The sequence below is a fragment of the Legionella jordanis genome (assembly GCF_900637635.1).
In the GTDB taxonomy this organism is placed as follows: domain Bacteria; phylum Pseudomonadota; class Gammaproteobacteria; order Legionellales; family Legionellaceae; genus Tatlockia; species Tatlockia jordanis.
This window is the reverse complement of record NZ_LR134383.1, coordinates 2,783,014-2,840,684: the sequence shown is the minus strand read 5'-3', so window position 1 is coordinate 2,840,684 and position 57,671 is coordinate 2,783,014. Positions and strand designations below refer to the sequence as shown.

Below are 57,671 nucleotides of genomic sequence, written 5' to 3'. Positions count from 1 at the left end.
AAAATGATTGTTTAAGGAATCGTTCATCGTGTTCAGCAAACGTTTTGGCTTTTTCTTCAATAACTTCTTCAGCATGGCCTAAAAACTTCATAATTTCTTTCGCCATTGATAGTGAAGAATCAAAGGTTTCTCGTTTAAAGTAATGAACTCCAGCTTTGTGGAGCTCATAAGCGTGCCGGCGATTACGAGCGCGTGCATAAATTGCAAGATTTGGAAATTCCTCTTTGGCTAATCTCACAATGTCTAGGCAAACATCAGGATCATCAACGGTTACAATGAGCAGTTTGGCTTCATCTGCACCTGCATTCTTTAATAAATCCAACCGCGATGCATCACCAAAATAACCTTTAAATCCAAATTTGCGCAATAAATCAATTTGATCGGGATCTTTTTCGAGTATCGTTAGTGCAATGCCTTGTGCATCTAAAAAACGGCCGATCACTTGTCCAAATCGGCCATAACCCGCCAGAATAACAGCTTGCTTTTCCTCGATAACATCAAACCGGTCTTTAGGCAAAATCGTCAAAAATCGAGGGAGTATCCAGCGTTGGAAGATAAAAAATAACAAAGGGGTTGTAGCCATGGAAAGCACCACGGCAAGGCTGAAAAAATTAGCACTGCCCTTGGTTAAAACTCCTGTGTCTTTAGCAAACTGCAACAAAACAAAAGCAAATTCACTCCCCTGTGACAAAATAAAGGCAATGCCTAAGGTTTGCAAAGTGCTAAAGCCAAAATAACGTCCCAGTATGTACAACAGCAATATTTTAATTGAAATAAGCAGGAGAACAGTGGAGAAAACAGCAATGGGTTGCGCGAATAAGATGTTGAAATTCATGCTCATGCCAACGGAAATAAAAAAAAGGCCAAGCAACAAGCCTTTAAACGGTTCTATGTCCGTTTCGAGGCTGCGCTTATATTCCGAATTGGCTAATACCACGCCAGCAATGAATGCCCCAAGCCCAGGTGAAACACCTATTCGCTGCATGAGAAGGGCAATGCCAATGATGAGCGCCAGAGACGTTGCAGTGAATACTTCTCGAAGGTTAGTCTTGGCTATAAGTGCAAAGAGATGATGAGAAAAATAGTGTCCAAACACAATAACAGCAGCAATAACTGCTGAAATTAAACTCGCATGCGACCAAGCATCCAAAAGGTTTTGCTTTGACCCCAGCTCCACTGTGGAACCTGAAAAAGCCAGCATGGGCATAATGATTAGAATTGGAATTACTGCAATATCTTGAAAAAGGAGTACCGCAAAAGAAGTTTCCCCCATGGCGGTGCGCATTAAGTTTTTTTCTTGCAAGGTTTGCAGCACAAGAGCGGTTGATGACAAGGAAAGTGACAGGCTAACCGCCAAACTTTCTTTCCAACTCCATCCAGCCGTAATTCCCAAAGCCATCATTACTGCGGTTGTGAGTGTGACTTGGAGTGAGCCTAATCCTATGATTGTTTTTCGCAACTGCCATATTTTTGCTGGTTCTAATTCTAAACCAATGAGAAATAGCATCATAATGATGCCAAACTCAGCAAAATGCATAATCTGCTCAGGATTGGCTATTAAATTTAAACCGAAAGGCCCAATTAAAACGCCAACGATGAGATAACCCAGCACAGAACCCAGTTTGAATCGGCTTGCAAGGGGTACGATTAAACAGGCACCAGCCAGAAAAATGAACATGTGCAATAGCAAATTATTATTCATTTATATATTAAGTAAAAAGCCAAAACTAATCTTAGCCGCTTTGAATGACTAAGCTGATACCATGCTATTCCACAGAGGGAACTTGATTCCATTGCAATTTCCCTCTTGAAATAGTGCCCAAAACGTTCAGATTCTGTAGGCCGCGCTGTTGCAAAGGGTTCCCATTTAGAATAGCCATATCGGCTAATTTTCCCACCTCCAATGTACCTTTGTCTTGCTGCAGGTTAAAGGCTTTAGCCGCATTAATGGTCAGGGTACCTAAAAGTGCTTCGGGAGAAAGTTGCAATTTGGGTGGTTTTAAGCAGGATTGGGCTTTGCCTGACAAGGAACTGTTTTGCAGCAGGCTTAACATTTGTAAGGGAACAGGAGGAGTTGATGGCGAATTGGCTTGAATGCTTATCCCATTGAGCAAGTGGGGCGCAGAGGAAAAAGAAAGATTATCAAACAACGCTCCGGGATTATTCAAGAGATTGCATAGCTCAGCACTGTGGAGGTAAATGTAGGGAGCATACCAACTTAATTTTATTCCAAGTTGCTGCAGACGCTGAAGTTGATCGTTGCGTAAGAGAGGAGCATTAAAAACCAGTAAATCAGGCGCATTTCCTCGGGTCTTTATGGCCGCATTAAGAACTAAATCCAAAGCGGCATCCCCGTTTACTTCCAAAGCCAAAGAAGTGTTTTCCTTCGCAGAATTATTGAGCGCATCTTCAAGCTCTTTTTTCGTGACTCTCAGTGTTCCAGGCCATATAGCATTGGGCTCGACAGCCGATTTTAAATAGGGTTTTGTGAAAAAAGCAGCGCCGTCTTCTACTTCGCCGTCAATTTGCATCAGCAGGGGGCCAATATAAAAGCGAGGGTTGTCCTGATAAATTATCTCTAATAATCTTTTATCAGAAGCATCATCAGGATTGAAAATGATATCGAGTGAATTAGCCTGTTCAGCTGCATGCTCATAAGCAGCAAGCCAAGGTTGATTTACCATGGTTTCTGTCACAGTGGTATAGCCTTGCTGTGTGTAATATTTGCTTGCTTTTTGAATGGCCAGGGTGGCTTTATTTTTGTCGATGAGCAATGACAGTAAACGTTTTAAATCTTTTCCGGAAATTAATCCTTGTGCATTAATTTTTAGATCTTTAGCCCTATCCTGGGATGAAAGTTTCTCAATGGCGGCTTGATTGAGCAATACTTCGTTACCTGAAGAATAAAAAACCAAGCAGGGTTTATCCTTAAGATGCTCATCTAAGAGGACTTTGTTTAAGGCTTCATCGTTTACATTAACGGGATTGTAGTTGCTGGCTATCAACCAGCCCTCTTCATTAAGTGGTTTATTTTTAAGAGTTTCAAGCAATTGCTTAGTGGTTGTTGTTGGTTGCTCGTAGCCTGGCTGCTGGGATAACCAACCATAGAGTATAAATTTAGAATGGGTATCAATAAAACCGGGAACAACGAATGCCCCCTTTAAATCAATCACTTGGCTTTCATTGCCACGACAATGGGCTAAGATTTGACTTTGCTCGCCCACAGCCACTAAGCGCCCATGACGAACGGCAACTGCTGTGGCTTCAGGTTGAGAAGGGTTAAGGGTGATGAATTTCGCATTAACAATTAATGTACTGGCATCGCGGCAAAGGAGATAGCCCTTAGCCAAATCAGCCGAAAAAACCATGGATGAAAATAGAAAACTTACACAGGTTACATTAAAAAATAATCCATTACGCATGAACGCAATCCAGTTGTGCAATTGTTTTATCCTAGCAAGTATTTTGGAAGGGGCAAAGCCATTAAAGAAAGATAATTTTGCAAAGACAGGTTTGTGTTCATTCTGAAAAATTAGTGAAACTAGCCCTTATGAGTGTCAGATGACTTTTTCTTCGGTTTTTGCACATTTACAAATACATCAGAGTGTCGTAGAGTAAGGCCAATTTTGTTTAGTTTTTACACGATTATTAAGGTTATCTTAAGCTTGTCCCGTTACAATGACCTTTTTGCAAGTCGTTTGGAATAGCAGAGAAGGAATCCAATGAGCAGTAATAAGCATGCATTGACCATTTTTAGCCTAACTATGATAACTGTCGGTTCTGTGGATAGCATCCGTAATTTGCCCGCCACCGCATTATTTGGTAGTCAACTCATATCTTTTTTTATTTTGGGAGCGATATTTTTTCTGATTCCCACTGCTTTAGTTTCAGCGGAACTGGCCTCTGGATGGGCGAAGCAAGGTGGTATTTATATTTGGGTAAAGGAAGCCTTCGGAAAAAAAGTTGGGTTTTTAGCAATCTGGCTGCAGTGGATTGAAAATGTTATTTGGTATCCGACTATCCTCTCCTTTGTCGCAGGAACTATTGGTTATCTCATCAACCCTTCCATGGCCAATAATGCACACTTCCTGTGGCTTGTGATTGTTTGCTCTTTTTGGGGCGCCACTTTGGTCAATTTGCGCGGTATGCGCTCTTCGGCATTGTTCAGCAATGTCTGTGCTCTTTCCGGTTTATTGCTCCCAATGGGCTTAATTATCGGTTTAGGAGCCGTTTGGATTGCGGGTGGTAATCCTTTGCAAGTGCAATTTGATTCTCAAGCGATTAGTCCACATTGGCAGGATCGCTCAATGTGGGTTTCTCTTACTGCAATTATGATGTCCTTTTGTGGTATTGAAATCGCCACAGTTCATGCCAATGATGTGAAGGAACCTCAAAAAGCATTTCCTCGGGCCTTAACGTATTCAGTGTTTATTATTCTTAGCACATTAATCCTGGGCTCTCTGGCTATTGCTGTGGTTTTGCCACACGATGATATTAATTTAGTAGCAGGTATTATGCAGGCTTTTGATGCCTTCTTTGCAAGATACCATCTTGGTTGGTTTATGCCCATTGTGGCCATAATGCTTGTTATGGGGGGCTTAGGTGGCGTCAGTAATTGGATAATTGCCCCAACCAAAGGTTTAATGGTTGCGGCGGAAGATGGTAATTTGCCTGAATTGTTCCAAAAAGCAAACCAACATGGTGCACCGGTGACCATGTTGATGATTCAAGCGGTCATTGTCACCATTTTGTCCTTTTTATTTTTATTCATGCCTTCGGTAAATGGTTCATATTGGTTTTTAACCGCATTGGCTGCCCAGCTGTATATGCTCATGTATCTACTGATGTTTATTGCCGCAATTAAGTTACGTATAAGTGCCCCAGATCATCCGAGAGCTTTCCGCATTCCAGGAGGAGTGCTTGGTTTAACGACGGTGGCCGGTATAGGGATTATCGGTTGTTTGACCACTCTGGTAGTAAGCTTTATGCCACCTGAGGGTATCAATGTAGGTTCTGTTGGCCAATATGAATTAATCCTGATCTCGGGGTTAATTTTAATGTGTTTACCGCCTTTTATCAGTACTTGGATTCAGGCAAGAGCTGCCTCACGCAAACTAGAAACGGATGTCGCTGCCGTCTAGAGTTGAGATTCACAAATGAACATTGGCGAATTGCTTAAAACATTAGAAAGCCGTTTACCTGAATTGGAGTGGAAGATGGCTAAACTAGGACAGCATGTATCGCCCAATGTTTTACCAAAAGGTTTATTCCGGTTGTCCTCTGAGGCAGGGCCTGGTGCTTTTATTTTGGAGATAAAAGTCGATTTACAGCAGTTGGCCAATCATCAGCACGAATACAGTGGCTATTACATTGCACAAAAAATTCAACGTAAAATTGATGTCCTGGTCAGCTTATGCCGCCTTCAGAAAAATCAGCCCAAGCAACAAACATCAGTTTCCCTACAAATGATTGCTAGTCGTCAGCAGCATCTGCAACGCTTGCAAGCGGAAATAGATAATCTCACAAACCAACATGAAGCCATTAAAACCCAGTTACAACTTAAGCATTGCCCTGACATGCTATTAAACCTGAAAGCTGAATTGGGCGAAATAGAGAAGGGCTTAAGCTTGGCAAGAGAAGCAATGGTTAAAGTAAGTCGTTGGTAAGCCGACTGAATGGATATGACAGTATTTAAGCAATACGATACCAAGCAATTTACTTTTCAAAAGGATAAATTTTATTTTCTTGCAATAATTTGGCAAATTTTTCGGCAGTCATCGGCTGACCATAGAAAAAACCTTGACCTTCATCGCATTGAGAATTTCTTAAAAAGTTCAATTGCTCCTCCCGTTCAATCCCTTCTGCGAGCACTTTCAATCTTAAACTATGTCCCATCGCAATGATGGCTTGAATTATTGAGGCATCATTGTGATCATCAATGCAATCCTGGACGAAAGATTGATCGATTTTTAATTTATCAACTGGAAACTCTTTTAAATAATTCAAGCTTGAATAACCTGTGCCAAAGTCATCGATGGTTAAGCTAATGCCTAAATCTTTAAGTTGCCTAAGCTTATGCAAATTTTGCATTTTGTTATCCATGACCACGCTTTCTGTCAACTCGATTTCGATGCATTCAGGATTCAGATGAGTGCTGTGCAAAACCCCGCGCACATAGTCTACAAAATTATTCTGAATTAACTGTATGCCAGACACGTTAATAGCCATTCGAATGGGCTTTAAACCCATTCGTTGCCAGTCATGATTTTGTCTGCAAGCCTCGGCAAAGATCCATTCACCTAAAGGAACAATCACTTTGGATTCTTCTGCTAAAGGAATGAAGTTAAGGGGCAAAATAATGCCTTTTCTGGGGTGTTGCCAACGCACTAAAGCTTCAACGCCTACCAGTTCACCAGTTTTCAGGTTAATAGTTGGTTGATACAACAAGAAAAACTCTTCTGCAGCCAGGGCATTGCGCAACTCCATCTGCAGCTCAAGTTTTTTTTGAGTGAGCTCATTAACGGATTCATCGAATACTTGAATATTACTTTGCCCGGCCTTGGCCAAATACATGGCCATGTCGGCATTTTTAAGAAGCGTTGCCGGATCTTTGCCATGGATCGGATAAACGCTAGCCCCAATACTCGCCGTCACCACGATTTCGTGTTTTAAAAGCCTCATGGGCTTGGTAATTCTGCGGAGGATTCTTTGTGAAAGACGTGCGAGTTCTTTTTCAGATTTAATGATGTAGAGAATAACGAACTCATCTCCTCCAAAACGAGCGACTGTATCGCTCTCTCTTGTACATAGCACCAGTTTTCTTGCTATTTTTTGCAGAAAAATATCGCCGGCATTATGGCCGAGATTGTCGTTAATTATTTTAAAGTTATCGATATCTATAAAAAACAATACAAATAAGGTGTGATAACGGTTGGCATAGGCAATTCCCTGATTGATGCGATCATAGAGAAGGGTGCGGTTAGGCAACCCTGTGAGTAAGTCATGTGTGGCTTGGTATGCAAGCTGTTTTTCCATCTGTTTACGAGTTGTGACATCGCGAAAGATCCACACGTAACCTATTAAATTGTTCCGCAGTTTATGAGGTCTGGAATGCCATTCAAAAATGTTGTCATTGCTTAAAACAATCTCCTGACAGCTTTCATGGCCCGGTGTTTTTTTTACTTCTTTTACCTGAATAAGAAAATCCTGCGGGTATTTAAGTTGAGACATGGCTTCCCGTATAAAAGACGATAAATCAGGTTTATCTGCAAACCCAGGCGGTAATTTCCACATGGAAAGGAAACGTTTGTTGTGGTATTCGATATGTCCTCTTAAATTGATAACTAACAATCCATCAGCACTCGATTCGAGAGTAGATTTGGTTACCGCAAGTGATTTTTCCAAATCTTTTGTCCGTTTAATCACCCGGCGTTCTAATAATTGGTTTAGGCTTCCAAGACTGATGTTCTTATAATGCAATGATAAAAAATTTTTCAAAAATTTATTCGAATAGTAGCAGCTTATAAAAATCACCGGCATGTACACCAGCCCACATAAACCTAAAAGCAGGTAAACTCCTCCCTGCATAAATAACCAGAGGGTAAATGGTATAAAGGTGGGAAAAAGGAAAAAGGCATAAGCGGAAATAACTGGTGAAAAGAAAGGCATGGAGCCTGCGGTAAAGCCAAAAAGCAAAATAACAACGAAACTTTGATAAATTAGATTTCCGGTTGGCATCAACATCGAACCCATAAACCCCCAACCGCAACTTGAGAAAAACGTAAAAATATAAAACGTTCTTAACCATACTTTTGGGCCATAAAAATGCTTCTTAAGTCGATAAGCCATTGCATTCAAGAACCAAAAAACAGAAACCACCAGTATATAAATAAGCCAGGCAATTAGATGCGCGTGAGCTACGACTGGCCAAATTGCAATAACTAAAAAAATGGCTCCAAAGATTTGAGCGGCGATACCAAAAGGGTTTTGTTCGTAGAGCAAATGGACTTGATCCGCGAGAATTTTGTCTGAAGAAGAGCGGTGAAGAGAGCTACCTTTCTTAGTAAAGGCTGGATTTTTGCTGTTTTTTAATTGCATGTTAATTAACAGCCTCCACATCCTGATTGTGTTATAAATTTCGCAGGCCCATTAGCATAAGTATATACTCCGTAATATATTTTGTGACGTTTAGGGTATACTCATAAATTGGAATATTAATGAGGCAGGGATGTTTAAAAAAATCTTAGTCAGTAATCGCGGGGAAATCGCCCTTCGTATCGTGCGGGCTTGCACAGAAATGGGGATAGAGCCAGTGACTATTCACAGTGTGGCTGATCGATATGCACTTCACGTCAAACGCAGTGCCCAGTCTCATTGCCTCAGCAAAAAACCCTTGGAAGCCTATTTAAATGGGCATCGAATCATTGAATGTGCCAAAGCAGCAGGTTGTGAAGCCATTCATCCTGGTTATGGCTTTTTATCCGAAAACCCTGATTTTGCTGCTGCCTGTAAAAAAGCCGGTCTCATCTTTATTGGCCCCCCAGCTAAAGTCATTGCAACCATGGGTTCTAAAATCATGGCCAGACAAGCGGCACTTAAAGCTGGCATACCGGTCATTCCCGGGAGTGAAGGTAATCTTGGCAGCGTTGAGGAAGCTATTGCCTGTGCCGAAAAACTTGGCTATCCAGTAATGTTAAAAGCAACTTTTGGTGGCGGTGGCAGAGGAATCCGTCTCTGCTACAGCGCGCAAGATATCCTGCAAAATTGGCTTAGAGTGCAATCGGAAGCCAGCAAGGCGTTTGGGGATTCCCATATTTTCATGGAAAAATTTATTGCTAACCCTCGTCATATTGAAGTGCAAATCCTGGGTGACCATCATGGCAATCTGATTCATTTATTTGAAAGAGATTGTTCAATACAGCGAAGACATCAAAAACTGATAGAAATTGCCCCCTGTGTGCAACTGGCAGAAAAAACCCGGCAATTGTTATACAACTATGCACTAAAGGTTGCCTCGGCAGTTCGATATGTAAATGCTGGTACGGTCGAATTTATTCTTGATGAGCAGGGCCAGCCTTATTTCCTCGAAATGAATACCCGTTTGCAAGTAGAACATCCGGTTACCGAGCAAATCACCGGCATTGATTTAGTCCAGGAGCAAATTCGCATTGCAGCGGAAGAAAAACTGTCAGTGTCCCAGGATCAGATTGAACGACGGGGATATGCCATTGAGTTTCGTATTAATGCAGAAGATCCGCAAAATGATTTTCTTCCAAGCTTTGGCCGCATCACCCGCTATTATGCTCCTGGTGGTCCTGGTGTTCGAACGGATAGCGCCATTTATACTGGCTATGCAATACCACCTGATTATGATTCATTGTGTGCCAAACTCACCGTTTGGGGCTTGGATTGGGACACAGTCTTGCGCCGCTCTAAAAGAGCTTTGGAAGAAATGCGAGTATTTGGCGTAAAGACCACCATTTCCTATTATCTTGAAATGCTAAAATCGAAAGAGTTTCAGCAGGGTTTATTTACAACGAATTTGATTGAAAACCATCCAGAATGGTTGCGCTACTCGAATAAATCCTTGCCCTACCATAGGGCTGCAGTTATTGCAGCGGCGCTTGCTGCCTTCCACAAAAATCGGTAGGTGCTTTCAAGTTGTCCAAAAAACAAACACTTGTTTATTTGCGAACATATCTGTAGAATAGCGAACTGTATTTTTAATGCTCTATATGTTTCATATCTGCCGAATTATACGAGGTTTATAATGCTTTTTTTCACCAGGCTCCACTTTCCAGCGTTTTCCAAAAACGACATCCAAAAGCATATTGAGAAAATTTTAAATCATCCCCAAACTCTAAGTCGTAACCCGGAAGAGTACAAAAAGCTTCTCCAGCTAAGGGCTGTCGTTGATAAAATGAGCGCAAGCCTTCATCAACTAAAGGGCATAGACAGTACGGTTCCCTGGGAGATGTTCGAGCTAAAGGCTCTAGATCTCATAAAAAAACGATTAAATTTTCAGGATCTAACCCGGGACGACATTAACAGTTTAAGGAATGCTTACGAAGCAGGTAAAGTGCGTCTTGTAAACGATAAAACCATTAATAATTTGACCTCTGCCTTATTTATTCTTAGCAATTCCATTTTAGCACTTTCAGCTGGAATGACTATGATTGCAGCATGCGCTATGACAACCGGCCCTATTGGTATGGCCTTGTTGGGAGTTGCCCTTGCATTCATTGCCGCAGCCGTACTTGTTATGACCGCATACAGCATTTACGTCGATGCCAGGCAATTAGCCAATAAGCAGTTTAAGGAAATTGAGGAGATGATTGAATTTGTCGCTCCCACAGAACCCAGTAACCTGCACTCTGATTTACCAACCGATCAATTTTCCGCTCAAATGAATTAAAGCATTTAAAAAGGGTGAGGCACAATTTCTTTTGCTCACCCTTTTTTCAGACATTTCGCCTATTTTCCATACATTTATGCCGCCTTAAGTATATCTTAATAAAAAAACGCTATGATTATTTTATCTACAGAGAAAAAGAAATACTGATCAGGATTTCATAATGGCATTTTGTAAGAAATTCATTCATGGCGTTAATTCCATCAAATTTGCTCAGCAGGATTCGAAACTTATTAAAGCTTCCCTGTATGCCTTGGTGTATGAGGAATTGCAGCTTAATCTTAAGGCCATTGAGGCACTGGTAAAAGACCTCCCTGTTTCAGTAGAGGATTTTAGAGCCAATGAACAGCTTGAGTTGTACCGAAGAAAACAGGGGGAAACGCTAGAACATCTAAAAGATCAAATTCAGTCGATTCAAGAGATTGCTGCTTTAGAAGGTATAAACCTTGAAACTGCTGTTGAAGTGAATGCAGAGTTCCTTAGGGCATTTGCTGCTAATTTCCGCAACATCCGTCATTTAGCCGATACATTGGCTGATGCTCCAGGTCCTGTTAAAGATCAACAAACGCGTTTATACACCGAAATCTTATTTAAATTAGATAAAGCTGAGCAAGAAAGACAACTGCAAACCCTTTCTCTAAGCAATTTGCAAGACATGGTCCAACAAGCGGTGGCCATCTACGATAACAATAAAGACCAGGAGCTCGTATCCCAAGCCCGAACTTTAGTGCAAATGGCTATTTATGAAATTGTTCGCCGTGAATTAAACCAGGTTAAACCTGAGGCTTTGGAGTATGATCAGTACCAAGCCATAATTGGCACATTAAAAGCGAAAATTCCTGATGTTGCACAGTCAACAGTAATCGACAACTTGAGTGATTACCGCGCCACGGATGGTAAGACTTTAGCGGACTTGCTGCTGCAGTGGGAGCAAAGTTCCAAATTAAAATTAGAAGGCGCTATATTATCTGAAGCAGGTATTGATGCCCTTCAGCAAAGAAAAGCCTTGTTTCATAGATTAAGGTTTGGACAGGAGGATCGTCGCGAATACGCCGAAAAACTTCAAACCAATCTTGCACGGGACTTATTCTGGGCCAGAAACATCAGGGATGTCGAGTTATTCACCAAATCCGGGCATTCTGATGGCATTTTTGCTGGAATTTGTCAGAGAAGATTCATCGAGAACAGTAAATTTTTAGAACGTCCTAATCCAAAATATTCCAATAGATCTTCTGCCATAGCCAGGTTGGCTACTGTAATTGATATCCTTCGTGAGGAAAGTAAGGCTCATCAAGAAGAGAGTAAGGAGCAACCAAGACAAGAATCTCAGCGTGGTAAAATTGCAAAATCAGTCAAACCTCAAAACATCAAGCATTACGTTCATTTTCGAAAAGATGGAGCCAAACACCCAGAGACCAAACTGGCATTAATGGATAAAATAGGAGAAAAATTTTCCAAGCCAACGATGGTGGTCAATGCTGAAATCATTTCAATCAACTTTTATTTTGCACAATTGGATGAAAAAGCCCTTGGACTGATAATTGATGGGATCAGCGGCCCGGGTGGCTTTGGAAGTACTACCGAATCCATTTTGAATTATTATAGTACCACCAAACAAAATACCACCTTACCAGTTTTTAGCACGACAGTAACCGGAAAAACTTTTGCTGAGATCAGAAGCCAACTCAAAGAAGAAAAACTGGCGGAAGACAGGAAAGCCAAGCAGCTAAAACCACCTCATAATGATGAGCGGTTGGCCTTAGTGGCTGCCATGTATGAAGCTTATAATGAGCAATTAGATAAGCTTGAGGCTGAGTTTAACCTTGAAGTTCAGAAGACTAGAGATTCCGGGCTCGGTTATGAAAAGCTGCAAAATCCAGTTATAAATGACATCAAAGATTTAAACCTGGGCAACAGTGACGAAATTTTATTCCGTCAGGTCCTGGAATTATTCTCCATTCGTAACCTGGAAGCCATTCAAAACGATAACGTCTTAGCGGCGGCTTTCGGAAAAATAAAAGAGGGTAAATTTCACGAAGCTTTAAAAATTGCGGATTTAGAGCTCCATGTTCAACAAGCCTACAGCCATTTGGCAACCATCCCTCGAGACAGCGTTCAGGAACATGCTAGGCCAATCATAGACAAAGCGGCGAATATTGTTGCTTCTTCAAAACAGAGAAAAGACAAATTAGAACGCCTGGAGCAAGCTTTTCAGTCGCAATCCAGTATGGTAGAGAAAGTGCAAGCCGTTCAGGCTGTTTTTCTGGAAGAGTATCAGGAGATGTCATCTACATTAGGCTTAAGCCAGGATGATAATCGACTGGCACAAGCAATTCAGACCATGGCAGCAGAACTGGTGCAACTCATGGATCGCACACAACGGGGTGAACCTGCCATTACCACTGCTGAAGAAAGAATGTATTTCTCTGTATTGCAGCAAATTGCAACGCAAATCCAGCCCCGGCAGTTGAGCGAAGTTTATTTCAAAGTTCCAGTCCAATTGCAAAACTCGTTGAAAGTTGCCACCAAAGATGGACAGGAAATAGAGGTTTCTATTGATCTCAAGGGTGGCAAACTCCCCTACTCACTAATTAAACCACCCGGCTCCAATGAAGTGATTTTCTCCTATGGCGGAAGTCGTGGGGTCATTGCTCCCTTTGCAGGTTTGGAAGAAGCTTATGCGGGTAAGGACCGCAAAAAAAATCGTTTCTTTACCCATTCCCGATTACTTGGGGTAGGGCAATATGGCTCTGTTAAAGAGGTTGAAAGTCTCTTAACTGGTTTAAATCAGGTGGTTAAGAAAGGCTATGTCCCAGGCAATCAGGCTACCTTCACAGAAGCCAGTCGTGCTGATCTTAGAACCCGCCCTTTGACGTCACGGGAGGATCCCTCATACCGAATTGAAAGTGATGTTTTGCAAAATTTGTCGCAAGCGGAAGCTTCTCGTCAAAGAGCTTCTGGAAGCACTCAGTATTGGATTAAGCAAGATAAGCAAAGACAAAAGGGCGCACTGTATGCTAATGACAGCAGGCCTAATCAATATCAGCTATTAACAGAACGAGCTAAAGGTGAAACCTTTGCAGATACCGGCAACCAAACATTAAATAAATACAGCAAAGCGGATGAAACTTATCACAATCCAGTCAAACGTCCGGAAGATAGAAAAGCGGCCCTGAAAAGAATGCTATCTTTATCAGACGCAATTGTGGCTGAAGGAGAGCGTCTTTTTGCCCTTGGATTTACCCATAATGATTTGAAGCCAGAAAATTTTTGTTATAAGGAAAATGCGGATGGCAGTTACCAGATTCGTTATATTGATTGGGCAACGGGAGGATTCCAAAGGGTTTACCAGGGTCAAGGGCAAGATCTTAAAGCCATTTTTGCAGAAATATATGGCAGCGACTTAAAACTTGCAGTGGAAGAAGCAAACAACATTGAAGATGCCAAAGGTCGGTTTGTTCAACGCCTTCCTGACCAGAGCATTGTTTATGGCGTTAAGCCTGTTCTGGAGATCCTTCACGGTTCACGTCAGGGAACTTTGCCGTACATCAGCCCACAGGTTCTTGGAGAAGAGCGTAGAAACAAGTGCGTGGCGGGGGGCGTAGAGGATAAAAGCCTGGATACGAGGCTTAGAACCATGCAAGAGCAGACTGCCATGGATAATTGGGCATTAACCGCCATGACTTTTGGAATTTGCAGTCGCCAGGCGTATTTTGCACTTGTTAAAGGCCGAGCCGTTAGCGATTACATTGTCCCAGGCATCCTTGAGGTGGATAATGCAAACATTTTAGGGCTTAAAATTGCCAATATACAAAAGTTTAACGAATATTTTTCCTGCGGCGCCCCTTTAACAGAAGACGATTTAAAAACCGGTAAGGCCTATAATGATTCAAAAGCAGTAATGTATATCCCTTCAAACCAAAGGGAAGGCGAACCGCTGCATCTGTATCGACGATTGCAGGATTTAAAACAGGAATTACAACAGCAGGCCCAGCAAGTCGATAGTCCAGAGCAAAAAATTATCACGCGAATCGACAGTATTCTAGCAGCAGTTTACAACGCTGTAAGTGAGGGTACTGGCCTCAGCAAAGAGCAGCTTAGGAAGAAAATTCAGGCTGCTGAGCAATGTCTTAAAGACTATGAAAAATTACACGATAAATCTCATCAACAAGCTCAATCCCAAATTGAGACCCTGCAAGGGGTATTGAAACAATACCAAGGAAAGGAAATTGATCCGGATAGTCTTTTAGCCTCAACGGACGCAGGTCTTAGCCAATTGCAAGTACTTTGTACTTTTCCTACTACTAAAGTTCAGAAAGAAGAAGCCATTGCTGTTTTAAATGAGGCGTTCAAGGATGAGATGCAATTGGTGGATAAATTCATCGCCAAAGGCGCCCCTGGCCGTATTCAGCAATTGTTCAAAGAATGCATTGCTCATGGGCAACCTGAAATATTAATTAGTTTGTTGAATAAAATTACCCAGGATAATCCAGATTTCTATGAACTGGTTGCTCAGCAAGGTTTGCTGCATTACGCCGCTCAAGAAGGCATGACCGACGTTTTTGAAGTTATGGTTAAGGCCTTGGAAAGAGCCCATGCCGGTAAAGAATATATTTTTGAGTTAATGATGGAGCGCCATGCTTCAAATCTGGAAAATGGTTCTCTGCCATACATTAAATGGGCTACGGATTGTTTTCATATTGCTGTACGTAATAATAACAAGCAGCTGCTACTGACTATCCTTGACTACCTCCCTCCAGGGAACGAATATGACCGGCAAATTTCTGAAGCCTTACATCTGTCTGCCTCTTTAGGTAATAAGGTTTTATACCAAGAGATCCTGGAACGGTGCAGATTAAACTTGCCTTATGAGAATTATGCAAAACAAGCCAGCTCACTCTATCCTTTTGAAAAGAATGAATCGGGAAAAGGATTCGATGCTGCAAGAATAGTAAATCTTAAATTACCACCCGAACATTTATCTCCATTTCAGCTTTTTATGCGAGATGAGGGCACCTTGGATGCCATTGACTGGGAAGCTTTATCTTCGGATAAAGATTTGGCTAGACAATTTCTTTTCTCAGATGAAAACTCACCTGCGTTAATTGCCGCCGCTAAGGGAAATTTTGCTGGTCTTCGCAAGTTAATTAGACAATTAGGCCCACAGCTTTCTCAAGATGAATGGCAAGAATTTCTCACACAAACCGATGCAAACGGTAAAAATTTGCTTAATCATATCCTCGAACACAGGCAATTTGATTTTTTACCCGAATTCCTTAAGGTTATTGAAGACCATCTGAAAGAGAATAGCGCTGATGTTTTGATAAAGTTATTAGGCAATCCTAATCCAGTTAATCCATTGAGAAATTTTCTTAATCAGCCATTGAATTCCAATCATCAATTTAATATTGCAACTATGTTGCTCGATGCAATCTGCGGCGATTTCGCCAAAGCAACTCCAGAACAACAACAGGCAAGAATAGTAGCCTTGCTCTTGAACAAGGAATGGCTCATTGCACAAGCTTCCGTACAAGATAACCATGACCGATTGGTGAAATTGCTGCAAAATGGAGCCTTGTCAGTAACCTACAAAAAAATTCTTTTTGAAGCTTTACAGGCTGCATCTGCACAAAATCCAGAAGCTCTTAAATTGTATGGGAAATTATTACAACAAGTGGCCCCTGAAGCTCCCAAGGTTTTGGAGCAAAAGGCTGAACTTGAAATTGCTGCTATTTTTACTGAGTTTGCTCGTCAAGACTCGAATATTCATCAGCTCTTAAATGCTTTAACTGCAGAAAAATCCACTCTTAAAGAGCTTAAAGAAGAAAAACAAATTTTGGAATTGCAAGTTGCCCGCTATGCCCAAAGCGTGCAGGAGACCACAAAGCAGCTGAAAGAGCACGAAGAAGCGCTCAAAGCAATGGAAGCAACGTTGCAGGATACGCAGATGGCGTTTGAAGAGGCGCAAAAGCGCTCTTTGGAATTAACGACCCAGATTGAAGAAACCAACCGTCTGCATGAAGTTGAAGTGGAGCGCTTAAAAGGGGATGTGTTGCAGTCCAGAAGTGAAGCGCAAGCGCAGCTGGAGTTGGCTCAACAAACCCATGAAAAAGCGCTTGGGGCACTGCGATCTGAGTTAAGCCAGGTTCAGGACAGCAGCCAACAATTGTCGCTAAAGCTTGAGCAAGAACAAGCCGGCCTTGAAGAAAGGACTCATGAGCTTCTAGAACTGAAGAGCCAATTTGAAGATTTAGGGCAGGAGAGGGAGCGTTTGCTGTCTGAACTGTCGGAAGCCCGCCTGAACAGTGAGCGGGAAAAGCAGGAAAGAGAGGAGCTCATCCGGCAAGTTGAAGCGGAAAGCCAAAAACAGGTGCAATCCGAAGAGAAACTGAGGCAGCTTGAATCGTCCCTATCCACGCTTGAGAAGGACAATGAGCGCTTGGAAAGCCAGTTGCAGGAACTGCAAAAGCAGAATGCGGGCTTTGAAAACCAGGTTCAGGATTTGGAATTGCAAGTTGCCCGCTATGCCCAAAGCGTGCAGGAGACCACAAAGCAGCTGAAAGAGCACGAAGAAGCGCTCAAAGCAATGGAAGCAACGTTGCAGGATACGCAGATGGCGTTTGAAGAGGCGCAAAAGCGCTCTTTGGAATTAACGACCCAGATTGAAGAAACCAACCGTCTGCATGAAGTTGAAGTGGAGCGCTTAAAAGGGGATGTGTTGCAGTCCAGAAGTGAAGCGCAAGCGCAGCTGGAGTTGGCTCAACAAACCCATGAAAAAGCGCTTGGGGCACTGCGATCTGAGTTAAGCCAGGTTCAGGACAGCAGCCAACAATTGTCGCTAAAGCTTGAGCAAGAACAAGCCGGCCTTGAAGAAAGGACTCATGAGCTTCTAGAACTGAAGAGCCAATTTGAAGATTTAGGGCAGGAGAGGGAGCGTTTGCTGTCTGAACTGTCGGAAGCCCGCCTGAACAGTGAGCGGGAAAAGCAGGAAAGAGAGGAGCTCATCCGGCAAGTTGAAGCGGAAAGCCAAAAACAGGTGCAATCCGAAGAGAAACTGAGGCAGCTTGAATCGTCCCTATCCACGCTTGAGAAGGACAATGAGCGCTTGGAAAGCCAGTTGCAGGAACTGCAAAAGCAGAATGCGGGCTTTGAAAACCAGGTTCAGGATTTGGAATTGCAAGTTGCCCGCTATGCCCAAAGCGTGCAGGAGACCACAAAGCAGCTGAAAGAGCACGAAGAAGCGCTCAAAGCAATGGAAGCAACGTTGCAGGATACGCAGATGGCGTTTGAAGAGGCGCAAAAGCGCTCTTTGGAATTAACGACCCAGATTGAAGAAACCAACCGTCTGCATGAAGTTGAAGTGGAGCGCTTAAAAGGGGATGTGTTGCAGTCCAGAAGTGAAGCGCAAGCGCAGCTGGAGTTGGCTCAACAAACCCATGAAAAAGCGCTTGGGGCACTGCGATCTGAGTTAAGCCAGGTTCAGGACAGCAGCCAACAATTGTCGCTAAAGCTTGAGCAAGAACAAGCCGGCCTTGAAGAAAGGACTCATGAGCTTCTAGAACTGAAGAGCCAATTTGAAGATTTAGGGCAGGAGAGGGAGCGTTTGCTGTCTGAACTGTCGGAAGCCCGCCTGAACAGTGAGCGGGAAAAGCAGGAAAGAGAGGAGCTCATCCGGCAAGTTGAAGCGGAAAGCCAAAAACAGGTGCAATCCGAAGAGAAACTGAGGCAGCTTGAATCGTCCCTATCCACGCTTGAGAAGGACAATGAGCGCTTGGAAAGCCAGTTGCAGGAACTGCAAAGGCAGAATGAAGAGTTTGGGGCAGAAATTGGAAATTTAAAGGATCAACTAAAGCTGGCCACTTTTGAAAGAGATAGCGAACGCCAAAGAGCCAATAAAGCTGAAGAAGATTTGAGAGCAGAACAAGAAAAATCAAAAGATCTGGATAATCAACTCGCCGAAGCTCGCCGATTAATTGAAACAATGCGCAAGGAAATGGAGGAATTGCGTGAGAAGCAACAGTTGCAAGAAGAAGAGAATAAACGGCAAGAAGAGGCAGTCGCTGCTGCCAAAAAAGAAGTAGATCTTCGTGCTAAACAGCTTGAAGAGAAAGAAGAAGCGCTAAACGTGCGTGAAAAAGATGTTGTAAGAAGAGAAGAAGCTGCTAAAGAGGTTGAAGAGCAGCTTGCAAGTCGCGAACAAGCCGTTAATATTCGTGAAAGAGATTTGGAACAGCTAACGCAAGAGCGGGAAGAGTTCCAACAAGAGCAGGAAAAATTCAAACAGGAACGGGAAGAATTCCAACAGGAACGGGAAGAATTCCAACAAGAACGGGAAGAGTTCCAACAAGAGCAGGAAAAATTCAAACAGGAACGAGAAGAATTCCAACAAGAACGGGAAGAGTTCCAACAAGAGCAGGAAAAATTCAAACAGGAACGAGAAGAGTTCCAACAAGAACGGAAAGAGTTCCAACAAGAGCTGGAAAAATTCCAACAGGAACGAGAAAAATTCCAGCAAGAACGGGAAGAGTTTGAAAAAGAGAAAGAAGAGTTGGCTCGAGTTAAAGAGGATAATTCTGCTCTTAAGAAAGAAAATGAACTATTAACTGCGCAACTAGAAATGCTTCGAGAAGCTTTAGATGCTCAAGGGATAGAGATGGATCCAAAAATCATGGCTCAACGGCAGGCAATTAAGTTGTTAACAGCGCAACTTAAAATCAGTAAAGACGATGAATTACTGACTAAAGTAAAAGAGTCAGATAGTAATCAAGACTTAAAAGGAGCTGGATTGGATTCAAAGTTGGTTGCCAATTTGATGGATGAAGACGCTTATACCGTACTGGTTCCAGTTGCTGAAGAACGTTTAAGGCAATTAAACGATGAGCGAATTGAAACCCGAAGGAAAATATTGGCTTCAGCAACGTATCAGGATGTACTGAGTGATGGAGAAAAAGAGTTAAGAGGTATTTACGATAACTTAGCCTACCTAAACAAACTGGATAAAACTATCCAGAATGAGCTCAGAGATTTGGCGGGAAGCTCTCCTCTTGATTGGTTCAATCCAGCCTTTCAATCTGCAGCCAAAGAACATGCTGCTGAAATGTATCCACATTTTGAGAAACTGGCAGGTGGTTGCGACACAATTGTAAATTATTTAAAGACGCTTAAGGTGGAATTAAATCACCAGCTTGCATGCATGCCAGCTGATTTATCGAGCGTGGATAGTGTCACTCAAAGGAAAATAATTGAGCATCATAAGGCCAAGTTAACCCGTTATCTGTCTTGGGTCGACAACAATCTATCCCTTTATGAACCTCTACATAAACGACTCTTCGGCGATGACACTGCAGTTGATAATCCTTTACTGAGACTTGGTGTGCTTAATCTTCTGAAACAGTCTATGGAGAATAAATATCGGGCTCAATTCCTGTGTTTCAACAGCAGCTACATTGATTATCCACTCGCGCAAAGGGCAGCACACTTTGACAGTCAATATCAAGCCCAAGTGGATAATATTCCAAAACCTACCGGTCTGCAGGCCAAAGGAGAAGGTCGAGCTATTTATCATAAGTTGGTTGGAGACGCTGAAAAAGGTTTTTTCCGCGAGCATGTGATTAATCCAGGGGAAGATACTGAAGCTTGCTTCCTTGAAGAGCATAACAAGCACAGCAAACTTGATGCAGAGGGTAATGAATTAATCAGCCAAGAGGTTTCTTATTATCTGACCTTAAACAAATTCCCGCAACCAAGCCAACACATTAGCCCGGATGAGCTTAACAAAGCCCGAGTGAGAGTGGCTCTGGCGATGGCAACGCAAATGCTAGCTGACCTGGGTAGGGCGCCAACGAAGGACAAGCCTATCATTCTGGAAAGTCATGACTATGAGGAAGCCAGGTATTTATTTACTGCCTTAATGTTATTAGGCAAGAAAACACCGGGCATGCATTTTGATTTTGATGCCATTGTTGTTCTTTCGGAAGTGTTTAATCCAAAGCAGGAGTTGCAAGAAGATCCTCTCTACAGGATTAAAAAATCATTTGGGCTTAGCAAATTTAAATATGATTTTGTTGCCAACTCTTGTTATGAAACTTGTTTCAAACAGGATCCTGCACTGGATCAAATGCTTGCAGCATTACAGGAAGCAGGTGAACAACAAGCTGCGCAAAAAACAAAGAAAGAACAAACCAAAGCGTCTGTAACTCGCGTGACTTCATTCTTTGCTAACGGCAAAACCACACAAGGAGAAGATTTTCTTGAAAAATTACGCCAGGAGAATCAAGTGAAAGGGCCACGCAGTGGGGGTTGAGAATTAGGCAAAGGCGCGAAAGAGCATTCTCGCGCCGAAATAATTAAATAGGTTCTTCTAGGTAGTTATCGATAAGACGAATATCGGCAATCGTAACCGCGGCATAACGCCTGCCATGATGACTTTCAAGATATTCGACATGAATATTACTCTCTCTTAAGTCTTGCTTCAGATCTTCGCAAGATTTATTTTGATGGAAAAGGCGAGCAAATTGTTCTGCCTTTAGTTTCCCTTCCTTGTCCAAGCGGTTATTTCGTGAACTATAAGCTAAGCCACTTTGCTCCCTCACCGTTGGACAAGCTTTAACAGCCACATCCATAAAAAAGGCTTCAGCCATCTTTTTAATGAGTTGATACTGTTGGAAATCTTTTTCGCCAAAATAAGCCTGACTGGGTTTAACCAAGTTGAACAATTTCATCACCACCGTCAGCACCCCGGTAAAATGTCCGGGCCGATACTTGCCTTCCATGATTTGGCTGAGTTCTGACTCAACGATTTGGTAACTGTATTGGTCTTTGTATATTTCTTCTTCAGTCGGCAATAAACAATAATCCACATCCAAGCTTTTTAATAAATCCAAATCCGCATTTAGTGTTCGGGGATAGTGCTCTAGGTCTTCAGCACGGTTAAATTGTGTTGGATTAATAAATATACTGACCACGGTGATATCATTTTCTTCCTTACTGTTTTGAATCAGTGATGCATGCCCCTTGTGTAAATTACCCATGGTAGGGACAAAACCAATTGTACCTGCAAAAGACAATGCACGTCTGGCACTTTGCCACTCGTTTAATGTATGAAAAATTTGCATGATTACTCCTCACCTGCTGATGATTTGCAGTGATCAGCAGGTTAATTATTTAACTGACATTAAAATGCATGCTCTGAGGCAGGAAATTGCAAGTGCTGCACTTGTTCTGCATAAGCATTAATGCTGTTTAAAAGTAACTGTTTACCTTGGGCAAATTGCTTGACGAATCTGGGCTTAAGCTCAGTCTGTAATCCTAGCAAATCATGCCAAACCAACACTTGGCCATCCGTGCCTGAACCTGCTCCGATGCCAATGGTTGGAATAGTCAGTTGTTCACTAATGTTCGCGGCAAGAACTTGCGGCACGCATTCAATGACCAATGCAAAGCAGCCTGCTTCTTCTAATTGAATGGCTTGCTCCATGAGGATTGAGGCTTGCTCACTGTTTTTTCCTTGCACCTTATATCCGCCCAGCTGATGGATGGATTGAGGGGTGAGGCCAATATGGCCAATCACAGGGATACCCGCTGAGACAAGATGAGCGATGGTTTTACAGCTGTCTGAATCACCACCTTCAATTTTTACTCCCTGGGCTCCTGCTTGCAATAAGCTTCGAACGTTCGCAACAGTTTCAGACTTTGAGCCTTTATGAGCTAAGAAAGGCAAATCACTGATTAAAAACTTCTGTCCTAAACCGCGAGCAACGGCCTGGGTGTGCAGTACCATCATCTCCATGGTTGCCATCACCGTTGTTGAGTGGCCATGGACGGTCATTGCCACTGAATCTCCCACCAACACGCAGTCAATTTTTGATTCTGAAACGATACGTGCGGATGGGTAATCGTAGCAGGTGATCATGCTGATTTTGCTTTGCTCTTGTTTTTTGCGTTTAAAATCTTGAATTTTCATGCTGCCTCCTTAAACAAGGAGTCAGAAGAAAGTCGATGTACTGCGGGTACCTGTCTCATAGGATCAAGTCCTCCAATAAATTGTTATAATTAGCTAGTCACCGCAAAGGTCGGTGCTGCTATGATCTTAAAGAACGCGCATGAAATTGCAAGATAGGCTATTATTGACTGGTTCAAAATTTATTTAAGTTGTTGCTATGGTATTAACTGATAAACTTAACACTCCCGGCGAACATCCTTTCCTTTTTCAAGCCACCGTGGGTCTGATTGAAGCTGTGATAACTGTGCCTGCTGAAGTGAAAAGCAATTTTGTGGCTTTCCTGGGGCATCCCCACTCCTTACAGGGTGGCAGCATGAATAACAAAGTTGTTACCACTCTTGCTCGTATTTTTAAAGAATTGGGAGTTCCAAGTTTGCGGTTCAATTTTCGCGGCGTTGGCCAGTCAGCGGGTGTCTATAATGACGGTATTGGTGAAAGCGAAGACATGTTGCTGCTAGTCAACCACTGGTTGCTCGAGCGTCCTGATACGCGGTTGTTATTCGCGGGCTTTTCTTTTGGTTCCTATGTTGCTTATCGAGCGGCTGCCCAAACCCACTCGGAATTGCTAATCACCATAGCACCGCCAGTTCATCACTACGATTATAATGAGTTCCATCCAGCTCCTCATCCCTGGGTTATTGTGCAAGGAGATGAGGATGAGGTTGTGCCAGCTTCTTTCGTGTTTGATTTTGCTGAGGAATCCACTCCGCAAATACCTGTTATTACTTTTAAGCAAACAGGGCATTTTTTTCACGGTAAGTTAATTGAGTTAAAGGATCAGCTCATCCCTACCATCCGGGCGAGGGTCCCAGATCTATGAATTTGATTGAAGACTATGAACGTGCTATTGAAGGTGGGGACATTGAAGATGATCCAAGGCAAAGGGAGGTGCTGCAGTCCATGCAGAGGTTGGGCGATGAATTATTACTGCCCAAACGCTCCTGGTTGAACTGGTTGCAAAAAACACCCCAACCTGTCGGGCTTTATATACATGGGCCTGTAGGGGTGGGTAAAACCTACTTGATGGATTTATTTTTTCAAGCTGCAGAAGAACAGCGAAAGGTGCGGATTCATTTTCATCATTTTATGCAGCAGGTTGATGGTCAGTTACGACGTATTCAAGGGCAAAAAGATCCGCTCAAACGCATAGCAAGCGAATTTGCTAAAACAATTCGCCTACTGTGTTTTGATGAGTTTATCGTCAATGATGTTACGCATGCCATGATTCTGGCGGAGTTGTTAAAAGCCCTATTTGCAGAAGGCATCATTTTGCTGGCAACATCCAACACTGCACCAGATGATTTATACCGCAATGGTCTTCATCGGGAGCGTTTTCTACCTGCCATTTCTCTGATTAAAACGCATTGTGAAATCATTGGATTGCGGGAAGAGCGAGATTATCGTTTAGGACGTCAATCGTTGCATACAGCTTATGTTTATCCTCTGAATTCTGACACTGAGCGAATTTTGGAGGAGCAGTTTAATGCCATTTCAAATCCTTCTGAAAGCAATGGCAGTTTATTGATTCAACATCGCAGTATCCCTTTTAAAAGGAGGAGCCAACGAGCGGTATGGTTTGATTTTGATGTGATTTGTAATTTACCGCGAAGCCAGCTTGATTATCTTGAAATAGCTGAACAATTCGATACGATTTTCATATCGGGTGTCCCCAAGTTACGAGAGCAAGATACAATATTTGCCATCCTGCTGATCCATTTTATTGATGTAATGTATGATCGGGGCATTCGAGTCATTATATCTGCAGCCGTGCCCATTGAAGAGCTTTATTTAAAAGGAGAGATGATGGTCCCTTTCAAAAGGACTTTAAGCCGCCTGCAAGAAATGCAATCAGTGGATTATCTTAAGCGTCATCCCAAACGATTAGTACACAATCTAATGTAGGTTCTGGTTAAAAATAATATAAATAAGGAGAACGTATGGCTATCAAGCACATTGATGCTTCAACCCTGAAGGATTGGCTGGATAATAGAAAAGCGGTTCTGATAGATGTCCGCGAGCCTCATGAGCATGCTTCGGAAAACATCCCCGGCGCAATCTCTTTGCCTTTAAATAGCATTTCTGCCAAGGATTTGCCTGCTACTGGAGATAAAAAAATTGTCCTTCAATGCCGGGCTGGAAAACGAAGCCTCAGTGCCTGTGAAAAATTATCTGCTGAAGACAATGCTTTAGAGCTCTATAGCCTTGACGGTGGCATTGAAGCCTGGGAAAAAGCAGGTTATCCAGTCAATAAAGCTGGTTAAATGTTTCTTTTTTTTCTAAAATGAGAATGATTCTCGATATCATTTGTGTTAGAATTTTGCTTTTGAATAACGTTGAAAAAGAGTAAATGCGTATTTCCGAGCTAGTAGAGGGCGATCGTGCCCGCCTTATTGATTTTGGCCATACTGCTTTGCCTTATCGCAGACGGCTTTTATCATTGGGCATTACTCGCGGCGTGGAAATTTCCGTGATTAGGGTCGCTCCCTTAGGTTGTCCGGTTCAGGTGGAGGTTCGAGGCACTTCTTTAACCTTGCGCAAAGAAGAGGCCGCTGAATTGCTTTGGGAGCGAATATGACGCAGGTTCTATTAGTAGGTAACCCCAATTGTGGTAAAACAACGCTATTCAATGCCCTTACAGGAGCGAACCAGCGGGTAGGAAATTGGCCCGGTGTTACTGTAGAAAAAAAAACCGGTGTTTATTTTTTTAACGACCGCAAAATTGAAATCACAGATTTGCCCGGTATTTACTCCCTGAGCTCTTCTGCAAGCTCGAGCCAGGATGAGCAAATTGCTGCGAATGCTCTGGTGACATTGACATCAGATGTCATCATCAATGTCATTGATGCCTGTCACCTGGAACGTCATTTGTACTTAACCAGTCAGCTTCTCGAGTTAGGAAAACCCGTTATTGTTGTTCTTAATATGAACGATATTGCCGGACAACGCGGCATCAGTATTGATGCCGAGCACTTATCCACACAACTCCACTGTCCTGTTGTGGCCATTCAAGCTCATAAGAAGATAGGAATCGATCATTTAAACGAAATTCTTTGTCAAAATTTGCAGCCAACAAAGCCGCTGACGCTGAAGTTAGCTGCGGATGTCCAAGATGAATTGCTTCGTCTTGAGGAGAAATTGCAAATAGAAATCACTTCCCCTTTAGCCGGTTTTTATGCCAAAAGGATAGTAGAGGGCGCCAGCAGTTTTTTACCAGCATCGCTTAAGGATTATACCAGTGAGGATGATGGCAGGGATTTGGATATTATTTACGCCGATGCCCGCTACCAGAAAATTCATGAGGTGGTTGGCCAAGTGCAAAACAAACGAAGCGATGCCAGTGAACATTTCACAGCGAGGCTTGATCGAATTGTCTTACACCGCTATTTAGCATTGCCTATCTTTTTAGGCATCATGTATTTCATGTTTTTGTTTGCCATTAATGTTGGTGGTGCTTTCCAGGATTTTTTTGATATTTCCACGGATGTTATTTTTGTTCAGGGCACAACCTGGCTTTTACAGCAAATTCATAGCCCAAGCTGGCTTATTGCCTTAATCAGCAATGGTGTGGGTAAGGGTATTAATACCACATTAACCTTTATTCCTGTCATTGCTGCCATGTTTTTCTTTCTATCTTTTCTTGAGGCGTCCGGTTATATGGCTCGCGCAGCTTTTGTGGTGGACAAAATCATGCGGGCTTTAGGACTTCCCGGAAAATCCTTTGTTCCTATGATTGTAGGCTTTGGCTGCAATGTCCCGGCCATTATGGCGGCAAGAACTCTGGATTCGGAAAGAGACCGACTTTTAACAGTGCTGATGAGTCCTTTCATGTCTTGCAGTGCCCGTTTGGCCATTTATGCAGTTTTTGTCGCCGCTTTCTTTCCAACTGGCGGCCAAAACATCGTTTTTTCCCTTTATCTAATTGGCATATTAATGGCCGTATTTACCGGCTTTGTATTGCGCCGGACTACTTTAAAAGGAGAGGCTTCTCCATTAATCTTAGAGCTTCCGGCCTACCATAGGCCAACACTGACTCGCTTGCTGCGGGAAACCTCTTTACGCTTAAAGCATTTTGTCATTCGTGCCGGACGCCTCATCATTCCCGTCTGCATCATTCTTGGTGGTTTGAATTCAATCACTTTTGAAGGAAGTTTGAGCACTGGAGAAGCCAGCAGTCAATCTTTGTTGTCTTTAATAGGTCAATGGATTACGCCTTTGTTCTCACCGATGGGATTGCATCAAGACAACTGGCCAGCCACCGTCGGTTTGTTAACCGGTATGTTGGCTAAAGAAGTTGTAGTTGGTTCTTTAAATTCCCTATATGCTCAATTAGGACATATTGCGCAATTTTCTGTCAGTCATTTTGATTTGTTGGGCGGCTTGCAGTCGGCAATCGTTTCTATACCCCGTAATTTGGCTGCGCTTGGGCCGGCTTTTCTCAATCCAGTACTGGCGAGTGCGCCGGATGGGGAGCTTTCGCAATCGGTGTACGGCATGATGGCTCAACATTTTGATGGCAAGGCAGGAGCTTATGCTTATTTGGTCTTTATTTTGCTTTACATACCATGCGTTTCTACCATGGCGGTGATTCGTCAGGAAGCCAGTAAAAAACTGATGTGGTTTTCGGTGATTTGGTCTCTTATTGTGGCTTACTCGTCGGCTGTATTTATTTATCAGGTGCTTACATTTGCTGCGCATCCTGGACGTTCGGCTGCACTGATTGCCGTAATTTTTATTGTGTTTGCTCTGTTGCTCAAGGCTTTAAAGCAACGCTCTGGAGATTTTTATGCTGCTGCAAATTCGTGATTTTTTACGTCACCAGCGGGTGGCCAGTAATCAACAAATTGCTCGCGAATTTCAAATCGATACACAAACTTTACAGCCCATGCTGGATCTATGGCTTCGAAAAGGGGTTATTAAGTGCTGTCAGGAAAAATCAGCCTGCCAAACAAAATGCTTTAAATGTCATGCCCAGCCTCCTGTTTACTATCAATACTGTTCTTCTTCGTCAAAATAACGCTTATTTTACATTTTCTTTAAGCTGCAGGCGGTGCCCAATTTGATATTTTGGGCTAAGATAGTTGTATTGTTGTGATATAGGTATCGAAATGGCTGAAGATTTATCCCCTGAAGAGCTTGCCAGAGTTGCTGAAGAAGGCCGTAGGCTTCTGGCCGAAGCACAAAGTGATCCCGTCGTTTTGCTTGAACAGCTTTGGCAAATGTTGTGGCGGTGGGGCTATTTTGAAATCTTTATATTAAGTCCGACGATTGATGTGATATCGCCACCCATTGTTATCAAACCAGAACTGCTTCCCGATGGCAATGGCTATGAATTTGTCTATCCCATTCACGATTATGGCTATCGATTAGTTGCTTCGAAAGCCGAGGATATGTATAGCGCTGGTATGTCCAATTGCAAGTTATTTTATACCATTGAAAAAATGGTCTATTTGCTGATAGAGCGTTTGAAAACAGGGGGCATCAGTGAAGAAACGGAAGTGCAAATTTCTTTTGCAGGTCATGAGCTTGCGCAACGAAAGGCCTTTGAGTCCATCATTAATTTAAACTACAATGTGGTTGTCACAAACTTTGACCCAGGTGCATGGGGAGAGCGCTATCTGCGGAATGTTAAATTCCTGGCGGATAAAGGCTATGGTTATCCTCCAGAGTCACCTCGAGAAACATTCAGGCAACCCCATGGAACGACACCAACCTTCAGGCGTTGAAGCTTTCCATGCTTGCTGTTTATTATTTGAAAATCATTTGCCCGAGGTCTGTAGTTCCATGAAGCGCTTGCAATTCAACTTTTTGCTCGAGGCCTACTATTTCACCAATTGAATCATTCAGAATAAGAAGAATGTTATTTTTATCTTTAAGTGTATTGTCATTATAACCGGCCAGTGTTTCCAGGTTTTCCAAAGACATTTCGCGAATCGCTTCCTCAAGTTGAGCCAAGGTTCTTCTATCAAGAGTGCCAAAATCAGTAAATCGTTTGATTAATAAATCACATGCTTCTTGATATTCTTTTAACTCGACCTCATGTTTGAATTTTTCCCATTTTTTTGGATTATGATCCAATTGGCGTTTTTCCATTTGCCCATGAAATTCTTCAATCAATTGGGCGCATCGTTGAAGTTTATCCACTGTTATATTTAAAGTGAGGCTTGAATTAAGGGGAGGTCTGCTACTCAATTGAAAAATATTTTGCAAGAGCTTGGCTTGTTTTTCGGTTTTTAAGGTCAACAGCAGAGATAAACTGGAGTTCTCAAGCCAGCTATATCTAAGATCAATTTGCTTGGATTTAGGGATCTCATGATTAAGTAATTGTTTAAAATAATGAAGCGTTTGCGTCGGGTAAGTTTCTTTTAAACGCGGTAAAGTCTCCAAATCGAAAACGGCTTTATTAAGCAGCATTTCTTTTTTATGCAGATATTGTTTATCCACTTCCTTCATGAGTTGTGCTAACTGTTTTTCAGTCATTGTACAACGAAGCCCTTCCTTCGTTTCTTGAGAATCAAGGTACAACCTGTCTCTAAGCAGGGTCTGTATGCTTTTGTTTGTAGTGGTTAAAATATAGGAGCCGTCTTGTTGTCGACTCAATTGGAACGGGGTTCGTTCTTTCGGATTTGAGATACGAAGATGATTAAGTATGGCTTCGCCATCGTGCGACAAAATAGAGCATGGTGCGATGATTTTTTCTAGTTTATCGAGAAAATTAACCTCTTGTCGGCTTAATGTTAAACGCTGCGCAAACACATCGAGAATTTTTTTATTGTTCTCGGCGGCTTTTTGAGTCCAGTTATCCAGGAGAAGCAGGTATCCATGCAGTTCCTCATAAGGCATTTCGCTGCTTAGGGATTGCGAGATTAAATCCAGCTTAATTTCAGCGAAAAACAATTCATAAGGGCTTAACTTTCCTGCACTAAATTCAATGGCCAATTTGTCAAGCTGTTGTTGGAATGGGCTGCCCTCTTCACACTGACCTCGTATTGGTGCTACGCGCTGCAACAGTATTTCGGCAGTTGGTATCCGTTCCTGAATGCGGTACAGTTCTTGTCTTAAACCAGGGTAACTTTTGAGAACGTCTTCGCTTGGATTCTCTCCGGTGACCATTTTTTTCCAGATGTGCACGCCCATCATACGATCGGCAAGCTCGGTGTCATAAAAAATGCTGTAATTTCGATACATCAGATGTCGAGCAACGCCAAGCCCTCCCTCACTGCGAAGAAATCCAGGTGCTCCTGAGCCGGGGTTATGGAAATTAAAATCATCCTGGAGACTGTCGCATACGCCATCACCATCATAGGTTTTACCATAGTCAAAGCCATAATAAGCTTTGCTCGCATAGCCTTTGTTCTGTGCTTCTTTGCCAATGCCATCGCGATCGCCAATGGCAATTCCGAAAATTAAGTTTTTGGCTAATCCTGGAATGTGTTTGGAGCGCTTTAATGAAGCTTTGGGATCTTCGACCAAAACACCATTCCAATCGGGTGCATGGCCGCCATGGAGAAATTCTTTTAACTCACGTAAATCATTTTTCCAACCGCAGGCGAGGATCGCGTGGGGGCCTTTGGGACCCTTCAACCAACGAATCTCCTGTTTTTGGTTTTGCTCACTGAAAATCCCAGCCATACGGGTGCCGACGAATTCTCTTAAGGCCTCAACATTTACTTTTTTGCGGTCTTTTCTGGCACCACTTTCGGCATAATCCATTTTGTACAGCCAGGCACTCAAATTATTATTTTCTCGGACGGCTCCCTTTATTTGCTCACAAAGAACAATGATATTGGGATCTACTGCATTTTTTGCATGGGGCCTTGGTACATGAGTATTAATAAAACTTGCAAAGGCAATTTGTTTGGCTTTCAAGCCGTCAGCTTTTGCAATTAGACCCAGTAAAGAATTGAATGCTGCAGCCAAAGCTTGCTTATCGCTATTGGGTAAGGGCATTTGAACAAGTTGCTCAAAAAAAGCCTCGTCCAAATCAATGGCTCTGAAACCAGGCTCAACACCGCCCACTTTTTCACCATAGCAAAATTGCGTAAGACCAAACATGGTTCCGAGGCGGCTTAAATCTTGTTTCTTTAATAAAGCCATTTGACCAGGAGCAGCATGTTTATCAATGCTGTCTGCCGATGGGGAAATTTTTGCGCTTCGAACTTTCTCACTGCCTAATACCGGTGCACTATGGGAAATTTTGCCTGCTGCTGTGGTGCTGGATTTTGCCTTGGGCAATAAACTGTTCGTGTCCTCCTTGCTTAATGCGCTACCCATCATATGGGAAAACATCCTGAAAATAAGTCCATCCTGTTTAACTTGATAATTGGGTCCTTTAAGGAGTTTAACGCCAAATTGATTGTCGCAAAAATCAAAAATTGCCTTAGCCAGCTTACTGCCTTCACCATGGCGGCTTATAATGATGTTGTTCCATTCACCAGCCAATGCATCAAGTAGGGTAAATATTTTGGCATCCGGGGATAGCTTTGCATCACTACTTATGCTGGCAATTTTTTTCCTTAGGCTCTCCAGTGATTTTGTACGTTTCGTCTCAAAATGGATGCGTTCAAAATTAGCAATCAAACTATGGTAGTTTTCCTCAAACTCTTTGGAAGTTATGGCTCTGGCTGAATGACCCTCAGCTAAAAAATGCAGGTAATGGCTGGTAAAGCGCTCATCTAAACCATAGCTTCTGCCGTCTTTGGATTCTTTAAAACCTTCCTTATCAAGTTGCATCGCTTCAAAAAAATCCTCACTAATTTCTAAGTTTTCAAGAAGCAAACGATACATGGCATTGCGAAGAGAAGCCGAGCTGTACAAGGCATTGCTAATGGCGGTCAATGGGGTGGCGCCATTACTTATGCCCGAAATTGGAAAGTTCTCATCATTTACTAAGTTATACAAGGCGCGGTAACCGCAACTCCAGCCGTCTTCTTGCGAATGCTCAGAGACTATATTGAGCGTTAAATCACTCTCTTGGACATCTGGAAAGGCTATGTAGCGTTTGGTAGAGCCGTTTACATGTGAGATTTCATCATAATTTATGGCCGACTTTAGGATGAACGCCACATCCTCGCCTGCGGTCATGGAGTCGCGGTAATTAATTTCAATTTTTGCACTGGCAGGGTTAACCGTTATTATGGCTTGTGTCCAGTGGGTTCCCTGGCTTCTTATAGAACCGCTAGAACCGCAGTTAATCAATAAGGGGATGCTATAAGGCTGGTCGCTATCTGCATGTTTTAGCCGCTCAAAGTGCAAGATCATGCCAATGTCTTCGGCGTTTAAACGGGTAATATGGACTCGATCTCTAATGCCAAGTTTGTTTAACGCCCTTTCTAAGTCAACATCAGCAAGCCATTCAGCCTGGCCAAGCTCGGCATTTAAAAATTTTTCAGCTATGCCCAAATTTGCAGCTTGAGCATGGAGAGCTCTAAGAGAAAGTTTGCCTGTAAGCTGTTTAACAGCAATAAGCTGTAGGTGAAATTCCTTTTTATTAACAGGCAATGCAACAGGGGGATTATCCTTAGAAAATTCAACTAAAGAATCCAATAGGTTTGACAGTGCTTCAAAGTTCTTCTGGTATTCCATACGGGTTCCCGCATTTTCACTGCCAATAGCGGCCAAAGACAGTTTGTCGTCCTCAAGATTAAATAAATAATCAAGGATATTAGCCAATTCCCTATAAAGTTCGGGCTGAGTCATCCAGGCTTCATCAAATCCCTCAGGAAATCGATGCTTAAGGTAAGCTTCTATGATGCGTGCTTTCTTTTCTTCCTGAAGAAGGTTGTACATTTCGTTTGAAATTTTCATGATTTATCCTTAAACCCAAAAGGAAAACAATCAGGTTTTTCATTTCTCTTAGAAATACTTTAATCCCTTATAATTAAGCAAAAATTAACCAAAACGTAAAAAAACAGCAAACAGTTCTATTTATAATTATCGTCTAAGATTGCTTATTTTTAATGCAATGTAATAAACAAAATAAGAAATGGGCTGATTTTTGCTCAATAATTGTTTACAATAGCAGGTCTTGGACTGCAGCAGAGGCTACATCTTCTATGGGACAGACAGCAGCTCTTGGAGAGGTACAGGACGGCACGATTTTCCCCGTCAAACAGCAAGATGGAACCGTAATTCATTATTTCTGTGACTACTCAGAGTTTTTAGGTGAGGGAAGTTCTGGCGACATTTACAAAGCCTACCCTTGTATCCTAAAGGATAACAGGGTTATTGATACTGCCTGTAAAATGAATAGGGCAGCTGTCCAATTGGACTCCCAACATCCTGTAGCCATTAAAATCTATAAAAATGACCACAGCCCCTCCCCTTATCGCTTGAAGCAAAATAGCATTCTTTTAACAATCAACGATAGGCTCATATTAATCATGCCTTACATTGAGGGCTTCAGCATCAAGCCTGAGCTTAATGAAAACGTCGAAATTAGAACAATGAGCTTTTTCCAAGCGGTGGATCTCGCCTGGCAATTAATCATCAGCCTAAACCAACTGCATTACAACAACAGCAGCGGACCGCCAACCGTTCATGGAGACATCAGTGGTGATAACATTAGAATCCGCTGTATCAATGGCAAATACGAAGCGCATTTAATTGATGATGATTTCAATAAATTGATATTGCCTACCTCTCAAATAGCGCAAGGGACACCGGAACATTTAGCGGTTGAAGTATTAGACGGGTTTTATTCTGAAGCAAGTGATTTTTATGCCTTGACCCCCATCTTGTATAGTCTGTTTGGTGCATTCAATCCCTTTAAAAATATTTTAAAATTTCGAGAAAGCCATCGGTCTTTGCCGGGCAATGACTTAATTCGTTTTTACAATAGAATCGGCTTTTGTGGTGAGGGTTTATTTGGGCATTTTGAGCCAAAACCCCAGCAATACATTGCCCAAATGCTAAGTTCATTTCTCAAACAAATGAGTGCTGAACAAAAAGACAAAAGACCTTCACCGGAGGCAATTCTTGAGTTTTTTACGGCACTTAGACAGTACTGTTTATTTGCAAGTGTCTTGGAATCTACTGCAATTCATCAAATTCGAATGGCCATCGCTTCTCAGGACTTAAATTGGATGAACAACAGCAATTTGCGAGCACTATTTTTTAACTTGGATGATAATGTTCAACATCGGCTGATCCAATTAATGTGGCCTAAAGCATGCCGACAACTGATTTTGCTGTCTTCAGCGAATGAGCGAATACCTGAGCTTGTGCTTAAAAAGGCTTTAATTGATGTCTTGAGGCAACTTACTTTAAGCGAAACTGCAGGTTGGCCCTTTCTGTTTCGCCAAAATCTACCGCATCAGGAGTTAAAATGGCTCTTATACTGTTTTGAAGAACATAGAGATGATTTTTTTTCATCGAAGGGACGACAGTTCATAAAGACATTGGAAAACTTAAAGCAGCCTGATTTGAAACCCATTATTGTTGCAGTTATTGCCCGAATAAAGGAAGGGCAACCCATTCAATATGAAACTAAAAACGTGGCGAGCTTGGCAGCGGTCTCCTAGTTTTAGTACTTAAGTATTCTGGTTTTAGTCCAACAACTTAATAAATACTGAGGGTGTTTGCCAAAAAGCACAGCGAATACTGTGGCCGGCAAAAGTAACAGCAATCTTTTCACAACCTGTTTAAAACCTAGAACATCAGTCTCACTGATTAATTGCAGACGCCATGCACGCATGCCAATCGTTTGGCCGCAATACCGCAAGGAAATTGCATAATAAGCAAAGGTTAAACCGAGCAAAGCGGACTGGTAAGAGTGAGTCCCGGGGGAAATGGCTTGACCTTGGGTACCGATCAAACAAAATGCCGTGAAGGCAAAAAATAAAGCAATCAAAATCAAGAAATCATAGACTTGCGCAGCAAAATAGCGAAACATTACTTTCTACCCCTTTCATCAATGGCTTTTCTACTTGCGGCCACCTGCTCCAAGCAATCCATGTAAACTTTACTTAAATCCAGACCAAAACATTCACTGTCTTCCAAATTCTCCCAATGTCCCTCCTCATAGGCAATAACAACATCGAGGATTTTTCCTAGAGGGCCCTTTCTGGATAATAAAGCTAATTTGATTTCATTGGTTAAGGTAATTTTATCAATTAAATTAGCAAGAGGGCTATCCATTAAACTGTCCAATACAGACAATAATCCTGCAGTGTAAGCACTCTGGGCACTAAGCTCAGGTTGGGTGGAGGCCAATTGATAGGCCATTTGTGCTCTAATTAAACCAGATTCAACAATTTCCAGTGGTTTATTTGAAACGTTAGTCATAGACAAGACCATAACCCAATTTTTTAAATTGAGGATCCCGAGCCTTACCACTGCTTGCTGGATGGATTCAATGTCCTGATAGCCTGAGAAAGCAACGGAGTTGGCCACTTTTAGTAATTGATAACTGAGCATGGGATCCGTTTGGATTAAATCAACAATGGAATCAAGGTTAGTATCTTGTTGCTGTAGTTTGGTAATCAATTCAAACAAGTTGAGTTTGCTTGCTGCAATTTCCGTTTTCTCGGGAGCGGTCGGATGAAACAAAAAATCACCACAAAAAAAATCCATTCCCATCATTTTGCAACGCTCAAAACTCTCAGGATGACTTAAATCATAAGCAATGACTTTACGCTGCTTCGCTTGACTGTAGGTGACCACTTTGGAAACATTGGCCGCGGCCATTAAATGCTCGCTAAGGGCGATGTAATCCGCAAAATTGAGCCAGGCTAATTGCTGAGGATTGTCAATAAGTAAGGCTAAGCGATAATTGCAGGCCTCAATTTCTTCCCGGGAGCAACTCTGGTTGATGTCTCCTGCATGCAATTTTAGCACCACGGGTTGTTCGATAGGCAGCTCAGGATGTTCCACTAAAAATTTAAGTGCGTAGGGAACGAACAAGGGCATTTCCTTGGGTGTGGTGTGCTGAATTTTAATGAAATATTGGTAAATTTCCTTACTTTGTTGTGCTTGCTTGTCTGCAATTAGCTCCATGCCAGCGCATTTCAAGCGTTGATCATAAATAGGGCGCTTTATGAGCATGGCTAATTCCCTTTAGTCTTTTTATAAAAGCATAGTACGGGAATAGTAAGCTCGCTAAGAAGGGATCAGTTTGAACTTTGCGTGGAAAATACAGAGTGATATACTGCGCAGGTTTTTCGTCGAGGATAGATAAAATTGCTGATGCCAATGGGTAATTAGCTGTGACTCGCAAAGGGCTATTATGCTATATTTGACATTTTTTCTTAAGGACAAATTTGACAGTGAATCAAAAAAGACCAATAAATCTTGATTTAAGAACGATGAAATTTCCTCCTATGGCAATCGCCTCGATATTACATCGAGTGTCCGGCGTTGTTCTTTTTTTGTTAATGCCAGTCATGCTGTATTTTTTGGCCATGTCCATACAAAGTCCAGAGTCATTTGCAAATCTACAGAACAGGCTTGCAAATCCCAGTTATAAACTGGTTTTATGGGCTTTTAGTGCTGCTTTTATTTACCATCTGCTCGCTGGCATTCGCCATATGATTATGGATATGGGATTTGGTGAGGATTTGCGGCCCGGACGTCAAAGCGCCATTTTGGTTATTATTTTGGCAATCATTCTGACACTTCTTCTAGGAATCTGGATATGGTAACCAACATTACAAGTTTAACTGGCAATGGCTTAAAGGATTGGTTGATTCAACGGATTACGTCTGTTTTTTTTGCCATTTATGTTTTATTCATTGTGAGTTTTTTATTAACTCATCCGCAACTTAATTTCGCCGATTGGAGTGCATTATTTCATCACGTTGGCTTTAAGGTGGCGAGTTTCATCGCATTGTTTGCCCTTAGCTTGCATGCATGGATTGGAATTTGGACAGTAACTACCGATTATGTAAAAAATACGGCGACAAGATTGACGATTCAAATGTTGGTTGTCCTATGGCTGCTTGGCCAGCTGGTTTGGGGTTTAATGATTTTGTGGGGGCAATAACATGGCAATTGCACGTAATAAGTTTGACGCAGTAATTATTGGTGCTGGTGGTGCAGGAATGAGGGCTGCTTTGCAGTTGGCCAATTCTGGATTGAAGGTTGCATTATTGTCAAAAGTCTTTCCAACCCGTTCTCACACCGTTTCGGCGCAGGGTGGCATTACAACTGCTTTAGGCAATGCTCATGAAGACGATTGGCGCTGGCATATGTATGATACCGTCAAGGGCGCTGATTACATCGGGGACCAAGACTGCATTGAATATTTATGTAAAACTGGACCTGAAGTGGTTTATGAGCTTGAACATATGGGATTGCCATTCTCTCGAATGGAGAATGGTCGAATTTACCAACGCCAATTTGGAGGCCAATCCAAAAATTTCGGCGGCGAGCAGGCTGCACGCACCTGTGCTGCAGCAGACAGGACGGGGCATGCTTTATTGCATACGCTCTACCAACAAAATATAAAAGCACATACCCATATATTTAGTGAATGGTATGCATTGGATTTTGTTAAAGATGCACAAGGGAGAATCGCTGGTGTGACGGCAATGTGCATTGAGACAGGAGAAATCGTTTTTTATCAAACACGAGTTTGTATTCTGGCCACCGGTGGAGCAGGGCGCATTTTTCAATCCACCACCAATGCACACATTAATACTGGCGATGGTTTTGGTATGGCGCTGCGTGCCGGCATCCCTCTGCAAGATATGGAGATGTGGCAATTCCATCCTACCGGCATCGCTGGTGCAGGGGTATTGGTTACTGAAGGCTGCCGTGGTGAAGGCGGTTATCTGATTAATAAAAATGGCGAGCGTTTCATGGAGCGTTATGCTCCCAGGGTAAAAGACTTAGCCTCACGAGATGTAGTCGCCCGTTCGATGGCTCTTGAAATTCGAGCAGGTAACGGCTTTGATCCTAAAGGCGTTGATCACGTCAAGTTGAAGCTTGACCATTTGGGCGCAGATCTGATTAATTCCAAACTGCCTGGCATTCGTGAGCTATCATTAAAATTTGCCGGTGTCGATCCAATTGTTGAACCGATTCCTGTAGTACCAACTTGCCATTACAGCATGGGCGGGATTCCTACAAATGTTCATGGACAAGTCCTTACGAGACAAAATGGCGCAGACCATATAATTGAAGGTCTCTATGCTGTTGGTGAATGCGCATGCGTATCGGTCCATGGTGCAAATCGCCTTGGAGGAAACTCCCTGCTTGACCTTGTGGTCTTTGGTCGTGCTGCTGGATTGCACGTGGAAGAGTTATGGCAATCCAATCATTTACCGGATATGCCTTACATCACTGAAGATGATATTGATGCTTCATTGGCACGTTACTATCGCTGGGAAAACTCCAGAGATGGCGAGAGTCCAACCACTATTCGTGATGAAATGCAACGCGTTATGCAAGAGGATTTCGGGGTATTCCGCACGGGTGAGGTTATGGAGAATGGCCTGCACCGTTTACAGGCTTTGCGCGAGAGGTTAGAGCATGCAATGCTTCCTGATAAGAGTAAAATATTTAATACTGAGAGGGTAACGGCGCTGGAACTTGATAACCTAATGGCTACTGCCTATGCGTCTGCAAAATCGGCATTAACCCGCACTGAAAGCCGTGGAGCACACAGCCGTGAAGATTATCCGGCCCGTGATGATGAAAACTGGATTAAACATACTTTGTATTTTGAACAAGATGATGGCATTGACTTTCGTCCTGTAAATACATCACCAAAATACGTTAAGGCTTTTGAGCCAAAAGAACGCGTTTACTAAAGAGGATATACCCGTGGCTGATACAAGAAATCTGTGCCTGTCCATTTATCGCTACAATCCAGAAGGCAATGTGGAGCCGTATATGCAGGATTATGAGATTGCAATTCCTGCAAAAAGCGACCCTATGCTATTGACTTTACTTGAGCGTATTAAGGCCGAACAGGATCCAACACTGTCCTTTAGACGTTCCTGTCGAGAAGGAGTTTGCGGCTCGGACGGCATGAACATTAATGGCACGAATGGCTTGGCTTGCGTGACCTCTCTTTCTCAACTGAATACCGACAATGTTGTCATTCGGCCTTTACCTGGGTTTCCGGTAGTTCGGGACCTGGTGGTGGATATGACGCAATTTTATCAGCAATATGAGCGTATCGAGCCTTACCTGCAAACGGATGTTGTCGCGCCAGCTCGCGAGTATTTGCAATCCCCTCAAGAACGTGCGCAGCTGGATGGCTTATATGAGTGCATCTTGTGTGCATGCTGCACCAGTTCCTGTCCCTCATTTTGGTGGAACCCAGATAAATTCGTCGGGCCAGCCGGACTTTTACAAGCACGACGCTTTTTGGCGGACAGCCGTGATACAGCCACACAACACCGATTGGATAAACTGCAAGATCCATTCAGTGTCTTTCGTTGTCGTACAATTATGAATTGCACGAATGTTTGCCCGAAGGGACTCAATCCGACAAAAGCAATTGCTGAAATTCGTAGGCAAATGCTGACTCAGGAAACTTGATGATTAGTTCATGTTGCTTTTCTAAGTTAAGCAACAGCCCTTTGGAGAAAAAAGTATGAGCGGTAGTGATCTGCAAAAGCAATGGGCTTCTTCCTATTTGTCAGGTGGGAGCATGGCCTACGTTGATGGACTTTATGAAGACTATCTTGCCAACCCTCACTCTGTCCCAGCAGACTGGCGTGAAGTTTTTGATTCACTTCCAAAAACGGATGCTGCAGTAAAAGAAATTTCCCATCGAGAGATTCGAGATTATTTTTTACACAATGCAGATAAAAAAAGGATTGCGGCTCCTGCTGAGCTTAGTGCAGACAGCAAGCAATACCAGGTTGCACATTTAATTAATGCTTATCGAGCCCATGGTCACCATGCCGCAAGACTTGATCCTTTGGGAATGGCTGAACGCATCCAGGTACCCAGTTTGGAATTGAGTTATCATCAGCTTTCCGAAGCTGATATGGATAGACGTTTCTTTGCAGGCAAATATTTTAATGGCGCTCAAATGCCCTTGCGTGAAATATACCAGGCACTTAGGGATACCTACTGCGGCAGCATTGGCATTGAATATATGCACATTTCGGACAATAAGGAAACGGAATGGTTGCAGCAAGTTATCGAGCCGGTAAGGGGCCGGCCTTCCTTTAATGAGCATAAGAAGCTCGAGATATTAAAGGATTTGATTGCTGCCGACGGTCTCGAGCGCTACTTAGGTACACGGTACGTCGGGCAAAAACGCTTCTCCTTGGAGGGAGGCGATTCCTTAATCCCCATGATGCAAGAATTGATTCGCATGGGTGGTAAAAACAGCGTTAAAGAAATTGTTATTGGCATGGCACATCGAGGCCGCCTGAATGTCCTGGTGAATGTTTTAGGTAAGGAACCCAATCAGCTGTTCCAGGAATTTGAAGGCAAAATAAAATCTGAGCTTACTGGCGATGTGAAATATCACATGGGTTTTTCTTCCAATTTAAGAACAGAAAATGACGACATTGTGCATGTGGCTTTAGCATTTAACCCTTCTCACCTGGAAATCATTGGCCCTGTTGTCGAAGGTTCGGCGCGTTCTCGCTTACGAAGACGAAATAATCTGGATAAAAAAGATCAAGTTGTTCCCGTGGTGATTCATGGTGATGCTGCTTTTGCAGGGCAAGGCGTGGTTATGGAAACCTTTAACTTTTCGCAAGCTCGAGGGTATTCTACTGGTGGAACGATTCACATAGTGATTAATAACCAAATAGGTTTTACCACCAGCAATCCTTTGGATGCACGTTCAACTTTATATTGCACCGATGTCGCCAAGATGGTTCAGGCTCCGGTTCTTCATGTAAACGGAGATGATCCAGAGGCCGTTGTTTTTGCTACCCAGATTGCCTTTGAATTTAGAATGAAATTTAAGCGCGATGTGGTGATTGATCTCGTCTGTTATCGTCGACACGGCCATAATGAAGCCGATGAGCCCTCAGTGACCCAACCGGCCATGTATAAAAAAATTAAATCCATGCGCCCCTTGCGTGACTTATATGGCGAAGAACTGATTAAGCAAGGATTAACCACACAAAAAGATATTGAACAACTCAGTGAGGAATACCGCGATCGGTTGGATAAAGGCCAGGCTGTTGTTGATATTGTTCACGGGGATTATGAAGGGAAGATGTCTATTGACTGGACTCCTTACCTCAATGCCAAATGGACAGACAAGGCCGATACCACGATTTCCCTTGAAACCATTCAAGAGTTATCACAAAAACTGCACAGCTTGCCTGATGGTTTTGAGTTGCACCCGGTGGTCAAACGATTATTAACAGAACGCCAAAAAATGACTGCTGGCGAATTGCCCATGAATTGGGGTTACGCGGAAACAATGGCCTATGCAAGCTTACTCAATGAAGGCTATGGAGTTCGCTTATCTGGACAAGATTCGGGCCGAGGGACGTTTGCTCATCGTCATGCCGTGCTGCATGATGTGAACTCTGGTGATACCTATTTGCCATTAGAGCAAATTGCCAGGGATTCCCGTTCATTGGCAATCATTGATTCTGTCTTGTCTGAAGAAGCTGTTTTGGCTTTTGAATATGGTTATGCCTCTTCGGAGCCGCAATCTCTGGTTTTGTGGGAAGCCCAATTCGGGGATTTTGCCAACGGTGCACAAGTAGTTATTGATCAATTTATCAGCTCAGGCGAACAAAAATGGGGGCGACTGTGCGGTTTGGTCATGCTGTTACCTCACGGTTACGAAGGACAAGGGCCAGAGCACTCCTCAGCCCGCTTGGAACGTTACATGCAGTTGTGTGCCCAGCACAACATTCAGGTGTGTACACCAACGACCCCAGCGCAGATGTTTCATCTATTGCGCCGCCAAATGATTAGAAAATTCCGTAAGCCTTTGGTGGTGATGACCCCAAAAAGCTTATTGCGCCATAAATTGGCCGTTTCTCCTTTAGAAGATCTCAGCAAAGGCAAATTTCATACGGTCATACCTGAAATTGATGCACTGGAGCCGAGTGAAGTGACAAGAATTGTTCTATGCTGTGGCAAGGTTTATTACGATTTGCTGCAAAAACGTCGCGATGAAAACCTGAATCACATTGCCATTATTAGAATAGAACAATTATATCCTTTCCCGAAAAAAGCGCTGACTCAGGAATTAAACAAGTATCCCCAGGTCAAAAAAATCATCTGGTGTCAGGAAGAACCACAAAATCAAGGGGTTTGGTTCTCTTCTCAACATAACATCATTGATTGCTTGCGAGCAGACCAAACCCTAAGTTACGCGGGAAGAGAGTTTGCTGCCTCACCCGCTGTGGGAAGCCCATTATTGCATGCACAGCAACAGCAACAATTGGTTGAGCAGGCATTGTTGGATTGATTGATTAATAAAATATAACAGAAAGAAGGTATAATTATGTCTACTGAAGTCAAAGTACCTGCCCTCCCTGAGTCGGTGGCCGATGCTACTATTGCCGCTTGGCATAAGAAGGTTGGCGAGAGGGTTACTCGTGATGAAAACCTCCTCGACTTGGAAACAGATAAAGTCGTTTTAGAAGTACCTGCTCCAGTAGATGGGGTGCTTGCGGAAATCTTCTTTAAAGAAGGAGACACAGTCGAATCAAGCCAGATATTGGCACGCATCGATGCTTCAGCTTCTGCCGAAGTCCAGCCGGCCAAAGATGAAAAATCCAGCGCCGAGGAAATGGGCAAAATTCAGGAAGAAGACAAAGCGGCAGGACCTGCGGTAAGACGAATGCTTGCAGAACATAATCTCCAACCAGGGCAAATTACGGGTTCTGGTAAAGATGGTCGTATTACTAAAGAAGACGTACTGGCATTTATTGAAAGCAATCGTGAAAGAGCCAGTAAATCGTCAACAGAAACACGTCCACAACAATCCGAGCAACCTGCTCCCATGGGTGAACGTGAGGAAAGACGTGTGCCTATGACCAGGCTCAGGGCCAAAATTGCTGAGCGGTTGGTGCAAGCCCAACACAATGCCGCCATGTTGACCACGTTTAACGAAGTTAATTTGAAAGCGGTCATGGATTTACGCAACCAATACAAAGATCATTTTGAAAAGAAACATGGGGCAAAATTGGGCTTCATGTCTTTCTTCACCAAAGCCGTTGTCGAAGCTTTGAAGCGATTCCCAGCGGTGAATGCCTCCATTGATGGCCAAGACATTGTTTATCATGGCTATTACGACATTGGCATTGCAGTATCTACCGAGCGTGGCCTGGTTGTTCCGGTCCTTCGCAATGCTGATCAAATGAGTATGGCTGATATGGAGAAATCCATTGCAGATTCAGCATCCCGAGCACGGGAAGGTAAATTGGCATTGGAAGAAATGCAGGGCGGTACGTTTACCATCACTAATGGTGGCGTTTTTGGTTCTTTGCTTGCAACCCCCATCATTAATCCACCACAAACCGGAATTTTGGGGATGCACAAAATTGAGGAGCGTCCCATCGTTGAAAAAGGACAAATCGTTATTCGTCCAATGATGTATGTCGCGCTTTCTTACGATCATCGACTAATTGATGGCAAAGAATCCGTGCAGTTTTTGGTCGCGGTTAAAGAACTGCTTGAAGATCCGGCCAGATTGTTATTAAACGTTTGAATTTCAACAATTTAACCGCAAGACCCGCATGGCCGGGTTTTGCTTTTTTAAGGTGCTAATGATGAATTTACATGAATATCAGGCCAAGGAATTATTTGCCAGCTATGGATTGCCCGTTCCTAATGGGCAAGTGGCTTTTAACGTTGACGATGCCATTCAAGTTGCCAGCCAGCTTTCAACAGCAAAATGGGTGGTTAAAGCTCAGGTTCATGCCGGCGGACGAGGCAAGGCAGGCGGAGTTAAAATAGTCTCCAGCAAGGATGAGTTGGCCGCAGCCGCAAAAGCCCTACTGGGCACTCGTTTGGTCACTTATCAAACGGATGCGCATGGTCAGCCTGTCAATGCTGTGTTGGTTGAAGAAACCTGCGATATCGGCCGCGAACTGTATTTAGGTGCTGTGGTTGAGCGTTCAAGCCGGCGGGTAGTCATCATGGCTTCCACTGAAGGTGGTGTGGAAATTGAAAAAGTCGCCCATGAAACACCAGAGAAAATTTTTAAAATTACCGTTGATCCTTTAGTTGGTGTTATGCCCTTTCAATGTCGTGAACTGGGTTTTAAGTTGGAATTGAATGAAACTCAAATTAAAGAATTTACCAAAATGCTGATGGCTTTAGGTAAAATGTTTGTTGAGTGCGACTTAAGCTTGCTTGAGATCAATCCTCTTGTCGTCACGAAAGATGAGCACTTGCTCTGTCTCGATGGCAAAATCAATGTGGATGCCAATGCCCTTTACCGTCAACCGAAGTTGAAAAGCATGCGCGATACAACTCAGGAAGATGAGCGTGAAAATAGGGCAACCGATTGGGAACTGAATTACATTCCACTCGATGGCTCTATTGGTTGCATGGTGAACGGTGCAGGGCTTGCCATGGCAACGATGGATGTTATTAAGCTCCATGGCGGTGAGCCTGCCAATTTCCTTGATGTTGGTGGTGGTGCAACCAAAGAACGCGTTAGTGAAGCGTTTAAAATTATTCTTTCTGATAAAAATGTAAAGGGTATTTTAGTTAATATTTTTGGCGGAATTGTTCGTTGCGATCTTATTGCCGAAGGGATTATTGCGGCAGTCAAAGAAGTGGATGTCAAAGTGCCAGTTGTTGTACGTCTTGAGGGTAACAATGCGCAGCTCGGTGCTGAATTGTTAAATAAAAGCGAATTGAACGTAATTGCAGCGAATGGTCTCACGGATGCTGCAAAGAAAATTGTGGCGGCTGTTGCCTAATTAATGACCAGTAGGCTCTCATGTTCACATGAGAAGCTTTCTTTCTGACAAATTTTGAGGCTAGTAATGAGTGTATTAGTAAATAAAGAAACAAAAGTGATCTGCCAGGGATTTACGGGTAAGCAGGGGACTTTCCATTCTGAACAAGCGATTGCCTATGGCACCCGTATGGTTGGTGGGGTCACACCTGGGAAAGGCGGGCAAACACATCTGGGTCTGCCAGTCTTTAATACAGTGCGAGATGCTGTTAAAGAAACTGGGGCTGATGCCAGTGTTATTTATGTTCCTGCCCCATTTTGCAAAGATTCCATCCTTGAAGCTGCCGATGCCGGGATTAAATTAATAGTTTGCATCACCGAAGGAATTCCTGTTCTGGACATGCTCCAGGTCAAGGTATATTTGGAAAACAATAGCGATGCCAGACTGATTGGTCCTAATTGCCCAGGTATCATCACCCCTGGGGAGTGCAAAATTGGGATTATGCCAGGGTCTATCCATTTACCTGGAAAAGTCGGGATTGTTTCGCGTTCTGGTACCTTAACCTATGAAGCCGTTAAACAAACCACCGACAAAGGCTTTGGTCAAAGTACTTGTATTGGTATTGGAGGGGATCCCATCCCAGGCACTAATTTCATAGATGCTTTAGCTTTATTTGAACAAGATCCACAAACTGAAGCCATTATTATGGTCGGTGAAATTGGTGGTTCCGCAGAGGAAGAGGCTGCTGAGTTTATCAAATCCAATGTGACAAAACCTGTAGTCTCTTACATCGCTGGTGTAACTGCACCACCAGGAAGACGCATGGGGCACGCTGGCGCTATTATTTCTGGCGGCAAGGGTACAGCGGCTGAAAAATTTGCAGCGCTTGAAGAAGCAGGAGTAAAAACCGTACGCTCACCTGCTGATTTAGGTGATGCGATAGCCGAAGTAACTGGCTGGTAATGAAAAGTTAGCCCTTAAGCCACTCGCCTAAGGGCTAATACTGCTATTTAGAGCAAACGCTATTCGTTTCGACTCAAAAGATGGAACTTTGTTTTATTGTTTAAATTTTTTCTTCATAAGCTCATCGAAAAGGGCCTTTTGCTGGGTGGTAAGTTCCTTTCGCCGCATGGCCATCATTTCTTCAATCGTACCTTGGATACAATCCGCAGTTAAGCGATCAACAATTAAAATGCCTTGTAGATGGTCGATTTCATGCTGTAAGACGCGGGCGTAAAAACCCTCTTCAATCGACTCATGAAATTTTCCTTGTTCATCATAAAAACGAAGCTGAATTTGTTTAAACCTAGGTACTTTCCCGGCTTTGCTGCTGACCGAATAGCAAGCTTCAAAATCCTCAACCTGTTCTTCAGGGTTAAGGGCTTGGTATGAGGGATTAATAAGAATATGCATTGGGTATTCTTTAACATGGTCTCTCAACAAAGCGGCTTCTTCAGGAATATAGATGGCGACGATTTGCTTATCTTGGTTGACTTGAGGAGCCGCAAGACCCACTCCTCCCAATTGAAACAGCTTTTCCTTCATGCCAGCAATCAAACAGCTGTCTTCGTGGGTTAAAGGAAAATGGATCTCCTGAGCTTTTCTTTTCAAGATGCCAGCGTGTGTACTTTTTTCCAGAGTTACAATATCTAGGGCCTGAGTAGACGACATAATCCACCACCACATAAAAAATAAGACACAGAATCTTAACTTAATATTGATCATTGCCGCCAGGAATAAATATTATAGAACTGGAATGGCTGGATTATTATTTAGCGTGGGCTCAGAAGCTACTGCCCTCGGCAAATCATAAGAGCGTTCGTTATTGTTACCACTAAAGAAGCCAAAATGGCGCAAGGTTCTATTGGGATTGGGGGGATTTTTGGCTGCTTCGGTCAGTCGTTCAGTGATGATTTGATTCTTAGCGGTATAAAAACCCAGGGTATTGATTAAGGAAAGTAGCCATTGAGCAATCCAGGAAAAGCTCAGTGTATTGTAATGACGATGAGCCAGCATTTTAGGTTTAAAATCAGATTTTTCTACACGCTCGCGGATTGCAGACAATCTTTGTTCCACGGTTTTCGGACTGCTTGCTAGCTCTTTGAGCTCATCAATAAGAAGTCGTTTACTGCTCAGGGTATGTTCATCTTCAAAAAAATCACTTCCACTGGCAATTATGTTGTCCTTTTTACTAATGTAAACTTCAAATTCAGCAAGAGAAGCTCGGATTGCTTCCAATTGAAAATATTTTTTATATTGTGCACGAGCAAATTCACGAGTCTTGGCTTTTAACAGCTTTTCAATTTCGGCATTAATGTCTTGGGAAGATTCAAGTAGCAGAAGATCATCTTCTTTCGTTAACAATATATATTCTTGCAACAACTTTTTGTATTCATCACGAGTATGCAACAGACCAATGTATTTTGAAGTAATAATCTGGAATTGCTTCTCATAAGCCTTTTTCGTATAAGTTTTTATAAACTGAGCATTGGCTTCTTCCTGCTTTAACTTAAGCTCCTCCAGATAGTCTAGGCGCTCTTTGGCTGAGTCAAATTCATATACAGCTGAATTGTGTTGGCCTCTATAATAGGAGAGTACCAAACTTACAAGCTCTGTGACATTAGTTAATCCTGGACGAGACTGAGGTTGTGTCCTTGCATCTAAATTGTTTTGCCCATTTGAATTGCTGGCTTCTATGATTTCAGGGATGGCTTCAGGCATAGATAAAACTGAGCCTTCTGTCGGCGGTTGTTCCTCATGCGAGGGCAATTCATGATTGTCATTGTCTGTGGACAGCGGAGGGTTGGATTGCGAACCAAGCGCTGACCCCGTCTCTTCTACAGAGTCACTTAGCTGATATCGTTTTAAAAGAGTCTGGAAAAACGTCTCCACGCTCTCATCTTTTTTGGCCACTGCCTCAGGGAGAAAATGAAGTGTTTTACGCATGTGCATGAGTAAAGGCAAGGCTGTTTCAAACAGTTTAGTCAATCGCTCTTGCGCCAGTTCCTTAATCAATGGGTTTGAAGCGACCCAGTGTTTTGCATTTAAATCCCGGAAATGATTAATTTCCTCAAGTAAATTACTGAGTAAAAGATAACTGTCTTGAGTGGATATATCAGGGTACTTGAATCTGGGATTATTCAACTCCTGTAGTTTGATGTTAACGGATTCAACAATGAACATTTTCCCTTGAGCAGCTTGTTGTCTCTTTTGAGCTGCAACCATACGATGAGAAATTGGAGCCAGAGTGCTTATTAAGCCAATTTCCTCTTGCGAAGAAAGCTGAAGGGGTTCCAATAACCCACGATAGAATTCATCCAGCATCGCTTTCATAGGATCGGCCAACAATCCAGGTTTTAAGCCCAATTTTTCTTCCCAGGCGTCTGCTTCAAGAAGAATCCGTACAAAAAGATCTTCATTGAGTTCTTCCAAATGGGAAAGGGCGGCACTATGGGATATTGTGGTAAAGTCTTTAAGCTTTTGCTTAAGCTCCTTATATAAACTATACATGGTTGGAGCTTCAAGAAAGAGTTTAAAGTAGGAGTTTGACTCTTCAATAATCCGTTCAATATTAATGCTGGCTTGCTTGGCCCGTTTGTCAATGTGTTGCTTTGTCTCTTCCAGTAAATGCTTATTATTGAGCGCCGCTTTAATATGCTCGGGAATAATCATGAAAGTGTGTAAGCTGTACCACAAACCATTGTACCTAACTGCTTTTTCTTGTTCAGGAACGGCTTGCAAGTGTACTTCTTCGCTTGCGACAACGTAGGTCTCTTGTTGTTTTTTAAATGCAGCGTAAATAGCCAATGCTTTTTCTTTTAACTCCCCAGCCAGAATGGCGAAATGTTGGTCTGTAGCTAAACCCTTGGCTAAATTGAATAATTCGTCGGCATGGTTCTTAGCTTGTATCAAATGACTGACATAACGCCATTGTGCGCTTGTATTGTCCAGGCTTTCAAGCTCCAGACATATTTCTTCTAAATGATAAAGGCTGTTGAAAAGACGTTTGAGCGCAATAACCTGACTTCTCTCAGCCAAAATTAATTTCCTATCCTCTAATTCTGGGAAGGGAATGCCTTTGCTTTGGGGTTGGAACTGCTGTTTGAAAGTATTACTAAAGATGTCGGTTAATTTCTGCAAAGACGAGCGGTAATCTGCAATGGCCTTTGAATATTCAGTGTGCTTTAGGACAAAGTGAGCCCGTTTGTTTTCGTGCTCTTCCACTTTGGGTTGCGAACTTTCGACCGCCAAGCTGTACTTGCGTTTAGCTAAATTTTTAAAGACCTGTGAGTTGCTCTTTAAGTTGGATGCCAAAAAAACAAGCTTGCTGTTTAATCTTCTAATGCGCTCATTGCTAAAACATAGAATAGAAAGTGGTAAGCGTCGGGTCTTGATAGACAATAAGGGTGTTTCGGACAATTTAGTAATGATGGCCGCATCTTGATGTGCAGCTGTCCGCGGATTACCAAGGAAGGTGCTTAAAAAATAAGGTTGAATTAGGGCGTAAGCCCGACGTAATTTTGCCTTTGTTTCAGCGTCAGGAATTGCCGACAAATTTGGATCATTCTTTACATAAGCTGAAAATTCAGTCCACGCAGCTTGCACCTCTTTAAATTTGCAGCGTTCAGTTGAGTAGTACTCATACAGTTTTCTGCTTTGTTCAGCGCTAAGTTGCTCAGGGTTTGCGACCCTGATTGAATCTGCGGTGCTATTAAATTGAATAAGGTTTGGGGGTTTAGCCTGGGGGTCTAAGCCTAGGATTATTGCTTCATTGATACAGGGGATTTGAGATGGGGTGTGAGGGAAAACTAATGTATTGTCCTGGACTGCAGCGGTAATGATATTTTCATTTAATTCCACATGGAACAAATGAGTGGCTTTTTCTCGTGCTAATTTATTTTGTAATTCTTCTTTTAAGCCAAGAAGAGTGGTGAGAGCCAAGGCTCCTGGCTTCCTTGTAACCCAATTATAGGCTCTCGAGATTTGCCGTCCCCAAGTGTTTTCGCTGGCCAGCTCTTGTAAAATAGCGGCCGCTAATTCTGGGTCGATGGCTTTGATGTAGGGGTGGAGAAACCGATATTCCCTCGCTAAACTGGTTTTAACCTCGGCAGGTAAGTTAAAAACTGAGTAACCTATAAAATTTCTATTCTCAACGATAGAAAAAAAATCAGAAAAAGCCTTTTGATCAATGGCATTTTTATGCAAATTCCACTTGGCACTGGCAATTCTTTGTCTTGTCTGAGCAAGTCTGCATTCAATAAAGCCAGGATTCTCAAGGCTTAATAACTCTTCATCTCCCATTGAAAAATCAACGATTTTAGAAGCATACATCCCCAACAATTCATACCAGGGTTTAATTTTTTCCATTAAAGGTCTGGATAAAGTACCAGGGTTTAGCAAAGCTTGATCTTCAAGACGGTCAATCAATTGAAATAAAATCGGTAAATACTCATATTTTAACTGACGCAAATTATGGCGTACGACAATCTGGGACGATTCATTCATATAGCCAATCTGTTCCAGCGTGCTCATGGATAAGGTAATTATCTGCCGGACAATTTTTATATAATTTAGAGCTTTAAAAGAAACAATAATGTCGCCACTTTGGAGGTTCTCAATAGATTTTAAAAGTTTAAAAGCGGCTTCTTGCAACTCTTCCAGTTTGGCTTTATCCATTGTAGGCTGAAAAGTCGAGATTTGGGGTGCCAACTTTTGTAGAGAAAGCGTCAATTGTTGTATGTAGCCAGGTAGAACAGCCCCAAATTGGGCTAAAAAATCGTAATCGAAATTACCACCATTCGGCGTCATTTGGTCTATGGCTACACCGCTAGCCCAACCCGTATTGTACGGTATTTGGTAATCTTTCAGCTTTGTAGACCACTCAAGAGCACTATTCTTTTGTTCATCCGTGTAGGCTTCGATTATACTGAGCACTTCCAAGGCTCGTTGTTGAATATTACTCCCCAGGATTTCAGTAAAATCTATATCAAGGTTTGTCAGCAATGAGCTGGCCTTATAGCCATGCTCAATGGTTTTAGAGTAGAGTTTTATTAAATCTTTAGGTGCATTCTTAAGACTTCGTAGATCAACGGATTGCAAATCTTCGAAAGCCAATTGTGCATGATAGAGGGCATTTATAACTTGTTTGATTTGAACGATTTGTTTTGGTTCTTCTGCAAAATCCGTAAAGGGTTCGCCTTCCTTATTCACTCTGTTGAAGAAGATTTTGGCTTTTGGACTGAAGTAGGGATGTGAGAGAGAAGAAATAAATTTATCCCTGAGATCCTTAAGAAATTGAGCGATGTTACGCTCTTTAAATTCATCCAATATTTGTAGGTATCGTTCAAACATGCTTTTTTACTGCATATTAAGACCCGCCTATAGTACCTGATAATTATTAAGAAAACATTAAGAGAGTTCATTTTGATAATGTAAAATACATTTCTGGTAAATTTTCGCAACAAAGGTTTTGACATGACTCATTGGCAGACTTTGGCAGATATTCGTCGGGAATATGGGGATTTATCTTTATCAGAAGATCGCATTTCTCCATCACCATTTACTCAGTTTAAACAGTGGTTTGAAGAAGTTGTACCCTTAGAAAAAAGTGATCCAACGGCTATGGTTCTTTCAACCGTGGATGAACGAGGATTGCCTGATTCAAGAGTGGTCTTACTGAAAGGCATGGAGCAAGAGTCGTTTATTTTCTATACAAATTATGAAAGCAGTAAAGCATTGCAACTGGCCAAAACCCCTTATGCAGCTTTAAATTTTTATTGGCCACAGCTTGCTCGTCAGGTCCGCATCCGCGGACGCGTAAAACGGACTAGTTCTAAACAGTCAGATTCTTATTTTTCTTCCAGGCCGATAACAAGCCAATTGAGTAGCATTGCTTCCGCCCAAAGCCGTCTTATTGCCAGTCGCGAAGTTTTGGAGAAGGCCATTAATGAACTCATTGAACAATATGGGCAAAAGCCAATTGTTCGCCCCAAAAACTGGGGAGGATATGTGGTTATTCCTGATGAATTTGAATTTTGGCAAGGACGAGATAACCGCTTGCACGACAGAATTTGCTACATCAGAGAAAAGGGTGAGTGGAGCCATTGTCGCTTGGCACCATAAATGCATTGTAAAAATCAAGAATTTGAGTTGGGGAAGTGGAAGCAAATTTTGTGAAGAAAGAGTAAAAAAAACACAGTAAAGGGCATAAGTGATTTAGTAGTCGTAAAATGATGGTTAGCGAAGTGTTTCAGGAATTGGCACACTTCAATGCTTAAAATAACAACAGCGACTTAGAAAGGATGCGAAGAGAGGGTATCACTATGAACGACATGAATACGATATTACCAGACATTAAGTTGCGCTTTAATCTTGACCACCCAAATCTGGAAGAATGTTATGCATTTGGTTATGAATGTGCCTTGGCGGAAATGGCTGAAGAAGCCAATCCTTACCGTGAAGGCAGTCTGGAGCATGAACATTGGTCAGAAGGGTGGTGGGCTGGGTTTTATGGCGAAAAACCATTGTTCGATTTGTCTTATGCTCCAGTAGAAGAAGGAGGATTTGTTGAAAAGGAGGCTGCGAATGATGGCTTCTATCAAAACCTGAGCAATAAAATTAGCGCTGAGTTCTTTACAAAAGTGTTAAAAATTACAGGTGCTTTGGCTGCTACTGCAATGGTGGGTTATCAAGTCTTGGACCTCGTGGCATAGATAGCCAGCAAAAAAGTAATTATTAACCGTGAGAGTCTTTAATGATGATTAAATAATTGAAGCAATCAAACCTGGGTTTGGATTGATTGCTTCACTCCTAAGTCCATCTATTAAACTACCTTATTTAAAAAACTTTAAAACCATACTCCTCATTCTGGCTAGTTCAGCAGGATTAAACTCTTTGTAAATGGGGCTGCCAATATTAAGGCAGACGGTCACCTGCTCGCCAACTCCTTTTAATAAATCAACACCTGTGAGAACCAATACATGAATGGAGTCGCTAATTTCCTTAGCCCATTCATCGAAATAGTCCTGACTTGTGAAAACAGGTAAAAAGGTTTGATTGTTTTCTGCTAAAAAAAGCACTTCGGGATTATCAGGGGAGGAATGTTTGTCAATGGGAATCATAAAATTCCCCTTAATAAACTCTAGATAAGCTTTATTGGCCTCGGAATTTGCTCCTGATGCGGCAAAAGCGTTTTTAACAGCCTGTTCAAGGTCATTCATCTTTTTACTCATAAGAAAAACAAAAAATTATACATCTATTTTCATCTTGTTGCTGCCTCAAACTTCCAGGTAATACCCACTGCGAAATGATGGCAGTTTGATAGCGAGCAATGTGTTGAAATAATTGGCGGTAACAGTATAATGGAGTTTAAATTTTGATAAATCAATGACCAACCTACTGTTTTATACGATTTATCTCAAATTCATCTTGGATGGAAACGTTAACAGAGTGAATTTATGAATATGATGGCAATGTCACAGAGTGAAAAAGCGGGTCGTCTGAATCAAATAGGCTTTGCTTGGATTGTTTGGGGATTGGCTGCAGCGTTTTACTTCTCCGATTATATGGCTCGCGTAGCTCCTGGAGTTATGCATCGAAGTCTTCAGATTGATTTTGGTATTAATGAAGCAGGATTTGGTATTTTAACTGCCTCATTTTATTTCCCCTACATCCTTATGCAGGTTCCAGTTGGGCTTACGGTGGATCGTCTAAGCATACGTGCCATTCTTACCGTCATGTCTCTCATCACGGCTTTAGGCTGTGGTGTATTTGGGCTTGCAGACGGTCTTGCCATGGCCTCGTTCGGACGCATGCTAATCGGCTTTAGTGCTGCGTTTGCATTCGTAAGTTCTTTACGATTGGCAACTTCATGGTTCCCCCCTGCGATGCTCGGCCTCCTTGCTGGACTAACTCAGGCACTGGGAATGCTTGGTGCAGCGGCTGGTGAAGCGCCTGTTTCCTTCCTGGTGGCCAATGTCGGTTGGCGTCATAGCATGCTGATTATTGCTTTTCTTTTCATAGCGCTAGCAGGGCTTCTCTACCAATTTGTTCAGGATAAACCAGGGCTTAATCGCCGTGAAATGAAAAAATCAGGCGACTACATCAGCATTTTCCGCAGTTTAAAAATTGTACTTAGCCACCGCCAAACCTGGTTAAACGCTCTTTACGCGGGCTTCTTATTTGGGCCAACAGCTGTAATCGGTGAAGCAATAGGCCCTGCTTATCTTCAATACGGACGCGGTTTAGCCGCTCATGCAGCAGCTTTTGCTACAGGCTTGATTTTCATTGGTTGGGGAATTAGTGGTCCACTGTCCGGATGGCTGTCCGACAAAATAGGCAGAAGAAAGCCTTTAATGATTGTTTCAGCACTATGTGGGATTGTATTAACTTCATTGTTTGTTTTCTATCCTCATATTGATAAGACAATGGCTTATTTCCTATTTTTTGCCTTTGGTGTAACCAATACCGGTGTTGCCATTGCTTATGCAGTATCCACAGAAATTCACGAAAGTAATGTAGTGGGTACCTCGATTGCGTTTACTAACATGATCTCCATTTTTGTGGGCGCGCTTATGCAACCTCTAGTAGGTCGTTTAGTCGACCTGGTTTCTGGTCCCAGGGCGTATAATGTTGAAACCTTGTTACTGACGGATTTCCAGGCGGGATTAAAGTTACTCCCTCTCTGTTCCCTGGTCGCTTTAATTTTGGCTTTTACAGTAAAGGAAACTTATTGCAAACCCCTTCGTAAATTATAATGAGGCGCTGTTTTTCAAAAAAGGAATTTAATATCTTTGCTATTGATCAATCTCGTGTTTTAATTATGCGGTGCCTCTTTTCAAGAATAAAAAAAAACCAGAGGCAGATACTAACACGGAGATAATATGAAAAAATTCATAGGATTAGTGATTATTTTAGCCGTCCTAGTCCTCGGCTCTTATTACGGCATGGGCTATCTCACTGAAAAGAAAGTAAGAGAAAGCCTCGATTTTGTGAATCGCTCCAATGGGATAGCGGCCAAAATCATTGAATACAAACGCGGCTGGTTTACTTCAACTGCAGTTTTTAACTGGATACTGCACGTGCCTGAGCAAACCGTAGAAAACAATGGTCAGACTCAAACAATTCCTGCACAGGATTACAGCATGCAGATGCCTGTTACCATTTATCACGGGCCGATCATTTTCGCAAACAAAGGGGTTAAGTTTGGCTTGGGCTATGCCCATACTGATTTGACAATGCCGCCCCAATACATGCAGCAGTTCAATAGCTTATTCACAGGCGAATCAACCAAACCAACAATGGTAATTGATTTTTTTGTCAGCTATTTAGGCAACAGCAGCATCGATATGTCAGTGCCAGCTTTTAAATTATTTGCAAAAGAAGGCAATAGCATATTTGAATGGCGGGGTTTATCAACCACCACAAACCTTTCTCCACATATGGACAAAGTGGGTGGCAATATTACCCTTGAAGGTTTAACGTTCAAGAAAGATCAAATTAACAGTAAAGTATCGACCGTCACGAGTGAATACAATTTGCATCGTACCGATAAAGGTTTGTTCCTCGGTGATGCCAGTCTATCCTTTCCTTCATTTGTAGTTATGGATGGGGATCAAAAATTATTTGAGTTGGGGCAATTTGATATTCACTCCGATTCCGACATTGACAATAATTTATTTAATTCCCATTTTAAAGCTTCAGTAGATAAGATCATTGCTAATAATAAAACTTATGGTCCTGGTAATTTGGAGCTTTCTATTCGCAATCTTGATGCAGATGCTTTAGCAAGACTCAATGAAGAGGCTCAAAAAATTCAGCAGGGTACAGATGCAGAGCGCCAACGTGCTATGCTTGCCATGCTTCCTGAGTTGCCGAAGTTATTCAGTAAAGGGGCTGAGTTTGAACTAACCGACATGAATTTTGCGATGCCGGAAGGAACTGTAGAAGGCAACATGTTGCTTTCACTACCTAAGAACGGCAATCTGGCTAATCCGTTTGAATTGATGCAAAAAATTCAGGGCAATGGCAAGTTGAAGGTTCCTGCTGTCGTGGTTCGACAACTCGTTACGGAATCCATCAAGCAAAAAATGATGGCACCGCAACAAGGCCAACAAGATCAACAGACTCAACAAGAATCTGATCAGAGCATTGCTCAACAAGTACAACCGCAAAATGCCAGCACGGCACAAGCGGCTGCTAACTCCACGGATGTTTCGCAACAAGCGGTTGCTTTGGCGGATAAACAATTGGCCGCTCTAGTGCAAAATGGAGTTCTTGTGAAACAGGGAAATGACTATGTTATTGAAGTGAGCCTAAATCAAGGTCAACTCAGCATAAATGGCAAGCCTTATAACGCCGACATGCTGAAATTCTAATAATAACAAAGCCAATGATTAGGTCGAGCCTGGATCCCCAGGCTCGCTGCTAATACCTGATTTTAAAATAAAATTGCAAAAACGAGGCTTGTCAGGGGTAAGCCAATTCGGTAATATGCTCGTTTTTAAAGGAGGAGTTAAGAAGAATGACAACAATCAGTAATGAAGCTGGGGATGCTACGATGTCACTGGCGGAGAGTGTCACTCAATCAGTGCAGAAATATTTTGCCGAGCTCAAGGGAACTGATCCTGTTGATCTGTACCAATTTGTTCTTGAAGAAATTGAAACACCGTTGTTTCGTGCTGTCATGGAGCATTGTAAATACAATCAATCTCGTGCAGCAATTATGTTAGGAATCAGTCGAGGTACTTTAAGGACAAAGTTGCGTCGATATTTTGATGATAAATATGTTGGTACTCGAGATTAATTTTTAAGCAAAAGGGGAAGATTGACTTCCCTTTTCTCTTGAAGGCACAAGCACAAAGATGCAAGTCCTGCATTCAACACAATTCAGCTTATCCTCCTAAATTGAAGAGGCCATCAACTAGATGGCTTTTGAGGTTTGCAAAAGACTGCTTATTAAGAGCATACATTCGCTATGTGTCTGTTTAAGAATCTATAAATAAGTACGCACAATCGTTCCTATCGAGCTACTTCTATAGCTAATCATTTCAAAATTATTATTATATTTATTTGATGAAACTTCTTGGAGGATCGCATTCGGAATTCCAATGTTGTACCGTTGATTCTGGTTAATCGATGTATGAAGGAAACCCTATGCCTGTTTAACAAGAGGCACATTAGTCATCATGCCTCTTGAGCTCGCGAAATTTAATTTATTAGCACACCTTATTCAGCAAACATGGAGCTGACAGATTCTTCCACATTTACCCGCTTGATGGCTTGTGCCAACATGTCTGCAAGGCTTACGATGCGAATTTTTTTACATTGCTTTGCTGCATCGGACAGTGGGATGGTGTCTGTAACTACAACTTCATCCAGAGAGGAATTACTAATATTATCTACGGCTGGACCTGATAAAACAGGGTGCGTTATGTAGGCCCGAACACTACTGGCACCATTTTGTTTCAGTTGATAAGCGGCAGAACAAAGTGTTCCTGCAGTGTCAACGATATCGTCAATAATTATACAATTTCGGCCGGCAGGCTCTCCAATAATATGCATTACTTCCGATTTATTAGGCCCGCTTCGGCGTTTATCGATAATCGACAAATCTGCATCATTTAATTGTTTAGCCATGGCTCTGGCTCGCACCACACCACCCACATCGGGGGAAACAACCATGAGATTAGACAAATTTTGTTTCTTAATGTCTTCCAATAAAATGGGCGTTGAATAGACGTTATCCACAGGCATGTAAAAAAAGCCCTGGATTTGATCGGCATGTAAATCTACTGTTAAAACTCGGCAGATACCGACCGAAGCCATCATGTCAGCAACCACTTTCGCGGTAATTGGTACGCGTGCGGAGCGAACTCGTCTGTCTTGGCGAGCATAACCAAAATAGGGTACAACCGCGGTGATTCGACCTGCAGAAGAGCGTCTAAGCGCATCGGCCATAATAATCAATTCCATGAAATTATTATTGGCAGGCGCACAAGTTGATTGGATGATAAATACATCACGGCCGCGTACGTTTTCCAGAATCTCAACCATGGTTTCACCATCGCTGAAGGTTCCGACTGTTGCTTGCCCAATTGGAATTTGTAAATGAGAAGCTATTTTAAGTGCCAGCTCTGGATTAGCATTGCCGGTAAAGATCATCATTGTCGACATGTGCAAAAAACCTAAGATTTTGAACGTTAATCAGGGTAACTTAAACACATAGCAGAAGACAGCCAGAAAGATATAGTTATTATTTGAGCGGTCCGGTGAACGCATCCTTCCCGGGTATCTTCTGCCGTCTGTTTACTTGAATCAACAAGATTGTGGCTGGGGTGCTAGGATTCGAACCTAGGTATGCAGGGATCAAAACCCTGTGCCTTACCGCTTGGCGACACCCCAATAAGTTGTAGATTCTTCCATCATCCTTGAACATGCATTGCTGCAAACGTGCGTATTTTGCAAA

General features: G+C 42.6%; 38 protein-coding genes and 1 tRNA gene (1 of these 39 running past the window's edge). 26 read left to right on the top strand and 13 right to left on the bottom strand.

All coding sequences use genetic code 11. The features are described from left to right. Together EL203_RS12860 and EL203_RS12855 are read right to left on the bottom strand one after the other, a co-directional pair. A protein-coding gene (locus tag EL203_RS12860) for a monovalent cation:proton antiporter-2 (CPA2) family protein (RefSeq protein WP_058471836.1) crosses the window boundary here: on the bottom strand, window positions 1-1,702 show its 5' portion. 98 nt of this gene lie to the left of the window's left edge; 1,702 of the gene's 1,800 nt are visible here — the first part of the coding sequence; the start codon lies at window positions 1,700-1,702; the stop codon falls past the left edge of the window. Between the two features lie 64 nt (window positions 1,703-1,766). After that, complete coding sequence (locus EL203_RS12855) at window positions 1,767-3,422, bottom strand: amidohydrolase family protein (RefSeq protein ID WP_058471837.1); 1,656 nt, start codon at window positions 3,420-3,422, stop codon at window positions 1,767-1,769. Window positions 3,423-3,722: 300 nt separating this feature from the next. On the opposite strand from EL203_RS12855, the gene EL203_RS12850 reads away from it, so the two are divergent. Together EL203_RS12850 and EL203_RS12845 are read left to right on the top strand one after the other, a co-directional pair. Continuing rightward, window positions 3,723-5,141 carry an APC family permease gene (locus EL203_RS12850; protein ID WP_058471838.1) on the top strand — a complete coding sequence of 473 codons (1,419 nt, stop codon included), beginning with the start codon at window positions 3,723-3,725 and terminating at the stop codon, window positions 5,139-5,141. A gap of 15 nt (window positions 5,142-5,156) precedes the next feature. Beyond that, window positions 5,157-5,666, top strand: coding sequence for a hypothetical protein (locus tag EL203_RS12845; RefSeq protein WP_058471839.1), 510 nt, complete (start codon window positions 5,157-5,159; stop codon window positions 5,664-5,666). Window positions 5,667-5,715: 49 nt separating this feature from the next. Here the strand turns inward: EL203_RS12845 and EL203_RS12840 are convergent, their stop codons facing one another. Beyond that, complete coding sequence (locus tag EL203_RS12840) at window positions 5,716-8,097, bottom strand: EAL domain-containing protein (protein WP_232003960.1); 2,382 nt, start codon at window positions 8,095-8,097, stop codon at window positions 5,716-5,718. Window positions 8,098-8,227: 130 nt separating this feature from the next. Here EL203_RS12840 and EL203_RS12835 point away from each other — a divergent pair, with 130 nt between their 5' ends. The 3 genes from EL203_RS12835 (at window position 8,228) to EL203_RS12825 (ending at window position 20,714) form a co-directional block, all read left to right on the top strand. Continuing rightward, window positions 8,228-9,649, top strand: a complete 1,422-nt coding sequence (locus tag EL203_RS12835) for an acetyl-CoA carboxylase biotin carboxylase subunit (RefSeq protein ID WP_058471840.1) — start codon at window positions 8,228-8,230, stop codon at window positions 9,647-9,649. Between the two features lie 120 nt (window positions 9,650-9,769). Next, entirely contained in the window at window positions 9,770-10,414 is a 645-nt protein-coding gene (locus tag EL203_RS12830) for a hypothetical protein (RefSeq protein ID WP_058471841.1), read from the top strand. Between the two features lie 160 nt (window positions 10,415-10,574). After that, the gene (locus EL203_RS12825; RefSeq protein ID WP_126320126.1) at window positions 10,575-20,714 is read left to right on the top strand and encodes a hypothetical protein; all 10,140 of its coding nucleotides are present in this window, start codon (window positions 10,575-10,577) and stop codon (window positions 20,712-20,714) included. 43 nt (window positions 20,715-20,757) lie between these two features. On the opposite strand, the gene panC is transcribed toward EL203_RS12825, so the two are convergent. Both panC and panB read right to left on the bottom strand, forming a co-directional pair. Next, window positions 20,758-21,525: a pantoate--beta-alanine ligase gene (gene panC, locus EL203_RS12820; protein WP_058471842.1), complete on the bottom strand. Its 768-nt coding sequence runs from the start codon at window positions 21,523-21,525 to the stop codon at window positions 20,758-20,760. 59 nt (window positions 21,526-21,584) lie between these two features. Then, entirely contained in the window at window positions 21,585-22,373 is a 789-nt protein-coding gene (gene panB, locus EL203_RS12815) for a 3-methyl-2-oxobutanoate hydroxymethyltransferase (protein ID WP_058471843.1), read from the bottom strand. A gap of 196 nt (window positions 22,374-22,569) precedes the next feature. On the opposite strand from panB, the gene EL203_RS12810 reads away from it, so the two are divergent. From EL203_RS12810 to EL203_RS12780, 7 genes are all read left to right on the top strand, one after another. After that, window positions 22,570-23,232: an alpha/beta hydrolase gene (locus tag EL203_RS12810; RefSeq protein WP_058471844.1), complete on the top strand. Its 663-nt coding sequence runs from the start codon at window positions 22,570-22,572 to the stop codon at window positions 23,230-23,232. Next, the gene (gene zapE / locus EL203_RS12805; RefSeq protein WP_058471845.1) at window positions 23,229-24,314 is read left to right on the top strand and encodes a cell division protein ZapE; all 1,086 of its coding nucleotides are present in this window, start codon (window positions 23,229-23,231) and stop codon (window positions 24,312-24,314) included. The genes EL203_RS12810 and zapE overlap by 4 nt, the downstream gene beginning before the upstream one ends. Before the next feature lie 35 nt (window positions 24,315-24,349). Then, entirely contained in the window at window positions 24,350-24,673 is a 324-nt protein-coding gene (locus EL203_RS12800) for a rhodanese-like domain-containing protein (protein ID WP_058471846.1), read from the top strand. Between the two features lie 86 nt (window positions 24,674-24,759). Continuing rightward, window positions 24,760-24,987 (top strand): FeoA family protein, encoded by a 228-nt coding sequence (locus EL203_RS12795; RefSeq protein WP_058471847.1) that lies wholly within the window; start codon window positions 24,760-24,762, stop codon window positions 24,985-24,987. Then, complete coding sequence (gene feoB / locus EL203_RS12790) at window positions 24,984-27,215, top strand: Fe(2+) transporter permease subunit FeoB (protein WP_058471848.1); 2,232 nt, start codon at window positions 24,984-24,986, stop codon at window positions 27,213-27,215. Before EL203_RS12795 ends, feoB begins: the two co-directional genes overlap by 4 nt. After that, window positions 27,196-27,426: a FeoC-like transcriptional regulator gene (locus EL203_RS12785; protein ID WP_058471849.1), complete on the top strand. Its 231-nt coding sequence runs from the start codon at window positions 27,196-27,198 to the stop codon at window positions 27,424-27,426. The genes feoB and EL203_RS12785 overlap by 20 nt, the downstream gene beginning before the upstream one ends. Before the next feature lie 91 nt (window positions 27,427-27,517). Further along, window positions 27,518-28,135: a hypothetical protein gene (locus EL203_RS12780; protein WP_058471850.1), complete on the top strand. Its 618-nt coding sequence runs from the start codon at window positions 27,518-27,520 to the stop codon at window positions 28,133-28,135. A gap of 22 nt (window positions 28,136-28,157) precedes the next feature. Here the strand turns inward: EL203_RS12780 and EL203_RS12775 are convergent, their stop codons facing one another. Next, the gene (locus tag EL203_RS12775; RefSeq protein ID WP_058471851.1) at window positions 28,158-32,216 is read right to left on the bottom strand and encodes a hypothetical protein; all 4,059 of its coding nucleotides are present in this window, start codon (window positions 32,214-32,216) and stop codon (window positions 28,158-28,160) included. Between the two features lie 248 nt (window positions 32,217-32,464). Here EL203_RS12775 and EL203_RS12770 point away from each other — a divergent pair, with 248 nt between their 5' ends. After that, the gene (locus EL203_RS12770) at window positions 32,465-33,931 is read left to right on the top strand and encodes a protein kinase domain-containing protein (protein ID WP_058471852.1); all 1,467 of its coding nucleotides are present in this window, start codon (window positions 32,465-32,467) and stop codon (window positions 33,929-33,931) included. 2 nt (window positions 33,932-33,933) lie between these two features. Here EL203_RS12770 and EL203_RS12765 read toward each other — a convergent pair whose 3' ends face one another. Together EL203_RS12765 and EL203_RS12760 are read right to left on the bottom strand one after the other, a co-directional pair. After that, window positions 33,934-34,302 carry an RDD family protein gene (locus EL203_RS12765; RefSeq protein WP_058471853.1) on the bottom strand — a complete coding sequence of 123 codons (369 nt, stop codon included), beginning with the start codon at window positions 34,300-34,302 and terminating at the stop codon, window positions 33,934-33,936. Next, entirely contained in the window at window positions 34,302-35,453 is a 1,152-nt protein-coding gene (locus EL203_RS12760; protein WP_058471854.1) for an EAL and HDOD domain-containing protein, read from the bottom strand. Before EL203_RS12760 ends, EL203_RS12765 begins: the two co-directional genes overlap by 1 nt. A gap of 221 nt (window positions 35,454-35,674) precedes the next feature. Between EL203_RS12760 and sdhC the strand changes: the two genes are divergently transcribed. From sdhC to sucD, 8 genes are all read left to right on the top strand, one after another. Beyond that, a complete protein-coding gene (gene sdhC / locus EL203_RS12755) occupies window positions 35,675-36,049 on the top strand; it encodes a succinate dehydrogenase, cytochrome b556 subunit (RefSeq protein ID WP_058471855.1) in 375 nt (124 codons plus the stop codon). Continuing rightward, window positions 36,043-36,390, top strand: coding sequence for a succinate dehydrogenase, hydrophobic membrane anchor protein (gene sdhD, locus EL203_RS12750; RefSeq protein ID WP_058471856.1), 348 nt, complete (start codon window positions 36,043-36,045; stop codon window positions 36,388-36,390). The genes sdhC and sdhD overlap by 7 nt, the downstream gene beginning before the upstream one ends. Before the next feature lies 1 nt (window position 36,391). Next, a complete protein-coding gene (gene sdhA, locus EL203_RS12745) occupies window positions 36,392-38,161 on the top strand; it encodes a succinate dehydrogenase flavoprotein subunit (protein WP_058471857.1) in 1,770 nt (589 codons plus the stop codon). A 13-nt stretch (window positions 38,162-38,174) separates the two neighbouring features. Further along, a complete protein-coding gene (locus EL203_RS12740; protein WP_058471858.1) occupies window positions 38,175-38,897 on the top strand; it encodes a succinate dehydrogenase iron-sulfur subunit in 723 nt (240 codons plus the stop codon). 55 nt (window positions 38,898-38,952) lie between these two features. Beyond that, complete coding sequence (locus tag EL203_RS12735) at window positions 38,953-41,760, top strand: 2-oxoglutarate dehydrogenase E1 component (protein ID WP_058471859.1); 2,808 nt, start codon at window positions 38,953-38,955, stop codon at window positions 41,758-41,760. A gap of 36 nt (window positions 41,761-41,796) precedes the next feature. Beyond that, window positions 41,797-43,005, top strand: a complete 1,209-nt coding sequence (gene odhB / locus EL203_RS12730; RefSeq protein WP_058471860.1) for a 2-oxoglutarate dehydrogenase complex dihydrolipoyllysine-residue succinyltransferase — start codon at window positions 41,797-41,799, stop codon at window positions 43,003-43,005. 61 nt (window positions 43,006-43,066) lie between these two features. After that, complete coding sequence (gene sucC / locus EL203_RS12725; RefSeq protein WP_058471861.1) at window positions 43,067-44,227, top strand: ADP-forming succinate--CoA ligase subunit beta; 1,161 nt, start codon at window positions 43,067-43,069, stop codon at window positions 44,225-44,227. Between the two features lie 66 nt (window positions 44,228-44,293). Continuing rightward, a complete protein-coding gene (gene sucD / locus EL203_RS12720) occupies window positions 44,294-45,169 on the top strand; it encodes a succinate--CoA ligase subunit alpha (RefSeq protein WP_058471862.1) in 876 nt (291 codons plus the stop codon). 93 nt (window positions 45,170-45,262) lie between these two features. On the opposite strand, the gene EL203_RS12715 is transcribed toward sucD, so the two are convergent. Both EL203_RS12715 and EL203_RS12710 read right to left on the bottom strand, forming a co-directional pair. Then, a complete protein-coding gene (locus tag EL203_RS12715; protein ID WP_058471863.1) occupies window positions 45,263-45,877 on the bottom strand; it encodes a peptide deformylase in 615 nt (204 codons plus the stop codon). Window positions 45,878-45,949: 72 nt separating this feature from the next. Further along, window positions 45,950-50,557, bottom strand: coding sequence for a hypothetical protein (locus EL203_RS12710; protein ID WP_058471864.1), 4,608 nt, complete (start codon window positions 50,555-50,557; stop codon window positions 45,950-45,952). Window positions 50,558-50,680: 123 nt separating this feature from the next. Between EL203_RS12710 and pdxH the strand changes: the two genes are divergently transcribed. Then, window positions 50,681-51,328 (top strand): pyridoxamine 5'-phosphate oxidase, encoded by a 648-nt coding sequence (gene pdxH, locus EL203_RS12705; RefSeq protein WP_058471865.1) that lies wholly within the window; start codon window positions 50,681-50,683, stop codon window positions 51,326-51,328. A gap of 200 nt (window positions 51,329-51,528) precedes the next feature. Continuing rightward, window positions 51,529-51,918, top strand: coding sequence for a hypothetical protein (locus tag EL203_RS12700; protein WP_058471866.1), 390 nt, complete (start codon window positions 51,529-51,531; stop codon window positions 51,916-51,918). A 120-nt stretch (window positions 51,919-52,038) separates the two neighbouring features. On the opposite strand, the gene EL203_RS12695 is transcribed toward EL203_RS12700, so the two are convergent. Continuing rightward, window positions 52,039-52,425 (bottom strand): SseB family protein, encoded by a 387-nt coding sequence (locus EL203_RS12695; protein ID WP_058471867.1) that lies wholly within the window; start codon window positions 52,423-52,425, stop codon window positions 52,039-52,041. Between the two features lie 246 nt (window positions 52,426-52,671). On the opposite strand from EL203_RS12695, the gene EL203_RS12690 reads away from it, so the two are divergent. From EL203_RS12690 to EL203_RS12680, 3 genes are all read left to right on the top strand, one after another. After that, window positions 52,672-53,961, top strand: coding sequence for an MFS transporter (locus tag EL203_RS12690; RefSeq protein WP_122224981.1), 1,290 nt, complete (start codon window positions 52,672-52,674; stop codon window positions 53,959-53,961). 126 nt (window positions 53,962-54,087) lie between these two features. Continuing rightward, the gene (locus EL203_RS12685; protein ID WP_058471869.1) at window positions 54,088-55,581 is read left to right on the top strand and encodes a YdgA family protein; all 1,494 of its coding nucleotides are present in this window, start codon (window positions 54,088-54,090) and stop codon (window positions 55,579-55,581) included. 146 nt (window positions 55,582-55,727) lie between these two features. Further along, window positions 55,728-56,009: a helix-turn-helix domain-containing protein gene (locus EL203_RS12680; protein WP_045107020.1), complete on the top strand. Its 282-nt coding sequence runs from the start codon at window positions 55,728-55,730 to the stop codon at window positions 56,007-56,009. A gap of 422 nt (window positions 56,010-56,431) precedes the next feature. Here EL203_RS12680 and EL203_RS12675 read toward each other — a convergent pair whose 3' ends face one another. Both EL203_RS12675 and EL203_RS12665 read right to left on the bottom strand, forming a co-directional pair. After that, the gene (locus EL203_RS12675; RefSeq protein WP_058471870.1) at window positions 56,432-57,379 is read right to left on the bottom strand and encodes a ribose-phosphate pyrophosphokinase; all 948 of its coding nucleotides are present in this window, start codon (window positions 57,377-57,379) and stop codon (window positions 56,432-56,434) included. 153 nt (window positions 57,380-57,532) lie between these two features. After that, window positions 57,533-57,607: transfer RNA gene (locus EL203_RS12665), tRNA-Gln, on the bottom strand. Window positions 57,608-57,671: the final 64 nt, after the last annotated feature.

What these genes read in the sequence shown, in the direction of transcription:
- EL203_RS12700 (WP_058471866.1), top strand. Translation starts at nt 51,529, where the DNA reads ATGAACGACATGAATACGATATTACCAGACATTAAGTTGCGCTTTAAT.
- EL203_RS12810 (WP_058471844.1), top strand. Translation starts at nt 22,570, where the DNA reads ATGGTATTAACTGATAAACTTAACACTCCCGGCGAACATCCTTTCCTT.
- EL203_RS12855 (WP_058471837.1), bottom strand. Translation starts at nt 3,422, where the DNA reads ATGCGTAATGGATTATTTTTTAATGTAACCTGTGTAAGTTTTCTATTT.
- sucC (WP_058471861.1), top strand. Translation starts at nt 43,067, where the DNA reads ATGAATTTACATGAATATCAGGCCAAGGAATTATTTGCCAGCTATGGA.
- EL203_RS12695 (WP_058471867.1), bottom strand. Translation starts at nt 52,425, where the DNA reads ATGAATGACCTTGAACAGGCTGTTAAAAACGCTTTTGCCGCATCAGGA.
- sdhA (WP_058471857.1), top strand. Translation starts at nt 36,392, where the DNA reads ATGGCAATTGCACGTAATAAGTTTGACGCAGTAATTATTGGTGCTGGT.
- EL203_RS12850 (WP_058471838.1), top strand. Translation starts at nt 3,723, where the DNA reads ATGAGCAGTAATAAGCATGCATTGACCATTTTTAGCCTAACTATGATA.
- EL203_RS12685 (WP_058471869.1), top strand. Translation starts at nt 54,088, where the DNA reads ATGAAAAAATTCATAGGATTAGTGATTATTTTAGCCGTCCTAGTCCTC.
- EL203_RS12825 (WP_126320126.1), top strand. Translation starts at nt 10,575, where the DNA reads ATGGCATTTTGTAAGAAATTCATTCATGGCGTTAATTCCATCAAATTT.
- EL203_RS12675 (WP_058471870.1), bottom strand. Translation starts at nt 57,379, where the DNA reads ATGTCGACAATGATGATCTTTACCGGCAATGCTAATCCAGAGCTGGCA.
- panB (WP_058471843.1), bottom strand. Translation starts at nt 22,373, where the DNA reads ATGAAAATTCAAGATTTTAAACGCAAAAAACAAGAGCAAAGCAAAATC.
- feoB (WP_058471848.1), top strand. Translation starts at nt 24,984, where the DNA reads ATGACGCAGGTTCTATTAGTAGGTAACCCCAATTGTGGTAAAACAACG.
- EL203_RS12780 (WP_058471850.1), top strand. Translation starts at nt 27,518, where the DNA reads ATGGCTGAAGATTTATCCCCTGAAGAGCTTGCCAGAGTTGCTGAAGAA.
- sdhD (WP_058471856.1), top strand. Translation starts at nt 36,043, where the DNA reads ATGGTAACCAACATTACAAGTTTAACTGGCAATGGCTTAAAGGATTGG.
- EL203_RS12710 (WP_058471864.1), bottom strand. Translation starts at nt 50,557, where the DNA reads ATGTTTGAACGATACCTACAAATATTGGATGAATTTAAAGAGCGTAAC.
- EL203_RS12680 (WP_045107020.1), top strand. Translation starts at nt 55,728, where the DNA reads ATGACAACAATCAGTAATGAAGCTGGGGATGCTACGATGTCACTGGCG.
- odhB (WP_058471860.1), top strand. Translation starts at nt 41,797, where the DNA reads ATGTCTACTGAAGTCAAAGTACCTGCCCTCCCTGAGTCGGTGGCCGAT.
- EL203_RS12735 (WP_058471859.1), top strand. Translation starts at nt 38,953, where the DNA reads ATGAGCGGTAGTGATCTGCAAAAGCAATGGGCTTCTTCCTATTTGTCA.
- EL203_RS12830 (WP_058471841.1), top strand. Translation starts at nt 9,770, where the DNA reads ATGCTTTTTTTCACCAGGCTCCACTTTCCAGCGTTTTCCAAAAACGAC.
- EL203_RS12715 (WP_058471863.1), bottom strand. Translation starts at nt 45,877, where the DNA reads ATGTCGTCTACTCAGGCCCTAGATATTGTAACTCTGGAAAAAAGTACA.
- EL203_RS12775 (WP_058471851.1), bottom strand. Translation starts at nt 32,216, where the DNA reads ATGAAAATTTCAAACGAAATGTACAACCTTCTTCAGGAAGAAAAGAAA.
- EL203_RS12795 (WP_058471847.1), top strand. Translation starts at nt 24,760, where the DNA reads ATGCGTATTTCCGAGCTAGTAGAGGGCGATCGTGCCCGCCTTATTGAT.
- EL203_RS12835 (WP_058471840.1), top strand. Translation starts at nt 8,228, where the DNA reads ATGTTTAAAAAAATCTTAGTCAGTAATCGCGGGGAAATCGCCCTTCGT.
- EL203_RS12785 (WP_058471849.1), top strand. Translation starts at nt 27,196, where the DNA reads ATGCTGCTGCAAATTCGTGATTTTTTACGTCACCAGCGGGTGGCCAGT.
- sucD (WP_058471862.1), top strand. Translation starts at nt 44,294, where the DNA reads ATGAGTGTATTAGTAAATAAAGAAACAAAAGTGATCTGCCAGGGATTT.
- panC (WP_058471842.1), bottom strand. Translation starts at nt 21,525, where the DNA reads ATGCAAATTTTTCATACATTAAACGAGTGGCAAAGTGCCAGACGTGCA.
- EL203_RS12690 (WP_122224981.1), top strand. Translation starts at nt 52,672, where the DNA reads ATGGCAATGTCACAGAGTGAAAAAGCGGGTCGTCTGAATCAAATAGGC.
- zapE (WP_058471845.1), top strand. Translation starts at nt 23,229, where the DNA reads ATGAATTTGATTGAAGACTATGAACGTGCTATTGAAGGTGGGGACATT.
- EL203_RS12845 (WP_058471839.1), top strand. Translation starts at nt 5,157, where the DNA reads ATGAACATTGGCGAATTGCTTAAAACATTAGAAAGCCGTTTACCTGAA.
- EL203_RS12770 (WP_058471852.1), top strand. Translation starts at nt 32,465, where the DNA reads ATGGGACAGACAGCAGCTCTTGGAGAGGTACAGGACGGCACGATTTTC.
- EL203_RS12760 (WP_058471854.1), bottom strand. Translation starts at nt 35,453, where the DNA reads ATGCTCATAAAGCGCCCTATTTATGATCAACGCTTGAAATGCGCTGGC.
- EL203_RS12765 (WP_058471853.1), bottom strand. Translation starts at nt 34,302, where the DNA reads ATGTTTCGCTATTTTGCTGCGCAAGTCTATGATTTCTTGATTTTGATT.
- EL203_RS12800 (WP_058471846.1), top strand. Translation starts at nt 24,350, where the DNA reads ATGGCTATCAAGCACATTGATGCTTCAACCCTGAAGGATTGGCTGGAT.
- EL203_RS12840 (WP_232003960.1), bottom strand. Translation starts at nt 8,097, where the DNA reads ATGCAATTAAAAAACAGCAAAAATCCAGCCTTTACTAAGAAAGGTAGC.
- pdxH (WP_058471865.1), top strand. Translation starts at nt 50,681, where the DNA reads ATGACTCATTGGCAGACTTTGGCAGATATTCGTCGGGAATATGGGGAT.